The sequence below is a fragment of the Endozoicomonas numazuensis genome (assembly GCF_000722635.1).
GTDB lineage: Bacteria > Pseudomonadota > Gammaproteobacteria > Pseudomonadales > Endozoicomonadaceae > Endozoicomonas_A > Endozoicomonas_A numazuensis.
Window position 1 is genome coordinate 114147 of sequence record NZ_JOKH01000005.1, and the last position, 57671, is coordinate 171817.

53 protein-coding genes and 3 pseudogenes (2 of these 56 cut by a window edge) are annotated in these 57671 nt (G+C 48.0%); 18 read left to right on the forward strand and 38 right to left on the reverse strand.

The genetic code is table 11. The features are described from left to right. The 5 genes from GZ78_RS19475 to GZ78_RS19495 form a co-directional block, all read left to right on the forward strand. Positions 1–380: the 3' portion of a hypothetical protein gene (locus GZ78_RS19475; protein ID WP_152558841.1), read on the forward strand. It extends 211 nt beyond the left edge of the window; only the last 380 of its 591 coding nucleotides appear in the window; the start codon falls outside the window, past its left edge; its stop codon occupies positions 378–380. An 80-nt stretch (positions 381–460) separates the two neighbouring features. Next, positions 461–1489 (forward strand): hypothetical protein, encoded by a 1029-nt coding sequence (locus GZ78_RS19480; protein ID WP_034839889.1) that lies wholly within the window; start codon positions 461–463, stop codon positions 1487–1489. Between the two features lie 4 nt (positions 1490–1493). Beyond that, positions 1494–2552, forward strand: a complete 1059-nt coding sequence (locus tag GZ78_RS19485) for a tetratricopeptide repeat protein (protein ID WP_034839892.1) — start codon at positions 1494–1496, stop codon at positions 2550–2552. Next, on the forward strand, positions 2553–4202 hold the full coding sequence (locus GZ78_RS29580; protein WP_034839894.1) for a hypothetical protein: 1650 nt from the start codon (positions 2553–2555) through the stop codon (positions 4200–4202). It abuts the gene before it with no gap. Beyond that, entirely contained in the window at positions 4171–5610 is a 1440-nt protein-coding gene (locus GZ78_RS19495) for a flagellar assembly protein T N-terminal domain-containing protein (protein WP_161787436.1), read from the forward strand. Before GZ78_RS29580 ends, GZ78_RS19495 begins: the two co-directional genes overlap by 32 nt. Positions 5611–5668: 58 nt before the next feature. Here GZ78_RS19495 and hemB read toward each other — a convergent pair whose 3' ends face one another. Beyond that, the gene (gene hemB, locus GZ78_RS19500) at positions 5669–6718 is read right to left on the reverse strand and encodes a porphobilinogen synthase (RefSeq protein ID WP_236631623.1); all 1050 of its coding nucleotides are present in this window, start codon (positions 6716–6718) and stop codon (positions 5669–5671) included. 235 nt (positions 6719–6953) lie between these two features. On the opposite strand from hemB, the pseudogene GZ78_RS19505 reads away from it, so the two are divergent. The 3 genes and pseudogenes from GZ78_RS19505 to GZ78_RS19515 all read left to right on the forward strand — a co-directional run bounded on the left by GZ78_RS19505 (position 6954) and on the right by GZ78_RS19515 (position 11146). After that, a pseudogene (locus GZ78_RS19505) lies at positions 6954–9122 on the forward strand (FAD-dependent oxidoreductase). 81 nt (positions 9123–9203) lie between these two features. Continuing rightward, positions 9204–10787, forward strand: a complete 1584-nt coding sequence (locus tag GZ78_RS19510) for a hypothetical protein (RefSeq protein ID WP_034839900.1) — start codon at positions 9204–9206, stop codon at positions 10785–10787. An 8-nt stretch (positions 10788–10795) separates the two neighbouring features. Continuing rightward, positions 10796–11146 (forward strand): hypothetical protein, encoded by a 351-nt coding sequence (locus GZ78_RS19515; protein ID WP_034839903.1) that lies wholly within the window; start codon positions 10796–10798, stop codon positions 11144–11146. A 7-nt stretch (positions 11147–11153) separates the two neighbouring features. On the opposite strand, the gene GZ78_RS19520 is transcribed toward GZ78_RS19515, so the two are convergent. After that, positions 11154–11711 (reverse strand): hypothetical protein, encoded by a 558-nt coding sequence (locus GZ78_RS19520; protein ID WP_034839905.1) that lies wholly within the window; start codon positions 11709–11711, stop codon positions 11154–11156. Between the two features lie 214 nt (positions 11712–11925). Next, on the reverse strand, positions 11926–13161 hold the full coding sequence (locus tag GZ78_RS19525) for a sterol desaturase family protein (RefSeq protein WP_034839907.1): 1236 nt from the start codon (positions 13159–13161) through the stop codon (positions 11926–11928). A 287-nt stretch (positions 13162–13448) separates the two neighbouring features. On the opposite strand from GZ78_RS19525, the gene GZ78_RS19530 reads away from it, so the two are divergent. Next, positions 13449–14849, forward strand: coding sequence for an IS1380 family transposase (locus GZ78_RS19530; protein WP_051786143.1), 1401 nt, complete (start codon positions 13449–13451; stop codon positions 14847–14849). 169 nt (positions 14850–15018) lie between these two features. On the opposite strand, the gene GZ78_RS19535 is transcribed toward GZ78_RS19530, so the two are convergent. The 15 genes and pseudogenes from GZ78_RS19535 to dksA all read right to left on the reverse strand — a co-directional run bounded on the left by GZ78_RS19535 (position 15019) and on the right by dksA (position 28819). Continuing rightward, the gene (locus GZ78_RS19535) at positions 15019–16425 is read right to left on the reverse strand and encodes a sigma-54-dependent transcriptional regulator (protein WP_034839910.1); all 1407 of its coding nucleotides are present in this window, start codon (positions 16423–16425) and stop codon (positions 15019–15021) included. After that, positions 16422–19433: an ATP-binding protein gene (locus GZ78_RS19540; protein ID WP_081869948.1), complete on the reverse strand. Its 3012-nt coding sequence runs from the start codon at positions 19431–19433 to the stop codon at positions 16422–16424. Before GZ78_RS19540 ends, GZ78_RS19535 begins: the two co-directional genes overlap by 4 nt. Next, entirely contained in the window at positions 19423–19599 is a 177-nt protein-coding gene (locus GZ78_RS29870; protein WP_034839912.1) for a hypothetical protein, read from the reverse strand. The genes GZ78_RS19540 and GZ78_RS29870 overlap by 11 nt, the downstream gene beginning before the upstream one ends. 85 nt (positions 19600–19684) lie before the next feature. Then, positions 19685–20482 (reverse strand): hypothetical protein, encoded by a 798-nt coding sequence (locus GZ78_RS19550; protein ID WP_034839915.1) that lies wholly within the window; start codon positions 20480–20482, stop codon positions 19685–19687. A gap of 146 nt (positions 20483–20628) precedes the next feature. Further along, positions 20629–20859 carry a hypothetical protein gene (locus tag GZ78_RS19555; protein ID WP_034839918.1) on the reverse strand — a complete coding sequence of 77 codons (231 nt, stop codon included), beginning with the start codon at positions 20857–20859 and terminating at the stop codon, positions 20629–20631. A gap of 339 nt (positions 20860–21198) precedes the next feature. Beyond that, positions 21199–21441 carry a DUF7683 domain-containing protein gene (locus GZ78_RS29070; protein WP_152558842.1) on the reverse strand — a complete coding sequence of 81 codons (243 nt, stop codon included), beginning with the start codon at positions 21439–21441 and terminating at the stop codon, positions 21199–21201. A 6-nt stretch (positions 21442–21447) separates the two neighbouring features. Beyond that, positions 21448–21597: pseudogene (locus tag GZ78_RS31045) on the reverse strand (colicin E3/pyocin S6 family cytotoxin); the annotation flags it as partial. A 12-nt stretch (positions 21598–21609) separates the two neighbouring features. Further along, on the reverse strand, positions 21610–22389 hold the full coding sequence (locus tag GZ78_RS19565; RefSeq protein WP_034839924.1) for a hypothetical protein: 780 nt from the start codon (positions 22387–22389) through the stop codon (positions 21610–21612). A gap of 260 nt (positions 22390–22649) precedes the next feature. Further along, positions 22650–23030 (reverse strand): Imm50 family immunity protein, encoded by a 381-nt coding sequence (locus tag GZ78_RS31050; RefSeq protein WP_034839926.1) that lies wholly within the window; start codon positions 23028–23030, stop codon positions 22650–22652. 6 nt (positions 23031–23036) lie between these two features. Continuing rightward, a complete protein-coding gene (locus tag GZ78_RS31130; protein WP_081869969.1) occupies positions 23037–23276 on the reverse strand; it encodes an HNH/endonuclease VII fold putative polymorphic toxin in 240 nt (79 codons plus the stop codon). Between the two features lie 777 nt (positions 23277–24053). Then, positions 24054–24296, reverse strand: a complete 243-nt coding sequence (locus GZ78_RS29075) for a DUF7683 domain-containing protein (RefSeq protein WP_152558842.1) — start codon at positions 24294–24296, stop codon at positions 24054–24056. 6 nt (positions 24297–24302) lie between these two features. Then, a pseudogene (locus tag GZ78_RS31055) lies at positions 24303–24452 on the reverse strand (colicin E3/pyocin S6 family cytotoxin); the annotation flags it as partial. A gap of 12 nt (positions 24453–24464) precedes the next feature. Continuing rightward, a complete protein-coding gene (locus GZ78_RS30060) occupies positions 24465–26951 on the reverse strand; it encodes a coiled-coil domain-containing protein (RefSeq protein WP_034839931.1) in 2487 nt (828 codons plus the stop codon). A gap of 386 nt (positions 26952–27337) precedes the next feature. After that, the gene (gluQRS, locus tag GZ78_RS19590) at positions 27338–28252 is read right to left on the reverse strand and encodes a tRNA glutamyl-Q(34) synthetase GluQRS (protein ID WP_034839933.1); all 915 of its coding nucleotides are present in this window, start codon (positions 28250–28252) and stop codon (positions 27338–27340) included. Between the two features lie 123 nt (positions 28253–28375). After that, the gene (dksA, locus tag GZ78_RS19595; RefSeq protein WP_034839935.1) at positions 28376–28819 is read right to left on the reverse strand and encodes an RNA polymerase-binding protein DksA; all 444 of its coding nucleotides are present in this window, start codon (positions 28817–28819) and stop codon (positions 28376–28378) included. 345 nt (positions 28820–29164) lie between these two features. Here dksA and sfsA point away from each other — a divergent pair, with 345 nt between their 5' ends. The 6 genes from sfsA to ltrA all read left to right on the forward strand — a co-directional run bounded on the left by sfsA (position 29165) and on the right by ltrA (position 37678). Beyond that, positions 29165–29899 carry a DNA/RNA nuclease SfsA gene (gene sfsA / locus GZ78_RS19600; protein WP_034839938.1) on the forward strand — a complete coding sequence of 245 codons (735 nt, stop codon included), beginning with the start codon at positions 29165–29167 and terminating at the stop codon, positions 29897–29899. Positions 29900–29961: 62 nt separating this feature from the next. Next, positions 29962–32142 (forward strand): hypothetical protein, encoded by a 2181-nt coding sequence (locus GZ78_RS19605; protein ID WP_034839941.1) that lies wholly within the window; start codon positions 29962–29964, stop codon positions 32140–32142. Between the two features lie 140 nt (positions 32143–32282). After that, positions 32283–33221 (forward strand): Gfo/Idh/MocA family protein, encoded by a 939-nt coding sequence (locus GZ78_RS19610; protein ID WP_201772765.1) that lies wholly within the window; start codon positions 32283–32285, stop codon positions 33219–33221. Continuing rightward, complete coding sequence (locus GZ78_RS19615) at positions 33218–34363, forward strand: DegT/DnrJ/EryC1/StrS family aminotransferase (protein WP_236631624.1); 1146 nt, start codon at positions 33218–33220, stop codon at positions 34361–34363. The genes GZ78_RS19610 and GZ78_RS19615 overlap by 4 nt, the downstream gene beginning before the upstream one ends. 227 nt (positions 34364–34590) lie before the next feature. Beyond that, on the forward strand, positions 34591–35802 hold the full coding sequence (locus GZ78_RS19620) for an FAD-dependent oxidoreductase (protein WP_081869949.1): 1212 nt from the start codon (positions 34591–34593) through the stop codon (positions 35800–35802). A 550-nt stretch (positions 35803–36352) separates the two neighbouring features. Next, the gene (gene ltrA, locus GZ78_RS19625; protein WP_201772766.1) at positions 36353–37678 is read left to right on the forward strand and encodes a group II intron reverse transcriptase/maturase; all 1326 of its coding nucleotides are present in this window, start codon (positions 36353–36355) and stop codon (positions 37676–37678) included. Positions 37679–37896: 218 nt separating this feature from the next. Here ltrA and GZ78_RS19630 read toward each other — a convergent pair whose 3' ends face one another. From GZ78_RS19630 to GZ78_RS19650, 5 genes are all read right to left on the reverse strand, one after another. Further along, entirely contained in the window at positions 37897–39090 is a 1194-nt protein-coding gene (locus GZ78_RS19630) for a quaternary amine ABC transporter ATP-binding protein (protein ID WP_034839951.1), read from the reverse strand. Then, positions 39083–39979 (reverse strand): ABC transporter permease, encoded by an 897-nt coding sequence (locus GZ78_RS19635; protein WP_034839952.1) that lies wholly within the window; start codon positions 39977–39979, stop codon positions 39083–39085. Before GZ78_RS19635 ends, GZ78_RS19630 begins: the two co-directional genes overlap by 8 nt. Next, the gene (locus GZ78_RS19640) at positions 39972–41027 is read right to left on the reverse strand and encodes an ABC transporter substrate-binding protein (RefSeq protein ID WP_051786368.1); all 1056 of its coding nucleotides are present in this window, start codon (positions 41025–41027) and stop codon (positions 39972–39974) included. Before GZ78_RS19640 ends, GZ78_RS19635 begins: the two co-directional genes overlap by 8 nt. A 354-nt stretch (positions 41028–41381) precedes the next feature. Continuing rightward, a complete protein-coding gene (locus GZ78_RS19645) occupies positions 41382–42389 on the reverse strand; it encodes an ABC transporter substrate-binding protein (protein WP_034839955.1) in 1008 nt (335 codons plus the stop codon). Between the two features lie 250 nt (positions 42390–42639). Then, positions 42640–43119 carry a MarR family winged helix-turn-helix transcriptional regulator gene (locus GZ78_RS19650; protein WP_034839957.1) on the reverse strand — a complete coding sequence of 160 codons (480 nt, stop codon included), beginning with the start codon at positions 43117–43119 and terminating at the stop codon, positions 42640–42642. Positions 43120–43313: 194 nt separating this feature from the next. Between GZ78_RS19650 and GZ78_RS19655 the strand changes: the two genes are divergently transcribed. After that, positions 43314–45275, forward strand: coding sequence for a BCCT family transporter (locus tag GZ78_RS19655; protein WP_034839959.1), 1962 nt, complete (start codon positions 43314–43316; stop codon positions 45273–45275). Between the two features lie 70 nt (positions 45276–45345). Here the strand turns inward: GZ78_RS19655 and GZ78_RS19660 are convergent, their stop codons facing one another. The 7 genes from GZ78_RS19660 to GZ78_RS19685 all read right to left on the reverse strand — a co-directional run bounded on the left by GZ78_RS19660 (position 45346) and on the right by GZ78_RS19685 (position 48165). After that, entirely contained in the window at positions 45346–45720 is a 375-nt protein-coding gene (locus GZ78_RS19660) for a type II toxin-antitoxin system VapC family toxin (RefSeq protein WP_034839961.1), read from the reverse strand. Beyond that, positions 45707–45973: a hypothetical protein gene (locus tag GZ78_RS19665; RefSeq protein WP_034839963.1), complete on the reverse strand. Its 267-nt coding sequence runs from the start codon at positions 45971–45973 to the stop codon at positions 45707–45709. The genes GZ78_RS19660 and GZ78_RS19665 overlap by 14 nt, the downstream gene beginning before the upstream one ends. 438 nt (positions 45974–46411) lie before the next feature. Further along, complete coding sequence (locus tag GZ78_RS19670) at positions 46412–46687, reverse strand: 3'-5' exonuclease (RefSeq protein WP_034839965.1); 276 nt, start codon at positions 46685–46687, stop codon at positions 46412–46414. Positions 46688–46887: 200 nt separating this feature from the next. After that, on the reverse strand, positions 46888–47178 hold the full coding sequence (locus GZ78_RS19675) for a hypothetical protein (protein WP_034839967.1): 291 nt from the start codon (positions 47176–47178) through the stop codon (positions 46888–46890). A gap of 114 nt (positions 47179–47292) precedes the next feature. Then, complete coding sequence (locus tag GZ78_RS29585) at positions 47293–47436, reverse strand: hypothetical protein (protein WP_161787437.1); 144 nt, start codon at positions 47434–47436, stop codon at positions 47293–47295. Further along, the gene (locus GZ78_RS19680; RefSeq protein ID WP_034839969.1) at positions 47430–47873 is read right to left on the reverse strand and encodes an N-acetylmuramoyl-L-alanine amidase; all 444 of its coding nucleotides are present in this window, start codon (positions 47871–47873) and stop codon (positions 47430–47432) included. The genes GZ78_RS29585 and GZ78_RS19680 overlap by 7 nt, the downstream gene beginning before the upstream one ends. 16 nt (positions 47874–47889) lie before the next feature. Further along, positions 47890–48165: a flagellin gene (locus tag GZ78_RS19685; protein WP_034839971.1), complete on the reverse strand. Its 276-nt coding sequence runs from the start codon at positions 48163–48165 to the stop codon at positions 47890–47892. A 430-nt stretch (positions 48166–48595) separates the two neighbouring features. On the opposite strand from GZ78_RS19685, the gene GZ78_RS19690 reads away from it, so the two are divergent. Further along, complete coding sequence (locus GZ78_RS19690) at positions 48596–48967, forward strand: VRR-NUC domain-containing protein (RefSeq protein WP_152558843.1); 372 nt, start codon at positions 48596–48598, stop codon at positions 48965–48967. A 20-nt stretch (positions 48968–48987) separates the two neighbouring features. Further along, positions 48988–49920 (forward strand): type VI immunity family protein, encoded by a 933-nt coding sequence (locus tag GZ78_RS19695; RefSeq protein WP_034839974.1) that lies wholly within the window; start codon positions 48988–48990, stop codon positions 49918–49920. 789 nt (positions 49921–50709) lie between these two features. Here GZ78_RS19695 and GZ78_RS19700 read toward each other — a convergent pair. From GZ78_RS19700 to GZ78_RS19735, 8 genes are all read right to left on the reverse strand, one after another. Further along, complete coding sequence (locus GZ78_RS19700; RefSeq protein ID WP_034839977.1) at positions 50710–51483, reverse strand: heme ABC transporter ATP-binding protein; 774 nt, start codon at positions 51481–51483, stop codon at positions 50710–50712. Continuing rightward, complete coding sequence (locus GZ78_RS19705) at positions 51483–52532, reverse strand: FecCD family ABC transporter permease (RefSeq protein WP_034839979.1); 1050 nt, start codon at positions 52530–52532, stop codon at positions 51483–51485. The genes GZ78_RS19700 and GZ78_RS19705 overlap by 1 nt, the downstream gene beginning before the upstream one ends. A gap of 35 nt (positions 52533–52567) precedes the next feature. Next, positions 52568–53455 carry a heme/hemin ABC transporter substrate-binding protein gene (locus tag GZ78_RS19710; RefSeq protein ID WP_034839981.1) on the reverse strand — a complete coding sequence of 296 codons (888 nt, stop codon included), beginning with the start codon at positions 53453–53455 and terminating at the stop codon, positions 52568–52570. Next, positions 53452–53880 carry an ExbD/TolR family protein gene (locus GZ78_RS19715; protein ID WP_034839983.1) on the reverse strand — a complete coding sequence of 143 codons (429 nt, stop codon included), beginning with the start codon at positions 53878–53880 and terminating at the stop codon, positions 53452–53454. Before GZ78_RS19715 ends, GZ78_RS19710 begins: the two co-directional genes overlap by 4 nt. Further along, positions 53877–54563 (reverse strand): MotA/TolQ/ExbB proton channel family protein, encoded by a 687-nt coding sequence (locus GZ78_RS19720; RefSeq protein ID WP_034839984.1) that lies wholly within the window; start codon positions 54561–54563, stop codon positions 53877–53879. The genes GZ78_RS19715 and GZ78_RS19720 overlap by 4 nt, the downstream gene beginning before the upstream one ends. A gap of 68 nt (positions 54564–54631) precedes the next feature. Then, positions 54632–55408 carry an energy transducer TonB gene (locus GZ78_RS19725; RefSeq protein WP_051786371.1) on the reverse strand — a complete coding sequence of 259 codons (777 nt, stop codon included), beginning with the start codon at positions 55406–55408 and terminating at the stop codon, positions 54632–54634. Between the two features lie 417 nt (positions 55409–55825). Continuing rightward, positions 55826–57235, reverse strand: a complete 1410-nt coding sequence (locus GZ78_RS19730; protein WP_081869950.1) for a sodium:solute symporter family protein — start codon at positions 57233–57235, stop codon at positions 55826–55828. A 174-nt stretch (positions 57236–57409) separates the two neighbouring features. Next, positions 57410–57671: the 3' end of a TonB-dependent hemoglobin/transferrin/lactoferrin family receptor gene (locus GZ78_RS19735; RefSeq protein WP_051786372.1), read on the reverse strand. 1754 nt of this gene lie beyond the right edge of the window; only the last 262 of its 2016 coding nucleotides appear in the window; its start codon lies beyond the right edge, outside the window; its stop codon occupies positions 57410–57412.

Here is a 57671-nt window from a genome sequence, read left to right on the forward strand (position 1 = left end):
ATGCTTATATTGAGAAGGTTGAAGCATCCACAGACTATGCTGCACTGGCAACGTTGCGTGAAGAACAGGGTGATGCTGCTTATGATGCTGCTATTGAAGAACTCAGTGCGAAAGAAAAAAAGGAATACAACGAGTACCTGGAAAGCAGTAATGTGATTCTTGCCAAGTCTGTTGGCCTGCTGGGTGAGGCTGCAAAGCTGAATGCTGGCCTGAAAGACCTGGACCCTAAAGAACTTGCTGCAAACCCTTTTAAAATTTCTGCGGCTGTTCAGGGTGTTGCAACGGCTGCTGATCAGATTACTTTCACTGTAGATGCGTTACAAGTGCTCAAAAAGTATAACGACATTTACAGCAGTGCCCTGAGCTACGCTGGCCGCTGATCGAGACCGGGACAGACTGTCCAGTCTGTCCCGGTCTCTGCCCTCAATACTTCGATAATAACCCTGACACACCACTGACCATGAAAAGCAATATTATTGGATATGCCAAGCCCTTATGCATAGCGGCTGCTATGGCACTGACTGGCTGTGCCACTATGGAAGGGCAGATTCAGGTTAAACCTGACCTGTATACTGAGAGCAAAGACGCCTACCTGCTCGATAACAGCAAGCCCATTGAACTGCCTCAGAATTATTCCACACGTAATTATAAGCGCCTGGTTGTGGCAACCAGTTTCTTTGGCAATGAAGACGCCGGAAACTATGAAGACCTGCCACTAGAAACGGTTTCCACCATAATGGAAACGGAAATCAGCAAGCTGAAACGTTTTACCATTGTCTCCCGCAACCTTGGCCAGAAAGGCAAGGCGGCTGAAAAGCGTTTTCAGGATATTGGCACCACTGAATCCCGAAATAAAATGCGTTTCGGCAAAGGGCTTAATGCCGACTATGGCCTGGTTGCCGGTATCTCTGCGGTTAAGGAAGAGTATGACCGGGTTGATCACAATGAGCTGCTCTATGTGATTCGTGTCGATTATCAGCTGATTGATTTTGAAACCGATGAAATCATTGAGTCTGATTCCGCAGAAGGTAGAACGGTACGACAAATATTCCGCCTGCCCAGCGGTAAGATTATAGGTGGATTTGATCAGTCCCAGGAAAATGAAGCTATTAACCAGGCTGCTATCAATGCCTTAAAAGTGGTTTCCAACAAAATAGGCAACAAGCTGCCAGTGGGTGGTCAGGTTACAGGTTTCAGAGGCAACCGATTCCAGATCGACAGAGGCTATGAAAATGGCTTTATGGGCAAGCAAGTAGTCACCCTATATATGTCCGATATGGGGATAGATCTGCCATTAGCTGTTGGAGAAGTGACTCCGGGTGCTCAACAATCTCCAGGCAAAATTATTCGCTGGTCTAACGATCCGGATGTTCAGGATTTGGTTGCCGATATAAAGGCTGATCCTATGTTCTTCCGCAAAAATGACATTTTTGCCGTATCCAATGCGATGCCTCTGCCTCCAGAGTGGGACAACAATTATAAGGACTAAAGGTATGTGTCGTTTTAAAGGCATGATCTTTGGCTGCATTCTGTCAGGCGTTCTTATCCCTGTAACTGCGCTGCAAAGCGTAGCTCTTGAGCAGGCGCATACTCTCTATTTTGATCAATACAAAAACAGTAAGCCGGGTTTAATAAAAGACGGTGGGCTCGTTTTTGTTATTGTGTCAGAGCCAGTCAGGCAGTCATCATCCCGACGTTCTTTAGAGCTGAAAGCGAGAATGAAAGTGAGACAGATTCTGGCCAGTGAATTCTCTGGCAGAGAAAAACTGTCAGGGAGTGGCAGTTCAACCCTGGATCAGCTGCTTTTTCAGGAACAGACATTGGCCATGAATAATCTGGGTTCCAGAGTATTGGAGAACCGGCCTGATGGTGACAACTATCGTTACGTTGTCGTTCTGGAAGAAGCAGAGATTGCCAGGTCGGCTCGTGAGCAGTCAACGAGTAGAGCTTTTTCGCCTAAAGAGATCGCAGAACAGCTGAGCATATTGGAACGTGGAAAGGCTTACGAATTGCTCTCCAGTATTTTTATGGAGCTCAACCTGCCGGAAATCGCCATGCAATGGCAGAGGAGGGACTTTTCCGAGAAAGGGGCAGGTTATATTTCCCGGTTGCTGAGTGCAGAGACGGGCCGGATAAACCCTCTGAGTGCCGTAAAGGCTTTTCCCGGACAGATCCGTTTCGACTCTTCTTATGATAATCAGCCAGGTGTCGCATACCAGCAAGCAGTTTCCTATTTTGAGCAGGGGATTAAGCTGGAAGAGATCGTACAACTGCTGGAACAGAGCCTGAATCAAGCTCCTGGGCATGTCGCGAGCTGGCAATATCTGGGAGCAGCCCTTCAGGCAAGAGAAGACTGGAACTATGCCTCTGTTGCTTATCTGCAATGGCTTAGTATGGAGCCAAGCAGTGTGGAAGCTGCAGCCAAATTAGCTGAGTCACTCTTTAAAGGGGGCTTTCAAAATGAAGCAAGGCGCTTTGCACCCTATCTGAAACTTTTCTCTGAAACGAATCCATTCGCCAGAAAATTTATAGAATTAACAAGGGATCTTTAAATGCGTACACCCTTATTTGGTGCCACCATACTGGCTCTGGCTATCACTTCCGCCCAGGCTGTCGAATTTAAACCAACTCCTGAAGCTGGAGACTCTGAAGCACAGCAACAGGTTCAAGATATAGCCACCGACAAAAGCCCATCTATCGACGCCAGTAACCAGTTGCAATCTCTACCTGCAAAGTCTCAGCAGACAAAAGATGCTGTGGATCTGGCTTATGATTTTCTGGACAAAGGCAAGGTGACCGAGGGTTGGAACCACGACAAACAACTGTTTGTAGCTGTGTCTGAAGCTGCTTTCGACTCTGAAGATCCATCCTATGACGACAGTTTTATTATCAAGCGTACTTTGAAGTCTATGGAAGCTTCTCTGGAAGCCAAGAGGCGGATCATTGAGTACATCTACACAGATATGTCTGTTCTGGATCGTGCCTCTACACCTGGGACAGACTTGAATGCCCAGTTCCGGGAGAAGCTGGATAATCTGGAAAGAAAAGCTGACGCCCAGAGACAACGTGTTGCCAGAATGCTGGCAGACATGGATGTTAAAGAAGCTGAAATGCTGGCAGGTGTTACTTTTGGCGATCGTGCAAATGCGCTGATGGATGCAGCGATCAAGAAACTGGATAAACAGTTTGATAGTAAACAGATAGGCCAGGATCAGCTGGCCAGTTATGAGAAAGCCAAAAGCCGCTACACGGAAGCACTGGTAGATTATGAACTGACTGTCAGTGAAATGGAGAAGCAGGCAGGCTCCATCACAGAGGAGCTGAGCAGCACAGTTGCCACGGTATCGAAAATGGCTCTGTATGGCGCTATGAATATGGCTCAGTTTGAGTCCTGGGATGAAAGTCGTGAGCAATATAAGGTCGTCACGATCACCACCTGGTCGCCAAAACAGGAAGAGATGGTTCGGGCACTGATTGCCGGAGCACCCTATACGGCAGGGGAAGGAAGACAAAGCCTGTCGGACTACATTAATGGTCAGGACTGGTCTACGGCAACGGGCGGACGCAAGTTCCGTGATAACGAAGGCAATTTTTATATTCTGGGTATAGCCGCCAGTCCCGTAGGCTCAAGTTCATCCTCAGAGCGAAGGGCTCGGGGTGTATCAGATGCTATGGCCCGAAAGGAAGTGGTAACGGCTCTCTATGCCGATGTCGAGGCGCAAATCAAGGCTGAACAGGCTATGCAGACCTTGAACGGAGACAGTAGCAAGGATGAAAGCATAGCGGCTGAAAGCTTTTCCAGTGAACTGCAGCAGAGTATTGAGAATCGTGTTGTCCAAGGCCTGTCCAGACGCCTGGGCCAACGCATGACGCACCCTCTTTCCGGCCAGGATATTTATGTCAGCATCTACTCCATTGATTCAACGAGCATAGCGAATGCCAAAGTGATGATGGATAGCCAGAACCAAACCAGACTGCAAGATATTGAATCCCAGAAGAAGCTGGAAGGAATTCGGGATGGTTATGAACAGTCTGTGGAGCGTGCTGAACAAAATCAGAAGGCATACCAGCAAAGCCGTGCCCAAAGTGAGCTCGTTGAGAGTGAACGTGAGACACCAGAAAAAACGTCTGAACATTCAGGCACATCGGGAGCTTATTCAGGTGGTGGCAATGCCGATGCTGAAGATGCGTTCGGGTGGTAAGGAATCAATGATCAACCGTTTCTTGTCACTGTTAGTCGGTGTGCTGATGCTGCCGGTCATCGCTCAGGCTTCTCTTGATAGCCGGGTGGAAGAGATGCTGGAGAGTGACCAGTTGTTGTCTATGTATGAGGACAACACTTTGGGACGAACTGTGATTGCTATCGGTTTAGGTATGAATCGCTCTGCCAGTGTCGCTCAAGAGATGTCACGCCAGGACGCCCTGAAAACTTTGACTACCTTTCTCAAAGGTGAGCGATTGACAGCTGTGGACAGGGCAGAGCAGGGTTGGAAAGGTAACCAGGTATTAGAGGCATATTATTCTTCTATCACCACGGAAGTAGAAGGCAGTTTGAAGTCAGTATGGACGTTTCGCATCGGTGAGCTCGACGGGATGACCTATACAGTTTTGGTGATTTCTGAAAACAGTCGGAACTATACAGAAGAGATGGACGACCAAAACAACACGGTTAAAGCACAAGGTGTCGCATCGCTTTCTTCGGGCGTTGACGTCGCACGAACAACAGCACTGAATAATGCTTTGCGTAACGCTGTTGAGCAGTATGGCGGTGTTCAGTTGGCAGCGAAGACAACCATAGAGAATGCTGAAAAATATCAGGGCAAACTGTCTACAGTTTCTTCAGGTCATGTCAGCCGCTACAAAATAGAGGTCGAAACTCAAGATAGTGATAATTATTACGTTACCATCGTCGCGGAAATCAGTGACTCTGTTCCTAAGGGAGAGGAAAACTTTTCTGTGGTAAAAGAAGGGCTGGGTCGTCCCACCTTTGCCATAGAGTCTGGACACATTGAAGTGGCCCGCTCAATACGTGAACTGTTCAGTGAACAGGGTCTGGATGTTGTATCGGATTCCGAGACAGCCCGCTACCGAGTCAAGGCAGATGTACAGACCCACGAGTACGATGCTATGGCTGGAATGAAAGGAATGAGAACCACTATCCGGGTTCGTATCCATGATCGTTTCAGCAATGAAGACCTACTCTATATCATTTCAGACCCTGACAAGAGTGTGGAAATATCAGATTCTGCGGTCTTACGTCAAAGAAACTCACTTAACTATGCAATAGACGATATAGAAGGAGAGCTGACAGGGTCGATTCGAAAGGCATTTGTGGATCAGTTTAATAATGGTTCCAAAGTGACTGTAACACTGAAGAATTTTGACCGAATGAGAGATGTTGATGAACTTCTGGCCTGTATTGAAAGTTTGCCTTTGACACGAAGTGTGACCGTAAGCCCGATACAGAAACGTGATGTAACTTATGACGTGATTTATCTGGGTGATCCTTCTGGTTTGCAGTTGGACATTTTGAAACAGGCTCAGTCCTATAGGCTTCAAGGACTAAAAGTGAAAAGCACAAAAGACGGAACGATTCAGATGACGTTCTGACCGGGTCACTAAGCTTTTTTGTTTAGATGTGCAGGGGGGGATGCCCCTGCGAATTTAATCAATTCTTCTGACTGACCAACTGGGCCGCTTCCTTGGCATAGTAAGTCAGAATGGCGTCAGCTCCTGCGCGTTTGAAGCAGAGCAGAGACTCCATCATGATGGCATTGCGATCCAACCAGCCATTGGCAATGGCCGCCTGATGCATGGCGTATTCCCCGCTGACCTGATAGACAAATGTGGGTGCTTTGAATTCATCCTTCGCCCTTCTGACAACATCCAGATAAGGCATGCCAGGTTTGACCATGATCATGTCGGCGCCCTCATTCAGGTCGGCAGCGATCTCATGCAGAGCCTCATCAATATTAGCGACATCCATCTGGAAATTATGTTTGTTGCTCTTGCCAAGATTGCCAGCAGATCCCACCGCATCACGGAACGGGCCATAGTAGCTGGAAGCGTATTTGGCAGAGTAAGCGAGAATACGGGTGTTTAAATGACCTGTCTCTTCCAGCCGGCTACGAATGGCGGAAATTCTGCCATCCATCATGTCGGATGGGGCAACAATATCGGCACCCGCTTCAGCATGAGACAAGGCTTGCTTAACCAGTACCTCAACGGTTGGATCGTTTATAACATAACCTGATTCATTGGTCAGACCATCCAGACCATGGCTGGTGAACGGATCCAGGGCTACATCGGTAATAATGCCCAACTCAGGCAGCTTTTGTTTCAGCTCCCGAACCGCGCGCTGAACCAGCCCTTGCGGATTCCAGGCTTCGGCAGCATCATCAGACTTTTTCTCGGCAGGAGTGACTGGAAACAATGCAATGGCCGGAATACCCAGTTCAAGAAGTTCTTCACCTTCTCGAATCAATTCATCCACCGTCATGCGCTCTATACCTGGCATGGAGGGGATAGCCTCACGGTGATTCTGGCCTTCCAGAATGAATACAGGGTAGATCAGGTCATCCGGGCTGAGGCGGTTTTCCCGCATCAGGCGACGGGAAAAATCATCAAAACGCATCCGTCTTGGACGGCTGGCTGGGAAAGGTCGCTGGATCATATTCGCACTCTGAAGATGACTGTTAAAAGTATTTCTTTCGTCCATCAATGCCCCATGTGATCTGGCCTGTCGATAGGAATAAACTGGTTGAAAAGAATGTCCCGCTCACGACGTTTGAAACCAAATGGGTGTGGCTAACGTAAAGTCTGACAGGCATTATACGAAAAAGACTCGATTTAATAAGCAGTCAAGGAGCTTGACCGTGCACAGGCAGGCTTCTGAACCCTCCCGACAGAATGTTGTAAAGCAGTTCTGGAGGCTCCAAGCGAAGGGCAACTCTATGAATAAAAGTAAAATCATCCTGCTGGTTGTAATAGTGGCAGCTATTGCGGCATTTTTCTCACTGGATGCACAACAGTACCTGACTCGTGATTATTTCCAGTCGCTTTACAGTGATAATCCTGCACTCACTATTGCCGTGTTTTTTGCGATCTATATAGCCGTCACAGGGCTTTCCCTCCCAGGTGCAGCCTTACTGACTCTGGTGGGTGGCGCTATCTTCGGACTGACAACCGGACTGGTTGTGATTTCTTTTGCCAGTACGATAGGTGCAACCCTCGCTTTCCTCATTTCCAGAACGCTGTTGAAAGATTGGGTTCAGAATAAGTTTGGAAATTATCTGAAAACCATCAATAAGGGCATCGAGAAAGATGGCCTTTTTTATCTTCTGACCTTGCGATTGATTCCAGCGGTTCCTTTCTTCGTGATTAATCTGGTCATGGGGCTGACACCCATGAAAGCTCGTACTTTTTACTGGGTCAGTCAGCTTGGCATGTTGCCGGGTACAGCCGTTTATGTGAATGCAGGTGCTCAGCTGGGGCAAGTTCAGGAATTATCTGTCAGTGGTATTTTGACGCCAGGGCTTATCGGTTCCTTTGTGTTGTTGGGGATCTTCCCCTGGCTCGCCCGTAAAGGTATTGCACTGGTCAAAAGGCCAACAGCTAGTAAAGACAATAAGGGGGAGTGAGTCATGTTCGGTCGTTCAAGCGTTTACAAGGGCTTCAAAAAGCCCCGAAAGTTCGATAATAACCTGACGGTGATTGGCGCGGGTTCAGCTGGACTGGTGAGCAGTTACATTGCTGCTGCCGTAAAGGCAAAGGTCACTCTGATTGAAAAGCATAGAATGGGGGGCGACTGTCTCAATACTGGCTGTGTCCCCAGTAAGGCATTGATTCGTTCTGCCAAGATTGCGCATTACATGAAGCGGGCTGATGAGTTTGGTCTGGAAAATGTTCAGGCAGATGTGAACTTCAATGCGGTCATGGAGAGAATTCAGTCCGTCATCAAACAAGTTGAGCCCCATGATTCTGTTGAGCGTTATACCGATCTGGGCGTGAACTGTGTAACCGGTGCAGCTAAGCTGATAAGCCCTTGGGAAATCGAGGTGGATGGCAAGCTGATTTCCAGTCGCAACATCATCATTGCCAGTGGAGGCAGACCCTTTGTGCCGCCTTTGCCGGGTGTTGACCAGATTACCCATTACACCTCAGACACTATCTGGGACATTCGGGAGAAGCCTGAAAAACTGTTGGTTATTGGTGGCGGACCTATTGGTTGTGAGCTGACCCAGGCGTTTTCTCGACTGGGAGTCAACGTGATCCAGCTGGATCATGGTTCCCGATTGCTGCATCGTGAAGATCCTGACGTTTCAGTTGAAGTGATGTCCCAGTTTCGCAAAGACGGGGTGGATTTGAGATTAGGGCATGAAACCCGATCCTTTCACCGGGAAGGAAATCGACAGTGGCTGGTGGCAGAGCATGAGGGTCAAAGCATTGAAATAGATTTTGATGCTGTTCTGTTTGCGACAGGTCGCAAAGCCAATACAGGCAGCCTCGGTTTGGAAGCCCTTGAGATAGAAACCACAGAACGTGGAACCATTGCTGTAAACGAATATTTGCAAACACGATTCCCGAATATCTATGCCTGTGGTGATGTGGCTGGACCTTATCAATTCACTCATGCAGCGGCTCACCAAGCCTGGTATGCCTCCGTTAATGCTCTGTTCGGGCGTTTCAAAAAGTTCAAGGTCGATTATTCGGTCATGCCCTGGTGCACATTTACCGACCCTGAAGTAGCCAGAGTGGGGCTTAACGAAACAGAAGCGAAGGAGCAGGGTATTCCCTATGAAGTCACTCGCTACGGCATTGATGATCTGGACAGAGCGATTGCAGATGAAGAGGCCAGAGGCTTTATTAAAGTCCTGACCAAGCCGGGCAGCGATAAGATTCTGGGATGCACCATTGTTGGGTATCATGCCGGTGAACTCATCACTGAGTATATTACTGCCATGAAACATGGCCTGGGCATGAACAAGATTCTCGGCACCATTCACATTTATCCGACTCTTAGTGAATCAAACAAATATGCTGCCGGCGAATGGAAAAGGGCTCACGCCCCGGAAGGTCTTCTGAATTGGGTTAAAAAGTATCACGACTGGATGAGACGCTAACCGAATCAGCTCCTGACTGTACTAGATTAACAGTAAAGGCCCCCTTCTCAGGGGCCAGGTTACAGGGAAGTCAGGAGCCAGATGCCCCAACCCAGTATTTCACAGGCAGGGATATACCCAACCCTCCCCAAAACATCAGGAACTGATTCAGCGCCTGTTACCCCGCAAAAGGCTGAAAATCCCGGCCGTCTAAATCGTGACTCTCTAACGACTGTTGACCCAAAAGTCAGCCTCAATAATGGCAGCCTGGAGCCTTCCAGACTGTCTGGCAGCAGCTTTTCTGATCATGATATTCAGGTGGTTTCTCCCGAGGATGTTGAGAACAAGCTGCCTTCTGAGCCCTCCCGTGAAGAGCAGCTTTTTGCTAAAGCCAGTGATGTCAGGGAAAGAATTTCTTTAGAAGGTTCCCAGTCAAAACCCAGAGTCGATCGAAGCAGTAAAGAGTCTCTGGCAACGGCTTTGAAGGAGGCTAACTCATCTTTAAAAGAAGCTAAAAAGCTCCAGTCGGAGGCGCACAGTCTGGCTAAAGAGGGTGTATTAGAAGAAAACCTTCTGGATGCAGGGTTGGGTGGTAAGCAGATGACAACGGCAGAAAGACACGCCAGCTGGGCAGCCAGAGAGTCAGATCAGCTAGTGAGTAGTCGTAAACAGGACGTTAAGGCGTTGGAGCTGGCTCAGAAAGAGCTAAAGACGGAGAAAAAGAAAGCGGAAAAGGCGGATAAGAAAGCGCATCAGGCTTTGGAGCGTTTGCAAAAAGATGCGTCGTCTTTGGGTCGGTCGGTATCTAAAATCCGCAGTAAGGTTGTGGCGGCAAAAGATCAGTCCAGCAAAAGGTTAGGAGCAGAACTCAAGTCTCTGGAAAGAGCATTGAAGAAAGCGGATGCTCTGGCCACTCATGGTCAAAAATTGCTGGCCACGGCAGATGCAAAACAGATGAAACATGGGGTTTCTGTAGAATCTGTAAGATCTGTGGTTCAGCATCATGTCGCAGATGCCAAAGCTGAATCGACTCGACTGGAAGGTGAAATCGCTTCGTTGAAGAAAAAAGTGAAGTCTGCAAAGCGGGCTGAAAATGAAGGGAAAAAAGCGCAGAAAGGGATCGATAGACAGCTGAAACAGCAGAAAAGAATGGAACAGGAGGCTGCTAAAAGAAAACCTGAGCCTGCAAGAAATGCATCCAGTAAAGAAGCATCGCAGAAAAAAGAAGAGACTCCGTCTGTAAACAGTCAGAGAACCGTTGCGGTGGCAGAGGAAGATAAGAGCAAAACGGCCGAACTCAAGAGCAGAAAATCTCGACTCAGGAAGCTGCAGCCCGGCAAAACCCAGATGAGGGCTTTTCTCAGGGGCATAACGCCACATAAAGGAAAGAGTACTCAGGCATTGGAAAAAGCTATGGGTGATTTGCGTAAACCAAATGATTACCGTCAGGTGCTGGCCGATATAGGTGCTTCAGGCCTGGATGTGGATGAAAAAGTCAGGCTGAGGTCCAATCTCAGTGCCCGTATGCTCGGAGCTATGAAAGATCCAGGGCAATTCAAATACTTTGATCCGGAATTTATTGAACATATTATGTTTGGTAATAGTATGGTAGAAGTTCAGCAGCAATATCCCGTGTCGGTGAAGAAAGATCTGGAAAGAATTGAGAAAGAAGCAGCGAGGAAATAACAGCATTCATGGAATCTGATAATCTGGAGAAACTCCAGCATCGGGTCACTGAGGCAGAAGCCTTTGAAGCTTCCATTCTAAGAAATCTGGAAGAAACCCAGCATCGGGTTGGAGAATGTTCGGAGCGACTGACCCGTCTAAATAGTCAGATGGCCCTGTTGGAGTCCAGTCATGAAGCGGATGAAGAGCTGGCCAAGAAAATGGATGCGCTAAAAACTGAGCTGGATGACGCTGAAGCTGTTTATCGAGAACAGACTGCCCAGGAATCCAGGCTACAGAAAATGGAGCTCGACGCTATCAATCATCTCAAGGTCGCCAGAAATGAATTGAAGATTGCTCAACTCAAATCTGGCTCCTGAAAGACAGTTACAGCTCTTCAGGGGGGGTAGGAGGGATAGAAGGGGTCAGAAGCAGCTCATTTGTAATGTTAATAGCAGTATCACTGCAGTCCCAAGTCCATGATTCGTGGGCACTGAGTTGAATGTCCGCTTCCATATTCGCTCCTTTGGTAAACCTGAATTCCCTGATAATCCAGCCCGGGTTGCCACCTGACTCATCTCCCGGAGTGATTCTTAGATTTTCAGAGCGAACTACATAGGTAGGACTGGTTTTATCATCAAAGGTCATTCTAATAATGTGAGAATTATTCAAGCTGGTGGCTACATCCTTGATATGGCCTTGCTGCTGGGTTGAAAGCGTTTTGGCAGGGATTTTGTTTTCATTGGTGGTGTCAAGTCGCATCATACATTTGCCAAGATCAACGGTACCATACAAACCAATACCTTGATTAAAAACAGCTTCTACAGACGTCGTTGCACTGTCTGCAAAATCGGCATGACTGAGCGGACAAAGACTAATAAACAGGCTTGATACTGCAACAAGAGAAGACCTACGACATAAGCCATTTGTTTGTAACGGATTCATGATGACGTTCTCAATGAGGGTTTCGACAGGTTGCGACGGCAACAAGAAAACTATAGGCGGTGTTCGGATTTCTTCCCATTGAATTGATAGCTCGATCCGTTATGGACAAAGCTTTATTTGGATATAAGAAAAACTAATTTTTGTTTTACCGGGCAAGTAATGGTTGGAAGGCGTGCAATCCCTATGAATCAGGATTGCACAATCATGAGTATGATCAGGATTCAATAGCCGCAGTGGGCTCTGTTGCGCTTGAGTACCTTCGCAGATAAGCGAGGGATAAAACAGCAAGACTTCCCAGCCCCAGCCAGAAAATTGAAGCGACAGGCATCAGTGTTGCGGTCACTGCCAAAGCTGATGCGGTGATACTGAAACGAAGGCATTCCAGCTTTATGGCTTGTTCTGGTTTTTCCAGGATTGAGCCATTCATTACAAGGTTTGCACCCAGAACAATAATCCATAACGCATCAAACCAGGTGGGCGTAGTATGATATACAGCCATGAGGGCGGTCGTTCCTAGTAATAGGATGAAGAACTGCACACCGGCATAAAGCTGCTGGGAGGTTGAGAGAGCAGGGTCGTAATTCTGATAGCCATGGATGTCCGGCATTTTCATAGGCGCTGCAACATCGGCAGGCCGATAACCTGTCTTTCTAAACCAGAGGGTGAGTTTTTCTTTCCAGCTTTTAGTGGCTTTGGCATCCTTCCACATATCGCTGTACAGATGCAGGTTAGCCCAGACAGGATTCCAGCTTCTAAGAGGCTTCAGAGTTCCATAGCGAATGGATTCATATTGTTCGTCTTCTTCTTGAAACGTTCCGAACATCCTGTCCCAGATAATGAAGACGCCACCATAGTTCTTGTCCAGATACTTGCGGTTCTTGGCGTGGTGCACCCGGTGATTGGACGGGGTCACAAAGTAGTGTTCATACCATCCCAACTTGGGAATATGGCGGGTATGAACCCAGAACTGGTAGAGCAGATTGATTAATCCGACGGTGAAGAAAACCAGGGGCGGAATACCGATGATGGCCATAGGGATATAAAACAGCCAGCCCAGAATAAAGCGCGAACTGGTTTGTCTCAGAGCCGTAGTCAGGTTGTACTCTTCACTCTGGTGGTGCACAGCATGTGCGGCCCAGAGTATGTTCACCTCATGACCCATACGGTGCGTCCAGTAGTAGAAAAAGTCATAGATGACAAAAGCAAACAGCCAGACCCAGAGCTCAGAGCTGTCAAATTCCATCAGGGCGACGGCGGAGAATATTCCGGTGTAGATTGTGACTTCAACAATCTTGAGGATAATGCCGCTGGTGATACTCATCATACCGGCACTGAGGCTGTTGATGGCGTCGTTGAGACGGTAGTAGTCTTTTTTCCTGATAATAGTTGTCACTATTTCTATGACAATCATCACCATAAAGACCGGGATAGCGTAAACGATTGTGTCCACAGGTGTAGTCCATTGACAGCTAAATGCTGCTTATTGTTGTTATTATCTTATTTTCTGGAGAGTTTTCTCCGGAAATAATGTCAGTACACCTGCTGTTTTATCACAATGCCTGAAAGATTGCCTAATCAGGCGGCTTAATGTGCTGATGGTTTCAGATCAAGCCGTGGTTTTTTTTCTGGGAATGCCTAGCCCGGATAATTCATAAAATAAGCAAAATTTGCCCTCAGCCCTTGATATAAATGACATTGCCACCAGAGTATTCCGGACACACCAGTTCGGAACTTGTGATGGATCAACCTGCTCAAGAAATACTCAAATTTCATCCGGTCAACGGCAAAACACTGAGAGCTGATTTTCAGGGTGGCGAGTTATCATCTGATTTTGGGACCATTTTACTGCGCGAAACCATGCTGCATAGCGGTCTCATTTCCAAGCTGTCCAACGCGATTGATGATAAACGCCACCAATCCTACATCGACCATCCCTTGCAAGACCTCCTGACCCAGAGAGTTTTGCAGATGGCCTGTGGTTATGAGGACGCCAACGACAGCAACTATTTGCGCAAAGATCCTATGTTCAAGCTTGCCGTTGGACGAAACCCGCTGAGCGAAGAGGGTCATTTAGCGTCAGCTCCGACGTACACCAGGCTTGGGCAGTCAATGACCAAAAAGGACATCTACAAGATGGCCAAGGCTCTTGCTGAGCATTTCATCAGCAGTTACGAGCTACCACCGATGGCAGCCATAATTGATCTGGATCACACGCCGACCATTACCCATGGTGGTCAACAAATGAACCTGTTCAATGCTAAATATAATGACTACTGTTACCTGCCATTACTGATATTTGAAGGACTCAGCGGCAAGTTGATTACTGCTGTCTTGCGTCCGGGTAAAACACCTACAGGCAAAGAGAACGCCGCCATTCTTAAGCGCGTCATTCAGCTGATCCGACGGAGGTGGCCGAAAACGTATTTGCTGGTTCGGGGTGATAGCCATTTTGCCCAGCCTGAGCTAATGCGGGTTGTTCAGGATGATCCGCATTCCGACTATGTGCTGGGCAAAGGGGCAGGCCATAAAACAGCTCTACGACCCAAAGCCAAAGAGTTACTGGATGAGGCTCGACAAGCACTCAAGGTCAAGACCGGCCTGGCCAGATTAAACAATATGCCAATACCCGAGCGGCTCAGGCTTTACGGAGAAGCAGAGTATCAGGCCAAAAGCTGGAAAGGCCTGGATACACGAATCATCTACAAGGCAGAGGTCAACCAGAAAGGCGACAATCCTCGTTTTATTGTGACATCGATAAAAGAGGCTTCTCCTGAGGTCATTTATGAAGAGCTTTACTGCCCAAGAGGCCAGGATGAGAACTTCATCAAGCATCTGAAAAGCGACCTGTCTGGTGACAGGCTATCAGACCAGGGCTTTCTGGCTAACCATCTGAGGATGTTTTACGCCTGTGCTGCTTACGTTATCCACCATGAGTTAAGAACCAAGGCCCTGAAAGGCACAGAACTGGAAAAAGCTCAGCCCTCAACAGTGATTGCGAAGCTCTGCAAAATTGCAGTGAAAGTGGTCGAATACAAAGATCGGATCAAGTTACATCTGCCTCGTAGCTGTCCATTCAGGGGGCTTTTGCGGCATGTGACAGAAGTGTTTTATTCGATGCCGCCACCCCGACCGGGATAAATGACTCTGCAGGCACTCAATTGAGTCAAAAAGCGACCAGATGAAAGAGCTCTGGGGGGGGGCGTTTATTTGGAATTGGAGGTTTAGCGATAAATCTATCAGCCAAGCGTGCGTCTTGCTTGAAAAGTTGGTGCAGGAGGTCAATTGAAAAGTAGTCCGGCCAAAAAACTCAGATCCAAGCCCCTTGGCAAAGGCTCGAACCTTGTTTATGAAATATCCGGGCTAGTCTTTGTCGTCTTTCCCACAGTGTTTTACGACTGATACCCAGCTTCTGAGCCAGTTCGGTCTCAGTCATTTGGTCCTGATGCTCAAGGACGAAGCGCTGAAAATAATCTTCCAGTGACAGGCCATCCTGAGTTTCAGCTACGTTATCACTCCCTCCATTGCCGGTATCCGCTCTGAACAGTGTGGATTTTACATGCACATCCAGATCCAGAGTTTCAGGGGTAATAATGTCATCGTCGCAGAGAATGACAGCTCGTTCGATGGCATGTTCCAGTTCTCGAACATTCCCCGGCCATTGGTGCTGACATATGGCTGCCATGGCTTCCGGAGAGTAGGAATAGACTTCCAGTTCCATCTTGTTGCAGACTTTTTCCAGCAGCTTTTCAGCGAGCATCAGAACATCGTTGCCACGTTCTCGCAGGGCTGGAATTCTCAGCTCTACCACTTTTAATCGATAGTAAAGGTCTTCTCGGAACTCACCACTGCCAGATAACTTACGCAAGTTTCTGTGGGTAGCTGCGATAAGTCGTACATCGACTTTCTGAGAGTGCACGGAACCCACTCTCCTGATCTCACCTTCCTGCAGTACTCTCAGTAGTCGTGCCTGAGCTTCCAGAGGAAGTTCACCAATTTCATCAAGGAACAGGGTGCCACCATTAGCGGCTTCAATCAGACCCGTTCGAGCAGCCGTTGCACCTGTAAAAGAACCTTTCTCGTGACCAAAAAGTTCAGACTCTATCAGTGTTTCCGGAATGGCTGCGCAATTCACTGAAATCATGGGGCCGTTGGATCGGCGGCTGTTCTCATGGAGGGCTCTGGCTACCAGCTCTTTACCGGTACCGGATTCACCCTGAATCAGAACGGTGGCATCGGTTGGAGCCACTTTTCGGATACGTTTGAATAGCAGCTTCATGGCATCACATTGACCGAGGATACCACTGTACCCTGAGCCGGCATCGCAAATAACTTCTTCCGTCGATTTATCCGGTGAGGCGGGTTTGCGTGCCATGATGGCAGCCACACGTTCCAGCATCTCAGAGTGATCAAAGGGTTTGGCAATATAATCAACAGCGCCCATTTTCATGGTGCTGACAGCGGAGTTCAGGCTGGCATAACTGGTCATGATCAGAACAGGTATGCCTTCGGCCAGATTGATCATCTCCGTTCCTGGCGAGCCAGGCAAACGCAAGTCACTGATGATCAGGTCAAACTCTTTCAATGTGTATGACAGCTCGGCTTCATGGACAGAACCTGCTTCGCTGACGCTGTAATGATTTCGTTCTAGCAGTCTCTTCAGGGAAGCACGAATAATCTCTTCGTCTTCAACAATGAGAATATTACCCTGGTTCATACTGTTTCCCCCTCCTGCTCCCATGAGTCATGGGGCTGATAAGTCATATAACCATGCTGCTGCCTGATGCTCTGAGGCTCATGACGCGGCAGGGAAATTTCAAAGCGTGTACCTTTTTCCAGATTTTTATCGGTTGGGCTGATGACCTTGATGGTACCAAAGTGTTCTTCAATGATATTCCAGGTCAGTGCCAGACCGAGACCGGTACCTTTGCCAGCCTCTTTGGTGGTAAAGAAGGGTTCAAACAGACGTTCCTGAATAGAGACAGGAATCCCGTGACCCTGATCTTCGACTTCGATCTTGACGGTATGGACTGAGGCTGATGTTCTGATAGTGATTGTGCTTTTCTCGTCAGAAGCATCCACGGCATTATTCAGCAGATTGATAAAGACTTGTTGCAACTTCTGCTGATCCCCAGTTACTTTGTGCTCTGGATCACACAAGTTAAGAAAGCTGATATTGCTGCTCTTTCGTCCAAGTTGCAACAGGCTGATGGACTCTTGTACGCCAGTAAAGAGATCAACGGGGGCATGGCTGCTCATTTCAGAGCGATTCTTGCCATTATGAGAGTAACTCATCAGCATTTGTACAATTTTGGAAACCCGTTTGGTTTGCTCCAGCACCTGACCGGCCACTTCCCGGGTGTCATTTTCTTCGGAAAGAGCTTTCAATTCCTGAGCCAGACAGTCAATGGCGGTAACCGGGTTACCTATCTCATGGGCGACGCCTGCCGCCAGCTGGCCTATGGATGCCAACCGCTCACTGTGGAACAGCTGATCTTCCAGCATCTGGTTTTCTGTATGGTCCTCCAGCAACATAACTTTGTTACCGCTGGTACCGGAAACAGGCGCTTCAATACTGGCTTTGTGAAGATTGAAATAACGCAGTTGCCCATTAACTTCTATACCGTGTTTGGGCAAATGTTCACTGTCTATCTGAGTAAAGTTACTGAGTATGTCATTCCAGGGCGCTGCAATCTGATTAAGCGGGCTACCTAAAACATCGGTGGCCGGAATGTCAGTCATCTGGCTCATGGCCTGATTCCAGAGCATAATTTCTCCTGCCACATCGACTGAACAGAGAGCCATTGGCAGGTTATTCAGGGTATCCCGATGATATCGCCTCAGGTCATCCAGCTCACCAGCCAGACCACTTAAACGGCTGTGGTAGGCTTCCAGCCTGGATTCCATGAAGTGAATATCCTGGGCAACATAACCTTTGTTTTCATCCCAGGGTAAAAAAGTATCAACGATATCGTGGGATACAGTAGGGCCCATCAGACCTGAAAGGTTTTTCTCAATTCGCTCCCTTAGACGACGAAGGGCATGGGGACGCTTCTCGTCTTCTCTCATATTGAGGTCGCTGAGGGCTCTTGCCACTTCTTTATGAGCCACCAGTGCGCCTAAAGGTTTGCTCAACATTTCATGAAAGTCATGGGCAGACTTGGCTTCAGGCACTTTTTGTTCATTGTGATTACTACTTTCTACCTGACAGGCACTGGCAGCTGAACGTTCTTCAGAAGACATGCTGGTTAGGCTAGAAACCAGATAAATGAGCACGGCATTGACGGTCAATGATGTCATACCAAGCAAATGCCATTGCTGATAAAGATAGTTTGAAACTTCATCCAAGGTTGCACTGTAAAGACTGAAGTCCACCATCTGAGGAAGCATCATTGTGAAGAACCAGATGGTTGTTCCGGCAATCAGTCCGGAAATAAAGCCTTTATGGTTAGCTTTGGGCCAATACAGTACACAGAGTGCGCCTGGCAGTAATTGCAGAGCACCCACATAGGCTATAACACCCAGGTTGTAGAGAGCGTGCTGGGCTTCAAGCATACGGTAAAAGCCGTAGGAGCCCAGAATCAGTGCCAATATGATGGATCGCTTGAACCAGGTCAGCCAGCGATAAATGTTCACCTCTACCTGTATGTGAGGCGGATAATAGGGGAGCACTATATGGTTCATGATCATTGAAGACAGAGCCAGTGTGGTGACAATGGTTAAACCACTGGCGGCAGCCAGACCACCAATATAGGCAACAATGGTCAGCCACGGCATACCCAGTGCCTGCCCTATAAAGAGTGGGAAATAATCGGCTGCCACAGGGCTGTCTAACTTGATGCCCGCCCAGAGAATTAACAAAGTGGGCAAGCTGAGAACCAGAAGAAACAGAGGGAGTGCCCAACTGGCAATATGCAGAGAGCGCCTGCTGCGATTCTCGGCAAAAGTCATATGAAACATATGTGGCATAACGATGGCTGAAGCAAAAAACATCAACAGCATGCTTCGCCAGGGGCCATCTTCAAGCGGAGTCTGCATTTTAGACAGGGTGTCCTGATTCACCGCAAGCCAGGCTTCGACACCATCCAGACCGTTGAATACTTCAAAGAGAATGACCAGTCCCAAGGTCATCATGACCAACAGTTTGACCAGAGACTCCACTGCAATGGCCATGACCAGCCCCTGGTGTCGATCCCGGGTTGAGAGATGGCGGGTTCCGAACAGGGCGGCAAACAGGGCTACCATAATGCAGAAGACAATCGCCAGCTTCTCCGGAGAGTACTCTTTGCTGATCAGGTGAATACTGTCGGATACAGCCTGAATCTGCAAAGACAACAGAGGCATGGTAGCCGTCAGCATCAGAACAGTAGCAAAGGTGCCTGCTACCGGGCTGCGAAACCGGAAGGCAAATAGGTCTGCAAGAGAACTGAGTTGGTAGGTTCGGGTAATTCTCAGAATCGGGTGGAGTAGAACCGGAGCCAACAGGAAAGCACCGCTCACCCCAAAATAGAAAGCAAGAAAGACATAGCCGTGCTCACTGGCAATGCCCAGACTTCCGAAATAGGCCCAGCTTGAGGCATAGACCCCCAGAGACAGAACATAGACTGCCGGGTGCTGAGTGATTCGTTTGGGAATCAGACCTTTTTCCGTGGCCCAGGCACAAAGAAACAGGGCCAGTAAATAAGCGACACTGACCAGAAGGAGTTCTTCGAGTTCAAAACTCATCCGACTTCCCCCTGGGTTGGAGCAGGAAACCAGCCAGAATTACGATAAACCAGAGAATCCAAGGTTGGTACCAGCTGTCACCGGTCGCAATCCACCACCCCATGATGGCCGGAGAGAAGAGGTAAATGCTGATAACCAGAAGTAGAACCAGACGATAAATGTACATGAAACTTCAGTACGAGTTTGATATCGGACTGTCCATGTTAACCAGTGTTGCGATAAACCGCAAAGAGACCGAGTATTACTATCTGTCAAACACTCGGTGGATTGTAGGTAACCCAGTAAACCATATTACCCGGGCAGTCTTGGCCCAGTACGTCATTCATCAATTCATTGGCCTTAAGGTCACCCATTTTTTTGAGCCAGGCGGTGTCATCCAGCTTCTCTTCCAAAAACCAGCTGGGTAAGGCATTGATGCGCTTATCGTAATAAGCGAGAGGAAATTTCAGATCTCTTGGTAACCGGGTGCGTTTGATACTCAATGCTGCATCGCAGCGAACCACCAGACTTTCGGCCACCTGTCTTCTTTTGCGGACATAGTTGCCTGCTTCCCGGCGATACTTGTCTTCGTAGGGGCCCATCAGTTCTTCGTAACGGTTTTCAGTGCAGTGATCGAAGGCCCGGCTGACTTCATCATTCTGATAACCCATGATTTTGCAGGCTTCTTTTACCCGCTCACGAAATTCCCGACTGATTTGCAGATACCAGGGCGCATGGGGACCAAGAATGTCCTGGGCTTCCTGATTGGCAACGAAAAAAAGGTTTTCGTCAGGGGTAAAGCAGAGGGCGGCATCTTGAGAATTTACCGCATCAATCTTGGTCAGATCAGGCTCTTTACCCACTGCAGTTTCACGCTCAAAGCGAGCCTTTTGGCAGAATTCAGAGTCAGTAATATCGACCGCAGCTCCCGGCATGGGAGTGATCTCCTGAGGCGAAACAGCCAGAGTATAAGGAATAAATGCCCATAGCGAAAGAAATGCCCATAGCGAAAGAAAAGCCAATGCAGGGGCAGGCAGTAACTGACGTATAATCTTGTTGATAACGGACATATCCACTCCCTGGAGACATCTTTCTCGACAAAAGTAGAGGTAACTTTATCCTCCGGTTGCTTAATGTATATCACTCTCAAAGAACGATTGGAAATTTCAAAACAGACTTTTTTTGTTGAGTTGTCGATATGGCTTAAGAATAGTCCCTAAATAACTTTCCGGTTATCCTGTTTCGGTTCGTCATCCCAGTCTTTCTCAAAATCAAAGTCGTCAAGGTGAGTTGATGGTGTCAGAGGGGCTGTTTTTGCAGGAGCATGGGTGGCCGATTGTGACATCGGGGGCTTTTGTTTGTTTTCTTCACGTTGTCGTGTTTCTGCTGCGTCTCGTTCCGCTATTTGCTGTTCCAGCTGTTCAACGCGAGCTGTCGCAGCGGCCAATTTCTGCTTTGCCTGTTCGATCTCTGCCAGTGCTGCCCGGGATTCCCGAATCTTTCCTGCACGCCAGTCTGCTCGATAGATACTGGCGACATCGCTATTGAGCAGCTCAATAAACCCCGTTAACTAGACCTCGGTGTTGCCGGTCAGTTGTTCTTAGGTGTGTGTCCTTTATATGTTATTGGCTCACATCCAAAGAAATTTAGTAATTCAATTTCGTCAGGCACTTTTAACATATTGCTTCCATTTACCGCATTGGTATGGTTGTCACAAACCTTGGAGGAGTTGCAAGGCCTGATCCATCTGGCCAGTAAACGGAAAAAGGATTTTTCATTCAAACTATTATTCTGGATCTGCAAAGTTCGAAAGATAATAATTGAATTCGGAAAAATTGAACTCAATACCAAAAAAGCGATTAAAGAATGCAGCCTTTTCCTCATCTTTGATTGGGTAACTATCGCACATCGGATGAAAGGCAGGCTCACCAAATAGTGCTTGAAGTTTGGATAACGGTACTCCTCTTAGATATGTTTCATCAACCAATCTTCTTGTTTTTTTGCTGAAGCACTCCACTCTAAATCCCATAACTATTCAAGGCTCCACGAATCTAGTATTGTCTGCTGGTTTGAGCGGACGACCTGTTTCCGGGTCAAACTCACCGAGAAGTCTCCCGCGCTTGTTATATTTCTCTACTGTTCCATGACGACTGTCCCACTCATAGATATTCCCTTTGTTATCCTCCCAACGAGTTCTTTATGCACCTCCGCCTTGAGCTGCTGTTTTCTTCTCTACGCGAAAGGTATCCGGAAAGGCTTTCAATGACTCTGGAGGACGAATATAACCACTGATACCCTGATATTCATGATCCTCACGTCCACCATAATGTTCCTTCCACTCCTTATGCCGAGCCTCCACACTATCCGGATGCCAACCATCTTTCTTCAGGGCAGGTGACGGCGCTCTAGTCAGCTCAGCCAAAGCCTTAACCCTGGCAACCGGCACCAGCACCGACAGCACCTTCCCAGCTCTCAGTATACGAGCCTGAGTTGTTTCATCCAGTTGTTGCCAGCTAGCACTGACCCGGTTTGCGGTGCTGTCGTCGATAAACTCTACGACGGCATCAATACCACTGTTGATATGGTTTAGTGCATTGAGAACCTGTTCCGTGCCTTCTGGAAAGTGCTGGTAGGAAATTCTGACCAGATTGTTTGTGGTTTGTTCAATGCCCTGGGTTAGTGGGTCTTCGCCCCGGCCCAGAGTTTCCAGGGCAGTGAAGAGAAGGTGGGCGTCAGGTTCTGGTTTATTTGCTGCGAGTGAGGGCACCTCCCAGTCCTCTTCATCCCAGTCATCGTCAATATCAAACTCGTCAAGGTTAGCTGATGGTGTCAGAGGGGCTGTTTTTGCAGGAGCATGGGTGGCCGATTGTGACATCGGGGGCTTTTGTTTGTTTTCTTCACGTTGTCGTGTTTCTGCTGCGTCTCGTTCCGCTATTTGCTGTTCCAGCTGTTCAACGCGAGCTGTCGCAGCGGCCAATTTCTGCTTTGCCTGTTCGATCTCTGCCAGTGCTGCCCGGGATTCCCGAATCTTTCCTGCTCTCCAGTCTGCTCGATAGATACTGGCGACATCGCTATTAAGCAGCTCAATAAACCCCGTTAACCAGACCTCGGTGTTGCCGGTCAGTTGTTCTCAGGTGTGGGTGCCCCTTTATGTTTTTTTGTATTTAGAATAGGGCGCCATAACAACCTCTCTCAACCATCTCTCTACTACAGAGAGTTGCGAATCAAAAGAGCCAATTAGTTTAAATAAGGGGATATATGGTCAAGTCTCAAAAAACTACATATGCAACTCACGTTGCAACTATCCCCTGTAGCGGAAAACTCTATGCGGCCATTGTTTTTTTTCTGAAAGTGGAGGGCTAGTATGTTATCCCTTCTCCATTCTTTCAAAGAAAGGTTTGAAATTTCAATAAGAGTAAGAGTTAATTGGATTTTGTTATATTCTTGCCTCCACTTTTTTGGTGGGCTTGATGGAAGAGTATCGAGGTCAAATCTGATTTTCAGAACTGGGCCATCTTGAGAAAGCTCAATAGAATGAACTCTGACTTTATTGAGCTTAGGTGTGATGTCGTAAATGCTATCTATAAACTCGGGGTTAAGAAGTAGCTGATTCCACATATCCTCTCACTCCTTGTATGGATAATGACTTTTTGTTCCGGGGACTTGACCTGTCCGTGTATTCTCAACAGGTCGCACGTTAAAGTGTGCCCCTTGATCTCCGATACCACCCTGATTAAATACGTGTCCCGCTGAGTGGTCTTGGATAACAACTGTTTTACCATTTGTATTTTTAAAATAATACTCCAGAGTCATAATGATTTTGCCTCCAGCATCTTTAACAACATGACCATTCATATCAGTCATTTCAACCTTTCTTGTTGAAAACGGCCTTTGAGAAACGGGTATTTCTGCATCTCTCTTTGCTTGTCGGAAAGCACCGTTCCTTCCAAAATGCTGGCAGGCTGTAAGCTCTTTAAGCCCCTTAACCCTGGCAACCGGCACCAATACCGACAGCACCTTCCCAGCTCCCAGTATACGAGCCTGAGTTGTTTCGTCCAGTTGTTGCCAGCTAGCACTGACCCGGTTTTCGGTGCTGTCGTCGATAAACTCTACGACGGCATCAATACCACTGTTGATATGGTTTAGTGCATTGAGAACCTGTTCCGTGCCTTCTGGAAAGTGCTGGTAGGAAATTCTGACCAGATTNTTTTGTTTGTTTTCTTCACGTTGTCGTGTTTCTGCTGCGTCTCGTTCCGCTATTTGCTGTTCCAGCTGTTCAACGCGAGCTGTCGCAGCGGCCAATTTCTGCTTTGCCTGTTCGATCTCTGCCAGTGCTGCCCGGGATTCCCGAATCTTTCCTGCACGCCAGTCTGCTCGATAGATACTGGCGACATCGCTATTGAGCAGCTCAATAAACCCCGTTAACTAGACCTCGGTGTTGCCGGTCAGTTGTTCTTAGGTGTGTGTCCTTTATATGTTATTGGCTCACATCCAAAGAAATTTAGTAATTCAATTTCGTCAGGCACTTTTAACATATTGCTTCCATTTACCGCATTGGTATGGTTGTCACAAACCTTGGAGGAGTTGCAAGGCCTGATCCATCTGGCCAGTAAACGGAAAAAGGATTTTTCATTCAAACTATTATTCTGGATCTGCAAAGTTCGAAAGATAATAATTGAATTCGGAAAAATTGAACTCAATACCAAAAAAGCGATTAAAGAATGCAGCCTTTTCCTCATCTTTGATTGGGTAACTATCGCACATCGGATGAAAGGCAGGCTCACCAAATAGTGCTTGAAGTTTGGATAACGGTACTCCTCTTAGATATGTTTCATCAACCAATCTTCTTGTTTTTTTGCTGAAGCACTCCACTCTAAATCCCATAACTATTCAAGGCTCCACGAATCTAGTATTGTCTGCTGGTTTGAGCGGACGACCTGTTTCCGGGTCAAACTCACCGAGAAGTCTCCCGCGCTTGTTATATTTCTCTACTGTTCCATGACGACTGTCCCACTCATAGATATTCCCTTTGTTATCCTCCCAACGAGTTCTTTATGCACCTCCGCCTTGAGCTGCTGTTTTCTTCTCTACGCGAAAGGTATCCGGAAAGGCTTTCAATGACTCTGGAGGACGAATATAACCACTGATACCCTGATATTCATGATCCTCACGTCCACCATAATGTTCCTTCCACTCCTTATGCCGAGCCTCCACACTATCCGGATGCCAACCATCTTTCTTCAGGGCAGGTGACGGCGCTCTAGTCAGCTCAGCCAAAGCCTTAACCCTGGCAACCGGCACCAGCACCGACAGCACCTTCCCAGCTCTCAGTATACGAGCCTGAGTTGTTTCATCCAGTTGTTGCCAGCTAGCACTGACCCGGTTTGCGGTGCTGTCGTCGATAAACTCTACGACGGCATCAATACCACTGTTGATATGGTTTAGTGCATTGAGAACCTGTTCCGTGCCTTCTGGAAAGTGCTGGTAGGAAATTCTGACCAGATTGTCCGTGGTTTGTTCAATGCCCTGGGTCAGTGGGTCTTCGCCCCGGCCCAGAGTTTCCAGGGCAGTGAAGAGAAGGTGAGCGTCAGGTTCAGGCTTATTTGCTGCGAGTGGGTGCACCTCCCAGCCCTCGTCATCCCAGTCATCGTCAATATCAAACTCGTCAAGGTTAGCTGATGGTGTCAGAGGGACTGTTTTTGCAGGAGCATGGATGGACGATTGTGACATCGGGGGCTTTTGTTTGTTTTCTTCTCGTTGTCGTGTTTCTGCTGCGTCTTGTTCCGCTATTTGCTGTTCCAGGTCTTCAAGGTGGGCGTTTGCAGCGGCTACTTTCTGTTTTTGTTCTTCAATTTCTGCCAATACTGACCGGGATTCCCGAATCTTTTCTGCTCTCCAGTCTGCTCGATAGATACTGGCGACATCGCTATTGAGCAGATCAATAAACCCCGTAAACCAGGCCTCTGTGTTGCCGGTCAGTTGTTCTTGTTGATTCAGTTCGTCCAGTCTCTTTTTATAGTGCCCTTCCTTGTCGCGCCTTTCCTGCTTTGCTTGTTTCTCTGCTCTGAGTTCATTTAATTCTGAAAGAAAATAGTTTCTCTGGGCTGTTCGGCTTTCTGCCGCCAGGGACTCTCCGGCCTCGCTGTTAACCAGGGTAAGCAGGTCTTCAAGGGCCGTTATGGGGTTGTCATGAAAACGGCGGAGAATGGCTTCTTTCTGCTGGGTATAGGTTTTGTACAGCCTGTCTAACCGGTTATTGTGTTGTGCCTTCTCGAGCCAATGAACTACTGTGACTCTCAGGTTCAGTCTGCTCTGTTCGGTGAGGCCGGTGCGGGCATCCTGACCGTCAATCAACGACAGATATTGAGAGATCAAAACTTCATCATTGGGGGCTTGTTCAATCCGGGCAGTGAATGTTTGCTGTTGTGTCTTGAAGCGTTCGAAGGCTTGTTGTGACTGATTGTTTTGTGTTTTGACGGTCTGTATCTGGTTGAGTCTCTGAGCAGAATGCTGGACGGCATTCTGGACGGTTTGCTCGCTGGCAAAGTCGGTCAGGTGGCTCTGGAATAGGTTCAGCTTGTTTGATTCCCGAACTTCAGGGTCCGTTATGCTTTCTACCTGGTTCAATTGGTCTAAGAAATCCTGTTGCAGGGAGCCTACCACTTGTTCTTTAAAGCCCGCTACTTCATTAAATTCAGCCGTCAGCAGCTGGTATTCGTCACTGCCTGCATTCCACTCCCACATGTCTCGCCAGGGCGCGCGACGCTTGGCATTTTCGCCCACATAGAGCAGGTCGTACAGGATGACTATATTCTGTCGGGCGGCCTCAAAAGGGACCAGGCAGAGGCGAAACCGGAACATTTGGGGGTTACTGCGAGCTTTGTAAAAACAATTAATGGTGACTGCCAGCGCTTGCCAGGTAGAGCTGATGGTGCTGGCCGCTTTGCCCTGGAAGCGTTGGTAAGCCCAGTTTTGCCTGTCTATTATGTCTTGCGTGGTCATGTCGGCGCTGGCGCCGGGCAGTAGCCAGCTACCAGACGGCAGTGATTCGGGCAGTTCTTGATCATACCGTTCAAAGAGTATTTTTCTATAAACCGTGAGCAGGTCAGCCAGAAAAACCTGTTCATCGTCTTCTAAAGTCTGAAGGCTCTCAGTAGGCTGAAGACTCTCAGTAGGCTGAAGGCTCTCAGTAGGCTGAAGGCTCTCAGTAGGCTGAAGGCTCTGTTTTTCTCGCAGCAGATAATGGTCAGCGGTAGCCAGACCACCTTCTGGCATGTGGAAATAAAGCAACGATGCGATCCAGTGTTTCAGGACGACTGGGATATCCCCAATAGAGGCCAGTAGCTGTTCATACTGTTGTTGAACACCGCTTACGGTTTGTCCAACGGTTCTATCAGATCCTTTAAGCAGATGCCCGGCATGAAACGTCAGTAACTGATCCAGCCAATACAGGGTTTGATAGACATGACCGGTTTCGGCTGTATCGCTCAGGCTGAGGAAAAAACCGGCTCGTTGTTCAAAGGCCTCATGCTTTTCCATTAATCGCCAGTACAGTGGTACTAGTTTGTTAAGCGATGCAACGTCAGTGGATTGGCTGGCAATGAGTTGTTCATAACTCTGGATGGCCAGTTCTATGGCATCATTTTGTTCAAGAACAATAATACGGCTGAGTTCGTTTGCCTAATCAACGTTTTCCTGTTCTGCCAGCCTCAGCATGGATTCCCGGCTGTCGGCTACTGTCAGAGACAGCCAGGGGATTGGGGCAGCGGATAAGACCGGGGCCACGATCCAAAGCAAGAAAAACAGCACACATCGAACTCTGGGCAACATCATCCACTTACAGCTTGGTCAGGAAATGAGTTTTTAAAAGTAGGAGGGGAAACTGAACCTGGCAAGGAGGTTAACCCGCAAAGATTAACAGCAGACTATTTTCTTAGGGAGAGTAATGACACAGAAGGCTGATTTGCGACATTGTCTATTTGCCAGTGCTCAGTCCCCCATTCCAGAATTTCAGCAACACTGCTGCCTTCCAGAGCGGTATCCGGCTTTTGTCCTAAAGCCTGCAAGGCCTTGATTAACTGTTGTTCAGGCTGATCAAGAGGAATTTCGGCAGCATGATTCTGTTTGCTCAGTTTATCGCCATTTTCAAGCGTAATGACGGGAAAATGTGCATAAACAGGTATGGCTGTATCGAGCAATGACAAAAGATAAATCTGCCAGGGCGTTGCATTCAAAAGGTCATAGCCCCTGACGATATGGGTGATGCCCTGGTCAGCATCGTCTGCGCAAACAGCGAGCTGGTAGGCAAACAGACCGTCCTTGCGCTGAATGATAAAGTCACCAAGGTCTGGCAGAGCATAGTGTATAGCGCCCTGGATTAAATCCTGGAATTCGATGATGTCTTGCGAACATTTCACTCTCAAAGAGTGAGGAGTTGTGGTGTTATCAGATTTATTCCGACAGATTCCCGGATACAGGCCCCCGTATCCCTGCAGTTCTCTTCGGGTACAGGTGCATGGATAGACGTAGCCCCGGGTTTGCAAGTCATTGATGATGTGTCGATAAGCGTCGGTACGCTGGCTTTGATAAAGCACCTGACCATCCCAGTGCAAACCATACGCTTCCAGCGACTTCAGAATTTGATCCGCCGCTCCAGGTTGCTCTCTGGGGGGATCAATGTCTTCCATGCGAACCAGCCAGGTTCCATTTTGGGAGCGGGCGTCAAGATAGCTGGCTAAAGCCGCCACTAATGAGCCAAAGTGCAGAAGGCCGGAAGGGGAGGGCGCAAAGCGTCCAGTGTATGCCGGCTTTTCTTTTGCGGTGGGAGTTTCTATGGTCATAAAGCCATAAACAGATGAAAAGGTTATCGTCGATTGTCCGGCGATAACTTTTCATTTATATAAAAACAGCAGAGCCGCGAATAATAATGCGTGGCTCTGGTAAGAAGGCAGCGATGCATGGGATTACTGACCCAGCTGCTTCTCCTTGATTTCAGCCAGAGTTTTGCAATCGATGCAAAGTGTAGCTGTTGGGCGTGCTTCCAGACGACGGACGCCAATTTCAACTCCACAGGAATCGCAGAATCCGTAATCTTCTTCTTCGATACGAGTCAGCGTTTTATCGATCTTTCTGATCAACTTGCGCTCACGGTCTCGGGTGCGCAGTTCCAGACTGAACTCTTCTTCCTGACTGGCACGATCTGCCGGGTCGGGGAAGTTAGCTGCTTCATCCTGCATATGGTTTACGGTACGATCCACTTCTTCCATCAGCTCCTGCTTCCACTGCTTGAGGATGTTGATGAAATGTTCGACCTGCTTTTCATTCATGTACTCTTCGCCTTCTTTCTCCACATACGGAGTGAAAGAACGAAGTAAGTTACCTTGATCGGCTTTTTTCTGTGCTGACATGATTACAGCCTCATCACCTTCTCATTAAATAGCCCGACATACTGCTTACCAGGCTTTCCATCCGAATGCCGGAAATATCCGGCTTCCCTGAAAGCTGAGGTCAACACTACGGGTTGCCAGTATCATCACGTAATCTGGCCCCTATGCCTCTTGCCTTCCTCACAGAAGCGGTGAAACTACCAAAAGCTATGGCAATGCGCCATAAAAAATTGCTTCTGTCGCTGTCGACAAGTGATCACCCACTCCTCACATAGTAATCACAAAATACTGTTCGAGGAAACCGTCAAGTGGCTATCATAGAATGCAATTTTAGAATATCAACGTTTGATTTAATGAAATATTAGTATGAATTTTGAAAAAGATCTTCAGCCAGCCCGCCTGATACGGCGCTATAAAAGGTTTTTGGCTGATGTAGAGCTGGAGGATGGCAGCACCATCACGTTGCACTGCCCCAATACGGGTTCAATGAAAAATTGTCTCTATCCTGGCAAAAAAGTCTGGTTTCTTGATTCTGAAAATCCCAAACGCAAGTATCCCTGCACCTGGGAGTTGGCCGAAATTCCTGTCACCTTTGGGTCAGAGGAAAAAAATACTCTGGCTGGATTGAATACGGGCAGAGCAAACAAGCTGGTAGAAGAAGCATTGGTTCTGAAAAAAATTTCTGAGCTGGCTGAATACGATGAGGTTCGAAGAGAGGTTCCGTACGGCGAAGAAAAAAGCCGAATCGACTTTTTGTTGCAGCAACAAGGTTTACCAGATTGTTATGTTGAAGTGAAAAGTGTCACACTGGCTATAGGTGATGGGTTGGGACTATTCCCGGATTCTGTGACCACAAGAGGGACCAAACACCTCAGGGAGCTCATCGCTATGGTTGAATCAGGGCACAGAGCCGTATTACTTTTTTGTGTTCAACACACAGGTATTGAGCGTGTAGCTCCGGCTCATGAGATTGATCCAAAATACGGTCAGGCGATAAAAGAAGCTGCCATGGCAGGGGTTGAAATACTGGCGTTGGGCGCTGAAATCTCGACAGATGAAATAACATTGACCCGGACGTTGCCCGTTCTTGATATCGATTGACTCAGCGGATGAGTCAGTCATCAATCATAAAAAAACAGTGGAGATAGCGCTCAGGACAACCCATGAAACCTGATGAACTGCTGGGTAAGGATACCTGGTCAGCGTTGCAGACAGGAGCTGAGCTGTCTGGAGTGTCTGATAGACAATTCAAAACACGCAAATCCGGCTGGTTGATCTGGCTGCTGAGAATTGTCAGTCCGGTAAACTGGTTTGGTTCAGGTGTTGGCCGAAAAAATGTGGTCAAACTGATTCATCTTCGGGTGGTTGAACAGTGTAAGGATGAACGTCTGGCCTCCCTGAGAATGGCAGCTGCTGGCATGGTGCGTATCAAATCTGTTGCTTTGGGGGGAGAACTGGTCACTGCACCCTTCAGGACACTGGACCAAAAGTGTGTCTCTCGATTTTTTGATTTGAATAATACTCCCGCTGCATTGATCCAGAAAATTCCTGACCGAACTACTCGTAATCGGCTTAGAGGACTCTATTTTTCTGAGCTTCTGGCCAGTGATATGGAAAAGCTGAGTCAGATTACAAAAGTAGCAAGCTCTGATCCGGAAACAAAAATTCGAAAGCCGCTGAGAAAGCTTTTTGGAGACTCACTCTACCGGGCTATAGAGAACCTTGCAGTGGAGCCTCAATTGAGTCAGTGCGAGGCCAGAATCAGAAGCTCGCGAGCTTTTCCCATTAATGCCCACCAAGCGGTTCAGCAAAGTCTGGATCAGTTATTGATTCGATCGCATCTGGCCAGGCATGGAAAAGTGTCTGTCGAAGAACTGAACTTTTCTTTCCAGCATTTTCTCGAAACACTCAAACGTTTTCCTTCTGTTCGCACGGGTCTTGCCCGTGAATTTTTGGAAAAAACAAATAATGGCATCGCATTTATGGCATTGGTGACAGCCTTCAGAGCGTCGGGTGTTCAGCCCAGGCTCCCGGAGCTTCCACAAACTGCAAGAATGCGGCAATTATCCAAAGACAGTTACCGGGCGGAACTGGAAGCCCCGGAACAATCGCCGGGCTTACAGAATCTGGGGAACAAGTGTTACTACAACTCTATGATTAAACTGCTTTCTCATCAGTTTTCCATGGCCGACCTGGAAGTAATGGATAGCAGAGTCCGCCCTGTTGCAATAGAAGAAAAGGGCGACAGTGCCGGTGTGTTGAGGCAGAGACAGGAGCTTTATACTTCCCTGATCACGCTGCTGCGATCGATCAAATTATGTCGAGCGGGTTTTGTTCCGGATCATGAAGTGAATGAGATCAATCGGTTATTTATCCAGCAGCTGAGCCGGTGTCAGCAGGATCGACTGATCAGCCCCCTGTTCTCCGGGGCTACCCAGGAAGATGCCCACGAGTTTACTCAGGTTGTTAATAAGATTCTCAACCCTATGACCAACCCCAGGCTGTCCTATAGCAGCCAGGTCCGAAAAGTGCTGACACTGAATGATAAACGCTATGAAGGGGTGGTTGGCAAAAATCGGGACAATGTCATCTTTGCTGAAGTGCAGGAGGGGGGGAATACTCATTTCAGGGATTGCTTGAAGCTGCAGCCAGAAGAACGCAATTATTTCTGGGAGCCCGGTGATGAAAAAGATGTCGGACTGAAAAAAGAAAATATTCTGGCTTACCAGAAGCAGCATGCTCGGACGATGATAGAAAAGCTGGAGACTTTCAAAGTTGAAGTGAACAGAGGGTACGACCCAGACTTTGCAGCAGAGGTTCAGGCAATGGTGTTCAATGCTGAGACCGGTTATTTTGAGCGCAGTCAGAAACTGGACGAGAACGGTCTCCCCAAAAAAGTGATTCTTCCTCCCTGGGTTAAAACAACCTTTGAACCCGTGTATGAGGCATCCGGACGATCTCTGGAAACCGTGATGATGATGCCCAAGATTTTCAAACATGGTGCCGGAGGCAGCAGAAAGCTGGCTGATGAAGGAAAAGCCTTTTTCGAGAGTTGTCTGGAAGGAGTGGACGTTCCTTTTTCTACTAAAAAAAATCGCACCCAGACCATGAATATGGATGTGGTGGGTATCAGTTGTCATCAGGGAGGCTGGTACGGCGGTCATTATGTTTACATTGAGAAGACGTCCCGGGGGTGGCTGCTGCACAATGATTCTCAAGTCCGGACAATAGGCAATGACGAGGCATTGAAACACTTTCTGGGTAACCGTTTTACGCCTTATGTTTATCACCTCAAAAGAAAAGCGCGAACAACTCCTACGCAATTAAACTCGCTGAGACGCTAAAACGCCCCATTGTTTTTTCTTTCTGCATGACGGTTCGGATAGTGTTTGAAATAAGGTCTATCTTATAAGCCGGAACGAATTCGAATTGCTGAGCGTCAGCATTCAGATAAGGCGCGTATTAAAACCTTATGGAACCTTCAATGCTCAGAACCGCAGTAGTCGGAACGGGATATCTGGGGAAATTTCACGCCCATAAATACGCCATGCTACCGGAGTGCCAACTGGTAGGGGTATCTGATATTAATGAAGACAGCGGTCGTGTTGTTGCCCGTGAGTGTGACACACAATTTTTTGCTGACTATCAACAGCTTGTCGGTAAGGTTGATGCAGTGAGTATTGCCGTTCCTACGATTCTTCATCATCAGGTGTCCAGAGATTTTCTTAAAGCGGGTGTGCATGTGCTGGTTGAAAAGCCTATGACATCCAATCTGGATGAAGCCCATGAACTGGTCCAGATAGCCAGAGCCCGGGAGCTGGTTCTGCAAGTAGGGTGCCTTGAGCGTTTTAACGAAGCCCTTACCGGTGTGGGCCCGTTGTTGAATGAACCTCGCTTTATAGAGTCTCACCGTTTGGCAGGGTTCAAGCCACGCTCTATGGATATCAATGTGGTTATGGACCTTATGATTCATGACCTGGACATCATTCTGAGTCTGGTGAACAAACCACTGGTGGATGTGGTGGCCAACGGGACAGCCGTACTTTCTGATTCAGTGGATATTGCTCAGGCCAGACTGACGTTTAGCGGAGGCTGTGTGGCGAACATTACCGCTAGCCGAATCAGCCAGAAATCCAAGCGCAAGATGCATATCTTTCAGGAGAAATCATGCATCTGTATCGACTTTCAGTCTCTGAATATGTCGCACTTTTACAAGGGCGCAGGAGAGATGTTCCCGGGCATTCCCAATATTGAATGTGATGAGCTGAGCTATAAAGACAGTGATTCACTGCGCAGGGAAATAGAAGATTTTCTTCATTGTGTTCGTCATTCAAGAGTGCCCAGAGTCAGCGGCGAGGACGGGCACCGTGCGCTGGAGTTAGCCACCCGGATTTCCAGCATCATTGAAGGAGAGGTTCAGTGAGTTCGGAGCCAATGATCCCAATGGTAGATACTCTGGCCTGGCACGGGCTTATTCAGAAAGAACTCAAACAGGCTGCTACTCGTGTCTTGGATTCCGGGCGCTATTTGATGGGAGAGGAAGTCGCTGCTTTTGAGCGGGAAGTTGGTGAATTCCTTCAGGCAAGCAAAGCCGTCAGTTGTGCTAATGGTACTGATGCCCTGATCCTTGCCTTGTCAGCGGCTGGACTGGGTCCGGGCGATGAAGTGATTACAACACCTTTCACCTTTTTTGCCACGGCAGAAGCCATTGTCCGGGTAGGCGCTACCCCTGTATTTGTGGATATAGAGCCGGAGACGTTTAATGTCAATCCGGTGCTGATTCAGGAAGCTATTAGTGAAAGAACTCGAGCGGTTCTGGTCGTTCATCTGTTTGGTTTACCCGCTCGTATTCAGGAAATACAGCTGCTCTGCGAAGAACGTTCTTTATTGTTGATAGAAGATTGTGCTCAGTCTTTTGGTGCATCTGTGAACGATAAAATGACAGGAACAGTAGGAGATTTAGGTTGTTTCAGTTTTTTTCCCAGTAAAAATCTGGGGGGATTTGGTGACGGAGGTTTGGTCACAGCAAAAACAGAGTCTATGGCTGAGCAGCTGAGGGTGCTGAGAAATCACGGCAGTAGAATTCAATATCAGCATGAATGTGTCGGGTATAACAGCCGGTTGGATGAAATGCAGGCAGCGTTGCTGAGGGTTAAGCTAAAACACATTTCACGCTATAACGAAGAACGTAAAAAGGTAGCGGAATATTATCGATCCTGTTTGCAGGGTATGGATATTTTGTTGCCCGCAGGGCAGGAGCATGTCTATCACCAGTTTACTTTGTTGACCGATCAAAGGGATCAACTCAAAGAATGTCTGAGCCGTGAGGGTATTTCTTCAGCGATTTATTACCCTATGCCATTGCATTTACAGCCGGTATTTAAAGGTCTGCCAATGAGACAAGACCTTTTTGTGGCTGAGCAGGTGGCTCAGCACTGTCTGTCCTTGCCTATTTTTCCGGGCATGCAATCATCCCAGGTGAGTCGTGTGGCAGAGACGGTGTCTGGTTTCTTTTCCCAGGAGAAAGAAGATTCTACTTATTGGTTAGCCGGTGCCATATCCTGAGCACCAGGCGCCAACACACAATAGCCTGGCTATTACTCGTCATTCCGTCTTGGTCTCATGTCCAGCTTGCCATGCTCATTACGGTAGTTAGAAAATGCGATGGGTATTATTTGCACCTCCCTGTAAAGTAGTCGATCAGTATCAGCCTACAACACAGGCGACCTGCTGAATTGACGGGCTGATCATGAGGTCTATGCTCATTGCTCTTCCAACCGAGAGGCCACTTCATGAAGCACTGGCACTGTATGGTATTGGCAATGACCCTTTTTTCTTCTCAGGCGAGTCATTCAGCCTCGTTTTACGAGCAGCTACAGGCTGTTGAGCTGGGTGATACTCATTTTGATGCTCAAGGACATGTCACAACGACAGGTGATATTGATCGTAAGGTCGCCTGTCTGCGTCCTATGAGGAAAGGTTTGCCTAACATCAGTGCTGAGAGTGTGGGTGAGCAGGTAAGAGTCCATCTTTATGGGCATGGAGGCAGTGGCTGGACACTGCTTTGGGGCAGTGTAAACAAGGCCGTTGCATTGTTTGAGGAAAAAGCCAAAGAGCATAAATTCAATGAGCTTGTGCCCATTACTATTATTGGCGCCGGCTGTATGGGGAAGGCGGTGGCCTTATCGCTCTATCATACAGGCTTTCAGAACATTCGCATTATTGCCGAGCAAGACGACAGCATTGCCTCTTTGAATTCGACAGGCTATCTGGCCATGGTGTCATTGGCCACAGAAAATGAGTCGGAGAAAAAGCAGGCCGAGAAACTGGCCATCGATACATTGAAGGGGTATCAGATGGTTGAAAAAGGGACTCACCCCATTATTAATGAAGGTGTTCATCTTATTGATGTATACAGTGGCCTGGGTAAAGAAGGGGAAGAGGGCCCGCTGGAAACCTATACCGGTATTGAACCCTATGCTGAGGCGGGTCTATTGCCCAAGCCTGAGAACGGGGTGGTAAAGTTTTCGACTGGTGTGAGTTACCCGATGCGAAAATATCAGACTTATTTTATGGATACCAAGGTTTTGATGAAGGCTTTTGATCGAGAGCTCAAAGCCAGGAATATACCGGTTATCCATGAAACAGTCGGGAGTCTGGAGGACATTAAAACCTATGTCGTTTTTAACTGCTCAGGACTTGGAGCAGCGAAGCTGAATCATGACGAAAAGGTCTACCCGAACCTGGGCTTGTTGCTGGAGCTCGCTCATCAACCTCTGAAAAAGCTCGACTACATTATTTATACCCGCTACCAACCGCCGGGTGCTCCCAAGCGAGTCAGTCCTGTGGATAAAGCCGACATCTATTTTATGCCCAGAAGTGGTGGATTACTGGGAGCCACTTTTGTCGATCATAACGATGGGACGGATAACGCGTTGAATGAAGCGTTATTCACAAGAATTCTTAGAGAAAATAAGCAATTCTTTGGTTACCCGCTGAACTGACTTTCGGTAGTGAATCAGAAGTGTGCATTAAGTCTCTCCCGATTTTGTAAGGAAAGAAGAAAAGATGGCAGGTACCTTGAGTGTACCTGCCTATATACGTGTGCCGAGCATGTCACACAGCTTGGGGGTGAAAGTCCCCTGTCCAGCCAGATGAGGGCGAAGGACTAGCGAAGCACAAGGTTTGTATCGTGAGGTGCAGGCTGAAGGCAGTGTGGAGCAAAACCGCGAGCCGACGAACAGAAATCAGATATGAGGCTGTCTGCGTGAGGACGAGTCAGCGTATGATGACGAAGTCCATACTCATCCGGACACTCAGGCAGTAGATCTGGCGGTTGTGCGGCGAAGGCGGTGTGACTTACCTCGGGAGGTCTGTGTGGTGTCTGATATTTCGGACTGAAGCTATCGTAAGGTGGCCTGATCGCCATACAGAAGTCAGCAGACGGCATAGTAGCTGGCGAATGTCAGTGAAGGCCTGAACAGTACAGAGTGGTGAATAGTTTCTGTTATTCGATACACCGGACGCAGACAAATCCAGCAAACACTGGAACTCATGCCAAGTGGTCACGGCGGAACCGGAGGCTGCGACGTTATGAGGGCTGAGGTTGTGTCGGCATCACAGGATTACGAAAGCCCGGCAAGCGATACAGGCTTGATGGCACGTATCGCCCACCCCAATAATCTGAAGAAAGCCTTTCAGCGAGTAAAACGCAACAAAGGAGCAGCAGGCATTGACCGCATGACAGTGGAAGACCTGTTCACGTATTTACAAGGGCATGGTCGTCAACTGAGGCAGTGTTTGAGCAGAGGGTTGTGGAAACCCACTCCAGTAAGAAGAGTTCTGATTCCCAAGCCGGACGGAGGAGAGCGAAAGTTGGGTATACCAACAGCTCTTGATCGAATGGTGCAGCAGGCAATACAACAAGTATTGCAGGCAGAGTGGGAGCCAAGGTTCTCGGCTTACAGCTACGGATTTAGGCCCTATAGGTCTGCACATCAGGCTATCAGTCAGGCTCAGTTGTATATGAAGGATGGTTACAACTGGGTGGTGGATATTGATTTGTCGAAGTTTTTCGACCGGGTCAACCATGATCGACTGATGGCAAAGTTGGCAGAGCATATAGAGGACAAGGATGTATTGCGTTTGATTCGTCGATTCCTGAAGTCCGGAGTGATGGAAAACGGGCTGGTAAAACCGCAAGCGGAGGGTGTGCCACAGGGAGGTCCCCTGTCTCCTGTACTTTCAAACATAGTATTGGACGAACTTGACAGAACGCTCGAAAATCGAGGTCTGCGATTTGTTCGGTACGCTGACGACTGTCGTGTTTTTGTTAAAAGTAAGAAGGCAGGGGAAAGGGTGATGGCCAGTCTGGTCAAGCTGATCGAGGGTAAAATGAAACTGAAGGTCAATCATACAAAGAGTGCGGTTGATCGTGCATGGAAGCGCCCCTTTCTGGGGTACACTTTTACCCGAGACGGCAGGAAAACCCTTGCGACAAAGAGTGGCAAGCGCTTCAAGGATAAAATCAGACAGCTAACCCGAAAGGGAGGTCGATCCCTTGAGCAGAGATTGGAAGGACTCAACAGGTACTTGCAGGGATGGAAGAACTACTTCCGAGAAGTAGAAACCCGCACAGAGTTTGAACACTTTGACTGTTGGATAAGAAGGCGGTTGCGAAGTCTGCTCTGGTATCAATGGAAAAGAAGCCCAAAGCGGTACAAGGAGCTGCGAAAGCAGGGAATCAGTGACAAACTGACAAGGCAAACGGTAGCTTCAGGAAAAGGACATTGGCGAGTGAGCCGGAGTCCTGCGTTACACATGGCGCTACCCAATAGTTGGTTTGATAAGTTAGGTTTAATCAGATTGTTGGCCGCTTAACTGGCCGAAACGCCCAGTACGGACCCGTATGCTGGGTGTTGTGGGAGGAGCGTAGCCGTGAGGCTACGCCCTATCCCGATCCATCGCCTTTCAATATGCTACGTTGTTGCCAGCGTTCGCTCACCCTGATCACCTACTACTTGTAGGCTCACAGGGCTTCGTTCACTTGTCGCCTAGTAGCATCTTGAAATCCAATGGGTATAGATGTTTTATGCGACTTATGCCGCCTGTCTTGATGTTTCTCCCAGCACTTCTATCAGATTGGAACGTGACAGTTCTCCCTGAAGTTCACCCTCAGCATCAACAACTGGAAGTGGGTAATCTGTTTCCAGTGTATCGGGAATAACACTTTCCAGAATGGCATCGGGAGAAACGGCGTCCAGCTCTTCCATCATGTCTTCCCCAAGTGTATCGCTGGCGTTGGTCTGAGCAGCTTCTTCCAGGGTGTCCTGAAGAACAACACCCTGATAGCCTTCATCGGTGACGTAATAACCGTATCTTTCCGGCAGCTTTTTCATCTGTTCCAGTGCGCCGCCAATGGTGCTGGCACTGATCCGGCAGACGGGTGGCTGCATAACGGTTTCCACTGTCAGCGCCCTTGCCCGGTTTACATCTTTAACGAAGGCTTCGACATATTCTGTCGCGGGGTTGAGCAGAATTTCTTCTGGCTTACCCAACTGGACCAGTTCTCCGTCTTTAAGAATGGCAATGCGATCGCCAAGGCGGAGCGCCTCATCGAGGTCGTGGGTGATAAAGACAATGGTTTTCTTGAGCTTTTCCTGCAGTTCAATGAGTTGGTCCTGCATTTCGCTGCGGATCAGTGGGTCCAATGCAGAAAAAGCTTCATCCATGAGCAGGATTTCGGCATCTGTACACAAGGCTCTGGCTAAGCCTACTCGTTGTTGTTGCCCGCCGGACAGTTGTGAAGGAAACTGTTGTTCGTAACCTTTCAGGCCCACTGTTTCCAACCACTGTCTGGCTTTTTGAAGACGCTCGTCTTTTTTAATGCCCTGTACTTTCAGGCCGTAGCTGACATTGTCGAGTACGGTGCGATGCGGAAGTAGGCCAAAACGCTGGAACACCATAGACATCTTGTGACGTCTGAATTGTTCAAGCTCTTTTTTACTCAGCTTCATCACATCCACACCGTCGACAATAATTTCACCTTCAGTAGGGTCAATCAGTCGGTTGAAGTGTCGAATCAGGGTGGATTTTCCCGAGCCTGACAAACCCATAATGACGAAGATCTCTCCCCGGTCAATGGTCAGGTTAATGTCTTTCAAACCCAGGCTATGGTTAGCCTGGTTCATCAGCTCGTCTTTGCTCTGTCCTGCCTTGACCAGCTCTACGGCTTTTTCGGGCGACTTGCCAAAGATTTTATAGAGATTGCGTACCGAGATTAGCTCAGACATGGGAACCCTCACGATATTGTTGGCTTCGTTTTGCCCAGGCTTGGGACACTCGGTCAAACATGATGGCAAGGGCGACAATGGCCAGACCATTCAAGAGGCCAAGAGTAAAGTATTGGTTCGTTATGGATTTGAGAACAGGTTGCCCCAGTCCTTTAACACCGATCATGGATGCGATGACAACCATGGCCAGAGCCATCATGATGGTCTGGTTAATGCCTGCCATGATATTGGGCATGGCCAGTGGCAGCTGAACACCTACCAGGCGTTGCATAGGGCTGGCACCGAAAGCCGTGGAAGCTTCCAGTACTTCCTTATCCACCAGTCGTATACCCAGGTTGGTAAGGCGAATCACTGGGGGAATAGCATAGATAATGACGGCGATGAGGCCTGGAATCTTGCCAATACCCAGCAACATGACCACGGGGATCAGATAGACAAAGGCTGGCATGGTTTGCATGACATCAAGTATGGGTGTGAAAACTTTCTGAACCTTGTCAGAACGAGCCATTAATATACCGATGGGAATGCCAAGCATAATGGCAAGAACGGTACAAACAGTAATCATGCTGAGTGTTCGCATGGTGTCTTCCCACATGCCAAAATAACCAATGGCAAGCAGTGAGAGGGCTATGGCGCCAGAGAGTTTCCAGGAACGACTGGCAGCATAAGCCAGACCTGTAATCGAAATAAGTACCAGCCACCAGGGCGAATTCAGCAGTAACTGCTCAAACCCGGAAAGGAAACTCAACAGAGGATCAAAAAAAGCCTCTATTGAGTCGCCATAAGCGCGTGAAAATTCCCGGTAGGCACTGTCCAGTGTTTTTCTGATCGAAATAAGGTCGCTGCGATCCATTTCTGGAAACTCAGTCAACCAGGATTTTTCAGCCATAGTTTTTTTTCCTTAGAGGCGTGATAAAGAGGCGTGATAAAGAGAGGCGTGACAAAGCTTTTTTAATTTTTGTAGCGGCGGCTTCTGAAACCCAGGTCTGCCAGATCTGTGGATAGTTCTTCAGGAAGTGTTCCATCGCCATCTCTCCGTCTGCCTGGTTGTCTTCCATCCAGGCCAGCAGTTTGTTCATATCTGCATTGGAGAGTGATCTTTGTTGTATGTATTGATATGCCTCAGGGGCTTTACTGGCAAAAGACTCGGTAGTCACAGAATGTACTGGCAGGGGTGGGTACATAGTGACTTTGGGGTTTTCACAGTCAACCTGAGTCGTACAGTTTTTGTATTCGTTGTTATCAACGCCACTGCCGAAGTCGACCTTCACCATGTCATACTTTCCAAGAGCCGGTGTTGGCGACCAGTAGTAACCAAACCAGGGCTCTTTGCGATCATAAGCTCTGGCCAGTGAAGCAGAAAGTGCAGCACCGGAGCCTGGGTCAATCATTTCAAACCCTTTCTCTTCCAGCTTCATTGCCCGGAACAGGTTGCTTACCGTGATCTCGCAGGTCCAGCCTGCAGGGCAGCCATAAAAGCCTGCGACATCGGGCTCTTCTGGGTGCTTGAACAAAGAGGCATTTTTGATGATTCCCTGAATGGTCGCGAGAGAAGGATCTTTGTCGACCATATATTGAGGAACCCAGAAACCTTCTTCGCCACCGTCCGACAGAGAGGTGCCGGCAATTCGCAGACGTTTTTCTTCTACACCTTTATCCAGTGCGTCTCTGATGAAGATAGTCCAGAGTTCTGGCGCAATATCCGGCTCACCTTTCTCGATCATAGAGGTGCTGGTGGGCATGGAGTCTCCAGGGACGAGTTCTGCATCACAGCCATAGCCCTGGTTAAGGATGAACTGATCAACATGAGCCAACAGAGTGGCTGAGTCCCAGTTCATATCGGCAATGGAAAGTTTGCCGCAGGTGTTGGCAAGAACAGCAGTACTCGAAACTGAAAGAAGAAGAGTGGCCCCCAGAGTCCGGATGGCTTTATGCATTATGGTGATACCTGGATGAATAGAAATATGAAATCGTAATCTTTGCTGATGGAGACGATGAGGTGCTTTTTCGGGGTCAAATAGGTGCATCTTGAGCACTTGCCTACAGCTTATAACATCGTTCGGCGCAAATAGGTTACAGACCTGATTCCAATAGTTCAAACCAGTCGGTTTCCAGGCAGGGAATTGGTTTCCCATGGTTGTTACGCAGGGTGTGCTGGTAACAACCATGGGCAACCTTAACGGTACCAACAAGTGTTATACCTCATACCGTTCGCACTGAGCCTGTCGAAGTGCATCATCAGTATCCTTCGATAAGCTCAGGATGAACGGAGGCAGTAACGCTGTCCCTCATTAGAGGCGAGTCAGGGCTTTTTTAACTTTCTGGGCAACAGGCTCTGAAACCCAGGACTGCCAGATTTGTGGGTAATTTTTCAGAAAGTGTTCCATTGCGATTTCGCCATCGGCCTGATTGTCTTCCATCCAGGCCAGCAACTTATTCATGTCGGCATTTGTGAAGGCACGCTGGCCAATATATTGGAACGCTTCAGGAGATTGATTGGCAAAAGACTCAGTCGTGACAGATTGAACTGCTGAGGGTGGGTACATGGTGACTTTCGGCGATTCGCATTCACTCTGGCTGGTGCAGCTCATATACTCATTTTTATCAACACCGCTGCCAAAGTCGACTTTGACCATTTCGTATTTGCCAAGAATAGCGGTGGGAGCCCAGTAATATCCAAACCATGCTTCCTTTCGTTCGTAAGCTTTGGCCAATGAACCTGACAAACCAGCACCTGAACCGGGATCGATTAGCTCAAAGCCTTTTTCTTCGAGGTTGAGTGCGCGGAACAGATTGCTGGCAGTAATCTGGCAGTTCCAGCCCGCCGGGCAACCATAAAAGGCACTCAAATCAGAGTTTTCCGGATGTTTGAATAATGTTGATTTTTTGATGATGCCATCAATGGTCGACAGGGAAGGGTCTTTGTCCACAAGGTATTTGGGTACCCAAAAGCCTTCCTCTCCGCCGTCAGACAAAGAGACGCCGGCCAGACGCAGTCGTTTTTCTGATACCCCCTTTTCCAGAACTTCCTTGACACCATTACTCCATAACTCAGGAGCAATATCAGGTTCACCTTTTTCAACCATGGAAGTGCTGGTGGGCATAGTGTCGCCCGGTACCAGCTCAGCATCACAGCCAAAACCATGGGTGAGAATGAACTGGTCAACGTGAGCCATCAGAGAAGCCGAGCTCCAGTTCATGTCGGCGATGGAAACGTCTCCACAGGAAGAGGCAGAGACTGTTGTACTGGATAACGAAAGAAGGAGGGCTGCACCCAGAGATTTGACGGCTTTTTGCATAAATTGCACCTGTAATTCTTATTTTTAGAGCTTTCATCACGAGGTGTGATGAAGCATCTTTATGTGCATAGGGCTATTTTGAGGAATAGATCTATGCGTTCAAGGCTGTGCAAGTTGTTCTGCCGTAGTTAACCCCACTTTCTGGTCACTCGATTGAAAACGACACATTTCGCCTATAACAAAATTTTCATTATAAAAATTAGGCATATAGATTACAGCTCTAATGATAAGAGTTCAAACTAACTGGCTTTCAAGAAGACAGTGTCCCTACATCCAGAACAGGGGCTGCATCAATACGTTCGGCATCCATCATAGTGGCTACCCGTTGCAGGGCGGAGAGTAGCTGTGTCTTTTCCCAGTCTTCCAATGACTCAAAGCGCTCAATGAATTTCTCATGGAGCAGGGGGGGCGTTGTTTTCAGAACGCTGCGTCCTTCTGTGGTCAATCGGGCGTTAACAATGCGTTTATCTATAGTGCTTCTGACTCTTTCAATGTATTGGCGATCTTCCAGGCGGTTAAGAATGGTTGTAACGGTAGCCTGACTCAAAGATACATCCTGTGAAATTCTTTTAACGGTCACATCGCCCAGGGTTTCTATAGCTCTCAGCACTATAACCTGTGGGATGGTCAGCCCACAGACTTTGATCATCCGTTTTGAATGAAGGTCTGTAGCTCGGATGATTTGTCGTAGAGAAACAAGAACATCGTTCCAGTAACAGGATTCGGACATATCGCTCCCTTGGGGTAGTCAGATGTTTGATGCGTTTATTTGCCATAAATGAATGAGAAAAACAAACATGGTTTGACCACTAAACATTAGACATATAATATTTTTTGTTCAAACCGTCTGAAAGTGTCTATTTTTGATATAGCCATCTCCTTCTGTCCAATGTTGTATCCTGACCTCGGGAGCCTCCCATCTTTATGTCTGATCCCTCAGAATCCAGTCACAGTCTTAATTTACCTGTCTTTATAGGCTCGGCCAGTATCATTTTGCTGGTGGTGGCCTGTACTGCCCTTTTTCCTGAACAGGCAGAGCGTTATTCTGTAGCCTTACAAAGCGGCATAATGACCAATGCCAGTTGGTTTTATGTGGCTTCTGTCGGCGTTATTCTTATTGGTGTTGTGGTCGTCGGCTTATCTCGTTATGGCGATATCAAGCTGGGCCCTGACCATTCCGAGCCGGACTTCAGTTTTGGTTCCTGGTTTGCCATGTTGTTTTCCGCAGGCATGGGCATAGGTCTTATGTTCTTTGGTGTGGCGGAACCGGTTATGCATTTTCTCTCACCGCCCGTGGGAGAGCCTGCATCCATTGAGTCAGCTCGTGAAGCCATGAGAATCACCTTCTTTCACTGGGGTTTCCATGCTTGGGCTATTTACGCCATTGTCGCTCTGATTCTGGCCTTCTTCGGCTATCGCCATAACCTGCCCCTCACCTTGAGGTCTGCACTTTATCCGGTGGTCGGTGATCGTATCCACGGCGTGATTGGCCATGTTATTGATATCTTTGCCATTCTGGGAACAACATTTGGTGTGGCAACAGCGCTGGGTTACGGTGTACTTCAGGTCAACTCGGGCTTAAATTATCTGTTTGATATTGATGTAAGCACCCATGTTCAGGTTGTCCTGATAGTGGTGATAACCGCTCTGGCCACATTGTCAGTCGCTTCAGGGCTTGATAAAGGTATTCGTCGTTTATCGGAGATCAATCTGCTGTTGGCGTTGTTGCTGATGGCCATGGTGATTATTCTTGGGCCAACCATTTTACTGCTTCAGTTACTGGTGCAGAATATTGGTGGCTATCTTTCTGATATAGTCGACAAAACGTTCAACCTATACGCCTATGAACCCACCGACTGGTTAGGCGGCTGGACGCTATTCTACTGGGCCTGGTGGCTGTCCTGGTCTCCTTTTGTGGGCATGTTTATTGCCCGTATTTCAAGGGGCAGAACCATTCGTGAGTTTATCTGTGGAGTACTGTTTGTGCCTGCAGGTCTGACCTTTATCTGGATGACGGTATTTGGCAACACGTCTATCGACCTGATTATGAATCATGGGGCGACTGATCTGGCTGATATTGTTCAGGAAGATGTCTCACTGGCGCTCTTCAAATTTCTGGAATATTTCCCGGCGACCAACTTCTTGTCCGGAATAGCCATTATCATGGTGGTCGTGTTTTTCGTGACGTCTTCTGATTCCAGCGCCATGGTGATCGATATGCTGGCGTCCAGAGGGGAGGGAAAAACACCCGTCTGGCAGCGAATATTCTGGTCTGTCCTGATTGGTTTGGTAGCTCTGGTACTGATGCTTGCCGGAGGGCTGAAAGCACTACAAACCGCAACGATTGCTACGGCTTTGCCTTTTGCTATTGTGTTGTTGATATCTGGCTATGGACTGTTAAAAGCGCTGGCTATAGATGCAGCGAAAAGAGAAAGTCTTTCTCAGACAACGCTGGCACCCAGTGGAGGGCATGCCTCAATTCCCTGGCAGGATCGGCTGCAGAATATTACTCACTTTCCAGAACGCAAAAGTGTTCGGGTGTTCATGAGGGGGGTTGTGTTACCGGCACTGAAATCCTTGTCTCGAGAGTTGGAAGAACAAGGTGTGGATACTGAAGTAGCCTTTGACAAGACCAGGTTTGTTGCTTCCCTGAAGGCTTTTCATGGTGAAGAACAGGATTTTGTCTATAAAGTCATTCCACGATCCTACTCTCAACCCAGTTTTGTCATTGATGACGAAGAAGACAGTAAGTACTACCGGGCTGAAGTCTTTTTAAGAGAAGGTGGTCAGGATTACGACATCATGGGCTGGTCTAAAGATCAGGTGATCGGAGATATCATTGATCAGTATGAGAAACATATGCACTTCCTGCATATGGTTCGTTGATTAAAAACGGCGCCCTGATGGACTTTAAATGGGGGCGCACTTTCCTACAGTACACATTCGCTTGGTTACCTCAGCGGCAGGCCTGGGGTAAATTATCCAAAATTTTCTGATCATGGGTGATCAGTGGAATATTCTGCACCTGGGCATCAGCGCAAATTAGCCTATCAAAAGGATCTCGAGTCCAGGGCAGAAGAATACCCTCGTCCACAAGTCTCGACATGGGTGTTTTCGACACCGTCAGTCCAATTTCTGTGTAAAGAAATTGGATGATATTGGCTGGAGTTTCAGCAATTCGGCCAATTTCATTCAGGTATTGAAGTTCAAACCTGGCCATTTCGGGCAGCACGATATCATTATTGTCCAGCATGACCTTGACTTCGGAAGAGAGCTTCCGGATTTGTCTGCCATGTAAGAAGACTGCAATGTGAGTATCAATTAAAACCATTGTCGGGCTCCCAGTTAAACACTGATTCACTCTCCAGTCCCTCTTCATTGCCAATGATGATGGATTGCTCACCCATACTTTTCAGCCTGTCTAGCTTAGAGCCTTTGTTCGATAGGCTTATCGTCAAGTTGACCCCTCCGCGATCAACTACCACCGCTTGTCCTGTTTTGATGATTTCGTCAAAGATGGCATAGATATTTTTCCTGAGATTGGTCAGGTTAATGGGCTCTTGTCCATTCTGCTGATTTGCCATGCTGCACCTATTTTTTATGTGTGTACGCTTTATTTTAGTTACGTACGCTGAAAAGTAAATATCTCCAACTTTATACCTTGTTTTCAACTTGCTTATGAGGGCTTTGGATGACTTGTCAGAAGCGGACTTCCGGTGGTATATGGATAAGGTAGTCCGATACACAATTCTCTCCACGCTGCAGAGAAAATCTCATCCATTGCAATGATTTCTGCAAGTTTTATGCAATGGCAAAGTTGCTGCGTGCATGCCTTTGTCATTAGTTGGTATTGATCTATATCTGGCCCAGGAGGCTGACCGAGAATAGCGTCCGAGCATAAAATTCAGTAGAACGAGTCAGCTTTTTCACTGAATTTGTGCGAATAGTTGACCTATTTAAGCAAATTCAGTGGAAAAGATGGCCGTTCTTTCTGGATTTTAGGCCGGGCTGTCTATTCTCGGTCAGCCTCCTAGTAGATAATCCCGTGCGCGGGTGCAGGCTACATAGAGTAAGTGCCTTTCGGTGTTGTATACCTCTTCCAGATCAGCTTCATCTTCGACACTTTCTATCCGTTCCTGCAATGGCATGATTTCATCATCACAGGCCATAATGATAACTGCTCTGAACTCTAGTCCTTTGGCAAGGTGCATAGTGCATATAGAAGCTTTTCCAGTAACGGTGCTGACTTTGGTGTCCAAAACCTTGAAAGGGATGTTTGCCTTATCGAGAGCCAGCAATTCCCGCTCAGTTTAATTTCATGTTTTTCAAGTTAATTAAAGAGGGTTCTACAGCCCAAGAAAACCAGGCATTATCGAGGTCTGTTTAAATTACGTACAATTTAAAAGTAAAAAAATCTGCGATTTGGGATTCCTAAAATCCTCTGTAGTCCTTTAAAATCAAGGAGCTTCTGTTTGAGCGGGAATTGCTGACGATCCACTTACTGAAGTATCCTTTCTTTCCACAAGGCATAACGCTCTTTTGCGCGCTCAGCCACTACGACAGGCTCTTTCACCCATTCAGGCTTACCATAACGACTAAGAGGGGTAATACAGCACCTATCTCCCTTGGAGCTAGTACAATAATGACTCATCACCTGGCGACGCCAGAGCTCTCCATCGTAGTGATAAGCGCTTCCGTTTTTAGAAACTTCAATCAAGTCAATCGTTATGGAGCCTGAGGCATCTGAACAGATATAGGCTAGAAGTGTACGATCTTTAGGTCCAGGCATGCCTCTACCTCTCCGAATGGGTTTAGTTTCCTTACTTTACTCAGCCTCTCAAAGCAGGAGGGTTCAATGACAAGACACAGCCTACATACAGAAAGCCTACAAATAACTGTCATTCTATGAAAGCTGTTGCATCAACAGATTACAAACAGTTATCTGAAGGGTCAATTCAGCCTTGGCTTCTTTGGTTTTGTTCACATCGGGAAAGATCTTGTCGATCACCTTCCCGATCACCGGAATGGCAGCCACCAGACTCACCATTTGCCTCCCAGCAGTCCTTCCTGTCTCAGCCAATGATGTACATCAAAGTTGGGACAGGTCTTCACCTTGCTGAAGTGGTGATGGCTATGCATGACAGCGTTTGGATAAAGCGTCTGGTGACCTGCTACCAGAAACTTAAGTATCCGCTTCTGATCTGGAGTAAAGTTATCTTCCGGCTGGTTGTTCTTATCCAGCCCACCCACCAGACAGATACCCACGCTCTCGTGGTTGTGGCTTTTGGCATGAGCACCCCAGTCATCCATGGGTCGTCCCTGTTTCACAGAGCCATCCCGTTCAATCACCCAGTGGTAACCAATATCCAGAAAGGCCCGTTCCATGGTGTGCCAGCGTTTGATGTCGTTAAAGGTCACATGTTGATTAGCTCGGGTATCCGAGCAATGCACGACGATGTAATTAGTTTCCTTTCGCTTGCCCATGACTCATCCCCTGAGTTTACGTTTTAAGAAAATAAGACAGAAGCCCAATAGCAGCGGTCAGCACGATCCAGCCGAACCGCTCGATATAGCCCAGTATCACGCCCCGGCGACTGGCCTGGAACTCCAGCTTCCGGATGCGTTTCTCCTGCTCATCCAGACGTTCATCCTGCCGGGAAAGGTTGCTGGTCTGATGAGTAATCCGCTCCTCAATCATGGCCAGGCGAGACACCGAGTCGCTCAGTTTGTCGAGTTTGGAATCAATCTGATCCAGTCGCCTTGAGAGATCCTCCATATCATAGTGCCCTGGTTTACTAAACAGACCGTGAGTTAGCGAATCTGATCAAATGACTCTTTTAGCAACGATTATAAAAAGCTATATTTCCCTCACTCATCGTCATTGTGGGATCAGGCTCGTTTCCAAAAACAAGAACAAGCCAATAAGTGAAAGCAGGGAGGCCAGAAAGTTACCTTCTACTCATCCTTCATCCGTTGAGAAAATCATTCCCCCAGGCACTGATAACACTGTTCCCACAGACCCGGAAGAGAAAAAACGCGCACTGGATCGAAGTGTCATGTGTACCATCATGTGCTGCTGTAACGATCATCCAGCCAAGGGCCAAAGTGATCAGGACTTGAAGCAGAGCTGCGCTCATTAGGTCTTGCAGGCAGCGGACAAAGCCCTGGAATGGAAAAGCCGTTATAAGTCAGAAGTCTCCTGGAACATGAACCTCCAGACCGGCGAACCACCGCAACCCATGATGCACCGAGATGCCTGGGGCAATGACACGACCGAGCCATCCCATTACTGGCAGGGCCGAATTGCTGAAGTAGATGGTTACCGGCCAGGACGTGGTGATATCCGGCGACCGGATCTGGTGATCGTCTCTGACTCCAGCAAGCCTCCTTCCCAGGATAATATTGATCAGGTGGTAGAGTTTAAGTTTGGTCAAGACAGGCGGGATAATGATCAAGATGAAGCTTACAAGGGTATTGCCGGCAGTCGGAAAAAATACTCAATATACAGGGTAGGCGGCCCTCGAAAAGATGTAGAGCAAGGCTGTAATTGTCAGAATCCTATTCAATCTGCCGTTTGAGAAGAATAACAGGAATACCTATGACCCAGTTAGACCTTAACACCCTTAGTAATCAGCCTGTCGCCTATTTTCCAACAGGTAATCCAGCTGCCTACGCTGGCCTGACCATGAGCTTTTATTTTGGCGCACCTGGTGAATCTGAAAAGCGACAGTCTTTGGTTAATTGTATTCAATACTATCTTCAACAGGCAAAAGGACAGCTCCAGCTCTATGCAGTTGCCGGAGATAAACGCCATCGCACTTTAAGTCCCGGAGAAAACCCAAACCCGGAATTACTGGCAAAAATGCTGGATACTGACATTACCCTGGATTTTGAGGCGGGAGGGGCTCATGAAGGCATTGCCCATCCATGGTCAATTAGCTCTTTAGCCAGGGGGGTCACCTACCCCAACTACCTAGGTTTTCTACTTTTATCATATCCGGCTTCGATGCTTGAGCACATAGGCGTGCAGGGCTTTGCTCAACAGTTTGTTACAATGTGCAACCAATTGCAGGTCGAACATGCCTACGCTGGATTAGGCCTTATCTTTCCTTTTGACGTAGGGGGGCGTAACGCAGCTCAGAATATCATAGGGGATAACCTAATGCGTTACCCTGGACTAGATGCCCATGACTTGTCAGGAGTCATGATCCATTGTCGAAACGGTATAAAATCCATTAACTTTCTAACAGCTGTATCCCACCGTTTACTGGCCAGAGCAGGAGGTTCTGACACAGTACTAGCTAATGCGGGTTCCCGTGTTCTGTCCTGCCCCTACAGCAGCGGTACCGTTTTTCAGGCCGGGCATGAGCCTCAAATTGGAGCTCCCAATCAGCCACCTGAAGATTACGTTGCTCTTGGAAGGGCTCTGAAAGCAGCAAGAGCACCTTTTGAAGACTCCATGTTTGATGACCCGGCAGGACAAGACGACGAAGCCTTTACACAACGCTGGCTGGCACGATTTGATGGTTAGTGAAAAATTGCTGTCCTGTTGAGTAACCCACTTCTCCCTCAGCTTGTAGTGCCTGGAGTCAATCTGATCCAGTCATCTTGAAAGGCCGTCCATCACGATCTTCCTTGACCTGGGCAAAGGTCAGATTATTGTAAGCGGTCGGGCAACTCCATCTACCCCTATTCCCACCAATTCGTTATTTTTGGCCCTTTCTCAGCTCATTGATGATTGAGTGCAGATCATACTCCTGACCGTTCGTAGAGATTCCTGAATTATCCAGGTTGAGAGATGATTGCTGCTTGGGTGACTTCCGTTTCTTGGGTTTGGGAATAGGAGTAATAAACTCGGCTTTGCGGCGATGTTCGATAATTCGCTGGGTCGGCTGGCCACTGTCATCCAGCTCCCAGTGCCGGGCTGGGTACTTTAGGGTGAGTTCAGAATCGGCTTTTTAAAGAAAATGTCAGTCATAGGCATCAGTACTATCCATAGTCTGCATTATCAGTAGGAAGCCTCGAAACTTGTATTGCCTTCCGTTTAATCAATGATAAGCAGTGGGTTTGCTCAAAGGGCTCTTGCTCAAAGGGCTATAGTCGTTTAAATGAAGAGAAGATTAGAGTTTAGCTTGCTTGAAAATTCAGCGTCTATCTAAACATAAATGGACTTTATATGTCGGTAGTAATGCTTGCAAATAATGGGGGCGATCACCTGTCTTCCAAAAAGAGATATGACAATTGATCACTTTTATTCAAATACAATGTCTCATCCCATCATTCGACAGGATGAGACATTGTGAAATGATCTCAATAGAGATTAATTATTGATCACCAGAGGGCAGTGATGAGCAGGATGTTCTGAGATAGTGACATCTACGTTGAACACTGCTTTTACCGTTTCTACCGTGAGTACCTCATGAGGTGTACCCTGAGCGGCGATCCCTCCTTCTTTGAGAATCACCAGGCGGTCAGAATAACGGGCAGCCAGATTCAGGTCGTGCAGAATCACCAGAACACCGACGCCTTTCTCTGCTTGTTTTCGAGCCATTTTCAGGGTCAGTTGCTGGTGGGCAGGGTCAAGAGCCGAGGTAGGTTCGTCCAGTAATAAATAGCGTTTACCAAAGTCCAGCTCATTCCAGATTTGTGCCAGTACCCGGGCCATATGAACTCTCTGTCGTTCACCACCTGACAGGGTGGTGTACTGACGATCTTTCAGATGCAGACCATCCACTTCATTCAGAGCGGCTTCCACAATCGCCAGATTTTCAGTTCGATCGGTGGCACAGGGAATACGTCCCAGAATAACGACTTCTTCAACAGTAAATGGAAAACTCAGAGAGGAAGACTGAGGTAATACCCCAAGCATTAAAGCCTGCTGTTCCAGTCTCCAGTCTTCTCTGTCATTCAATATAACGCTGCCTGAAGAAGGCTTTCGCTCGCCGCTGATAACTTTCATCAGTGTACTTTTGCCCGCTCCATTGGGGCCGAGTACGGTTACAACCTCGCCTGGAGTGACGGTAATGCTGACATCATCGAGGAGTGTTTTTTCACCGATCTGCACTGTGGCATTCTGAACCTTGAGACTACTCATCAAGCAATCCTCTTGCGTTGCTGCCACAGCAGGGACATAAAGAACGGAGCTCCCATCAGGGCGGTAACAATACCAATGGGCAGTTCAGCCGGTGCCACGGCAACTCTGGCGATCATATCCGCTGCCAACAGCAGGATTCCCCCCAGCATGGCTGAGGCGGGTAACAGTGTTCTGTGATCAGGGCCTACCATCAAGCGAATCAGATGAGGAACAACCAGACCAACAAAACCAATAATCCCGGCGACCGATACGGAAACACCCACAGCCATGGCTGTGACCAGAATCAATTTCAGTTTTGTTTTTTGGACATCTATTCCCAGGTGTCTGGCTTCAGATTCTCCGAGTAGCATGGCGTTCAAAACCTGTCCGTAACGACAGAGCATGAATATGACTGGCCCCAGCAGAGTGAAGCAGAGCAGAACAGAGTTCCAGTTGGCACCACCAATGCTGCCCATCTGCCAGAAAGTCAGGCTTCTGAGTGTGGCATCGTCGGCAATGTAATTCAGAATCCCCATACCCGCACCCGCCAGAGCAGAAATAGCTACGCCAGCTAACAACATGGTAGCTACGGAGGTGCCATTATTGGTGGTACCCATTTTATAAACGATCCAGGTCGTAAGAACGCCGCCAGCAAAGGCCAGTAGCGAGACGCTGTAATCCATGAGTAATGAGCTGGAGAACCCTGCAAAAAGAGCGCCTCCCAGAACAATACCAATACCCGCTCCCAGTGCTGCGCCACTGGATACACCAATGATACTGGGGTCTGCCAGCGGGTTGCGAAACAAGCCCTGCATGGCGGCACCGGCAATGGCCAGAGAGCTGCCAATCATGGCACCCATCAGGGTTCTTGGCATGCGGATGGATTCTACGATCAATCGGGTTTGGTCAGATACCTGGCTGTCGGTTATGCCCAGTCGATCAAAAAGGATATAGAGAATATCCAGAGGTGCGATGGAGACCGGACCAGTGCCCACGGACAGCACAATGACTGCTGGCAGGGCGACTGCCAGCACTATCAGTAACAGTGCCGATTTACGACTACGGTTCATTCTTGTTCTCGGTGAGTGGTTTTCTGTGGCGGTGATCAGGATTCCGGATAAAAGGCCTTAGCCAGACTCAATGCGATTTCACCGGTTCTCGGACCCAGCCCGCCCAGTAATAATCGACCGTCTACGGGAATGATCCGGGCATTTTTACCCGCAGGAGTCTGTTTCAAAATAGGTTGGCTGTCCAGTAACTGTTCCATAGTAAGGCCACGGCCACGATCAGAATAGATAATGACATCAGGAGCCAGGGTCAACAGGGACTCGTTGGAAAGAGGCTTGTAGCTGTTGAATTGTGCTTCAGCAGGATTAAAGCCGCCGGCCAGCTTGATCAGGGAGTTAGCTTCGGTACCTGAGCCTGAAACAGAAGGGGTTCTGCCTTCCATTGCCAGCAGAAACAGAACGTTGGGTTTGTCTTTTCCCTCAGCCAGCTTTTCGGCAGCTTTAAGATCGCTGTCAATGGACTGCCAGAGAGCCTCACCCTCTTTCTCTTTGTTCAGCAGCATGGCTAATGAGCGGATGCGGTTATGAATATTGTCAGCCGAGTTATCGGTGGCGAAAGACTCTACGTTCAAACCGGCCATTTCCAGCTGAGTGATCGTTGTGTCTGGACCCATGTCGTCTGTACCGATCAACATGTCAGGTTTGAGTGCCAGAATACCCTCGGCAGAGAGCTGTTTGTGATAACCGAGTTTGGGCAGCTTGTTAACCTGAGGAGGGTAGTTGCTGGTCAGATCAACAGCAACCAGCTGGTTACCGGCACCCAGAGCATAAATAATCTCGGTGATGCCGCTGCCAGCAGAAACAATGCGCTTCTCTTCAGTGGCACTGGTTTCCTGAGGTATGTTGATCACCGTAGCCATTGCTGAGAAGGAGAGAGTGAGGGGGAGCAGGGCTGCTGCCAGTTTTTTGCCAATAGCTTTGTTCATGAGTCTTTCTCCTCCATAAGGACTTGTGCAGCAGTGATTTCGTGTTCACTTAAAAACATCATCAGCTCAACCAGGTTACCCAGTGGTGCTTCCCGATCACCAGCAACCAGTACTGTAGTGTCTGGTGCTTCTTTTACGCGGGAAAGAAGGCTCTGACTAAATGATTCGAAGTTGTCGTATTTTGTTTCTTCCACAGCCCAGGGCTGGCCTTTGGCAAGAATGCTGACGGTCAGGGTTTTAGGCTCCTGGGTCAGTGTAGCTTCCTCACGACTGGCTTCGGGCAGGTTGACCGGCAGACTTAAGGTTTGCACATTGGCTGTGAACAACAGGAAAACCATGACGATGAAAACGACGTCCAGAAGCGGTGTCAGGTCCGCTGCAGTAAAGGAAGCACTGGTTTCTTCGTTGTTGGAAATTCGAATCATGCTGCTACGGCCTCGGGGCAGATGCCGGTTTCCTGATTGATAGCGATGCCATCGTCGTTCATTTTCAGGCCTTCCAGCAGCAAGTTGGCATGATTCAGGGCGAACTCCAGTTTGGAAACATAGTGGTTAGCCCAGATGCCAAAACTGTGAGCGGCTGCCAGAGAAGGAATAGCGACCATAAGACCAAACGCTGTGGTGAACATGGCTTCCCAAAGACCACCGGCCAGAACGTCAGGTGTAACAGGTCCCTGAATCTCGGAAATGCCCTGGAACATACCGATCAGACCAAGCACTGTACCGAGCAGGCCCAGCATAGGGGCCAGAATTCCGATCAGCATCAGTGGTTTCAGCCACGCGTGCAAAGCATTCTTTTGCTTGAGCAACCAGAGACCCGCTACTTCTTCACGCATTTCTTTATGGCAGTCATTATGGCTTAGCAGAATGGCGATGCCTTTGCGGACCCCTTTGCCTGCAACAAGATTCTTACAAAGTTTATTCTGACTGTTATTGCAGTTAGAGCAGCCACGAACTTCATTCAGCAGGGTTTGCATGCTTTTATTGTCGAGACTGGGCAGCATTACAAAGGTAATCAGTCTTTCCAGAATCAGGGCCACACTGATGCAGGAAATAATGGCCAGAGGCCAACCCATGAATCCTAAAGAAGCTATCTGTTCCAGTAACATCAATTAATACCTGCTAATAATCTTGAAAATCTTCTACTGCTTGTGACGATTTAGTTCACTTGGAGCAGTTAATTCAGTTGGAATGCCACGGGAATATGAACCCGGGATGCCACCAGTTGGTTGTTTCGTTTCTGAGGTTCGAACTCCCAGTCCTCGACGGCAGCAATGGCAGACTTGTCCAAAATGGCAAAGCCGGATGACTCCAGTATTTTTATCTTCATGGCATGACCATCGGTGTCTACCAAGACTTCCAGCATGACAATGCCTTGCTGGTTTCTTCGTTGAGCAATACGGGGGTAACTGGGCGGGGCAGACTTGCGAATAGCCGGCTGAGAGACAAAGACTGGCTGGTTGCTCAGGCCTTCTACTTCTGTTTCTTCAGTGGCTGTTTTAACGACCTGGGTCTCGGCAGGGGTTTCTTCCTGAGGCTTTGTTTCTTTTTTAGGAGGCTCAGGTTTTTTCTTGACCACCGGTTTTGGCTCAGACGTTTTATCCGCTGAAGGCTCTTTCTTAATTTCGGGCTTTTCAGGCTGGGGTTCTGGCTCAGCTATTTTGACGACATTTTTCTTCGGCTCAGGCTTTTTTATGGGCTCAGGCTTTTTTATGGGCTCAGGCTTTTCAATGGGCTCAGGCTTCTTTTCGACAGGCTTGGGCTTTTCTCTGACAGGTTCTGGCTCTACTTGAGGGGCGGCTTGTTGTACAGAAGAGAAGGTCATGCTGATGGGCGCTTTGATACTGCCCTGGGCTAGTTTCGGCTGCTGGTCTTCTTGTTGTCCATTGTATATCGCCACTGCGACATGAGCGGCAATGGAAATAATCAATGTGAGTAGCAGCGTTCGAGACATATTGGATTTACTTGTTCATTAGCGGGTGAAGAGTACTGTAACTTCAAAGTGTATTCAATAAACTAAATGATAATAATTCGCATTTATTTTATACGTGGCAATAAATGCCAACTGCCTGAAAAGATTGATATTTCAATCATCTGAGTTGGAAAAAGAGATGTTTATGTCTTGTTTTGGTGACCTTTCATCAGGCTTGTGACTGAGCCACCCAGGTTACTTTCACTCTTATAGAGAGCACTATTATTCATCATAGGGTGGTGGCCGGGGTATCAGGACATCATCACCAGGCATAGACAAAACCCGAAGCTTTTCTGGCGGCAATCAAGCCCAGCTTCCACAGTACTGTGACATTTAACCAGATAGACTGGCGTTTACCCCGTTGAATGAAAGCAGGTTCTGGGGTGAGCTATGGCTTAATTAACGGATATGAATGGCTTTTTGCGTCGTATCTTTCTGGTTGGTTACGACCAATAAAAGACTGAACAGGGCTGAAATCACTACCAGTGGAACTACTGGGGCAATGCCTGTATCGAGAATAGAGTAACTCGAAAAGCCCACAGCCAGAGCATGCATGAAGAAACCGAGCCACAGAATAACGATGACAGCCAGGCTGATGTTGAACAGGACTTTGTTCACAGAATTTTGACGAACGCAAACCATCAGTAAGGGCGTCAGTGCTGCAAAACCGGCGAGCGACCAGACCCCCAGTTGGAAAATGTTGCCTGTTGTGCAGATGGCCAGTGCATAACAGAGAAGAATCATGATAGCTAAAGGCATTTTTTCTATGCTCTTTTGGCTTTTCTGGAAGATCAAGCTGGCTCCCAATAGCTGAGAATCCAGTGACGACATGATGGCAGCCAGTACACTCACAGCAATAATACCAGCCACAAACTCATTATTCAGGTCGCCAATCAGGGCGATGATGACAGGTTCATCTGGCTTTTGGGCAAATTCCAGGTTGGACAGCATGCCGATAAAGGAACTGCTTAACCATAAGATAAGGATGCAGGCCGGGTATAAACGAATACTTTGCTTAAAGTGGTCAGGACTTTTTGCCGTGCACCAATGACTGAAAATGTGGGGGAAAGCACCAACAGAAATAGCCAGAAACGCCAGTGATACTGTATTTCCGGGATTAGGTAAATAGTCTGATGGATTGAAAAAGCCCGATTTCTGAGTTTGCAGCAAGTGCAGGCTTTCAGAAAAACCGCCCCATTTTGAAAACAAATAGGTCGCAATATAAAAGGCCCCGACCAGAAAAATAATAGCCTGTACTGTATTGATGCGTGAAGTGGTCGTCATCCCGCCCAAAAAAACATAGCCAAAGACCAGAAGGGCAATAACCCCTGTACTCAGATATTCTGGAATAGTCAGCTGGTATGAAGAAAACACCAGAGACAGAACTTCTCCACCTCCCTTCAGACCAATGACGATGTAGGGGATAAGGAACAGAATGGAGATGGATGAAATCATTGCACCGCTGGATTTGGAGCCGGTTTTCAGATGAACCAGGTCTCCCTGAGTCAGAAAACCATATCGTCTGGACTGTTCACATACTTTTCGACCCATGGTGTGAAACAAAAATGGGACGATCAGGGCTGTAGACACTCCCATGGAAATAAACACCATAAACCCGGAGTCAAAGGCCTGATCTGGCACACCAATGAGACTGATCGATGTCATGTTGGTAGCGAACAGGGTCAGTAAAAGCACCCAGGAACCGGTTTTTCTTCCTCCGGTGTAAAACTCTTCTCTGGGTGCACTTTTCATGGAGCCATAAGCAACCATCGACAGCATGGCCAGATAGAGAGTTAGAATAATTAGCATGGTAAACGACTTTGTACTTCTTAATCGGTGGGGCGGATTATCAGTCAAATAGTATCGAATAAGAAAGGGTGAATTTGAGATATCTGACGATTTGTTTTATTGAAGGATATGCGGAATAAAAAATGCCGGACAAGTGTCCGGCATTGGAAGGCTGCTTTATGGGTTCATGGCTGCTTAGAACATATAGCGTACGTTCAGCTTGACGTTGCGACCTGACTCATAAAGTTTTTCCCAGGCGGTGATGTAGTATTCATCCGTCAGGTTATTAACAGTCAGGTCGGTCTTGATACCTTTGAGAGCACCGCTGGTTGGCTCATAGCTGACGTACAGGTCAACCAGGTCGTAGCTGTCATAGGAGTCAATGTCGTCGAAGTCATAGTCGGCACGGATATTTTCCTGTGCTCTGACATGGGTGTATCGAGAACCGATTTTCAGG

Bases quoted from the DNA above. Each gene is read 5' to 3' on its own strand.
- GZ78_RS19630 (WP_034839951.1), bottom strand. From the start codon at position 39,090: ATGTCTGAGCTAATCTCGGTACGCAATCTCTATAAAATCTTTGGCAAG.
- GZ78_RS19640 (WP_051786368.1), bottom strand. From the start codon at position 41,027: ATGCATAAAGCCATCCGGACTCTGGGGGCCACTCTTCTTCTTTCAGTT.
- GZ78_RS19550 (WP_034839915.1), bottom strand. From the start codon at position 20,482: ATGTCCGTTATCAACAAGATTATACGTCAGTTACTGCCTGCCCCTGCA.
- GZ78_RS19535 (WP_034839910.1), bottom strand. From the start codon at position 16,425: ATGAACCAGGGTAATATTCTCATTGTTGAAGACGAAGAGATTATTCGT.
- GZ78_RS29070 (WP_152558842.1), bottom strand. From the start codon at position 21,441: ATGGGATTTAGAGTGGAGTGCTTCAGCAAAAAAACAAGAAGATTGGTT.
- gluQRS (WP_034839933.1), bottom strand. From the start codon at position 28,252: ATGACCATAGAAACTCCCACCGCAAAAGAAAAGCCGGCATACACTGGA.
- GZ78_RS19510 (WP_034839900.1), top strand. From the start codon at position 9,204: ATGCCCCAACCCAGTATTTCACAGGCAGGGATATACCCAACCCTCCCC.
- GZ78_RS19660 (WP_034839961.1), bottom strand. From the start codon at position 45,720: ATGGTTTTAATTGATACTCACATTGCAGTCTTCTTACATGGCAGACAA.
- GZ78_RS19720 (WP_034839984.1), bottom strand. From the start codon at position 54,563: ATGTTACTGGAACAGATAGCTTCTTTAGGATTCATGGGTTGGCCTCTG.
- GZ78_RS29580 (WP_034839894.1), top strand. From the start codon at position 2,553: ATGCGTACACCCTTATTTGGTGCCACCATACTGGCTCTGGCTATCACT.
- GZ78_RS19705 (WP_034839979.1), bottom strand. From the start codon at position 52,532: ATGAACCGTAGTCGTAAATCGGCACTGTTACTGATAGTGCTGGCAGTC.
- GZ78_RS31050 (WP_034839926.1), bottom strand. From the start codon at position 23,030: ATGTGGAATCAGCTACTTCTTAACCCCGAGTTTATAGATAGCATTTAC.
- GZ78_RS19725 (WP_051786371.1), bottom strand. From the start codon at position 55,408: ATGTCTCGAACGCTGCTACTCACATTGATTATTTCCATTGCCGCTCAT.
- GZ78_RS19650 (WP_034839957.1), bottom strand. From the start codon at position 43,119: ATGTCCGAATCCTGTTACTGGAACGATGTTCTTGTTTCTCTACGACAA.
- GZ78_RS29075 (WP_152558842.1), bottom strand. From the start codon at position 24,296: ATGGGATTTAGAGTGGAGTGCTTCAGCAAAAAAACAAGAAGATTGGTT.
- GZ78_RS19675 (WP_034839967.1), bottom strand. From the start codon at position 47,178: ATGCCTGGACCTAAAGATCGTACACTTCTAGCCTATATCTGTTCAGAT.
- hemB (WP_236631623.1), bottom strand. From the start codon at position 6,718: ATGGACGAAAGAAATACTTTTAACAGTCATCTTCAGAGTGCGAATATG.
- GZ78_RS29870 (WP_034839912.1), bottom strand. From the start codon at position 19,599: ATGTACATTTATCGTCTGGTTCTACTTCTGGTTATCAGCATTTACCTC.
- GZ78_RS19480 (WP_034839889.1), top strand. From the start codon at position 461: ATGAAAAGCAATATTATTGGATATGCCAAGCCCTTATGCATAGCGGCT.
- GZ78_RS30060 (WP_034839931.1), bottom strand. From the start codon at position 26,951: ATGGAAAAGCATGAGGCCTTTGAACAACGAGCCGGTTTTTTCCTCAGC.
- GZ78_RS19530 (WP_051786143.1), top strand. From the start codon at position 13,449: ATGGATCAACCTGCTCAAGAAATACTCAAATTTCATCCGGTCAACGGC.
- GZ78_RS19715 (WP_034839983.1), bottom strand. From the start codon at position 53,880: ATGATTCGAATTTCCAACAACGAAGAAACCAGTGCTTCCTTTACTGCA.
- ltrA (WP_201772766.1), top strand. From the start codon at position 36,353: ATGCCAAGTGGTCACGGCGGAACCGGAGGCTGCGACGTTATGAGGGCT.
- GZ78_RS29585 (WP_161787437.1), bottom strand. From the start codon at position 47,436: ATGGTGAGTCTGGTGGCTGCCATTCCGGTGATCGGGAAGGTGATCGAC.
- sfsA (WP_034839938.1), top strand. From the start codon at position 29,165: ATGAATTTTGAAAAAGATCTTCAGCCAGCCCGCCTGATACGGCGCTAT.
- GZ78_RS19665 (WP_034839963.1), bottom strand. From the start codon at position 45,973: ATGGCAAATCAGCAGAATGGACAAGAGCCCATTAACCTGACCAATCTC.
- GZ78_RS19540 (WP_081869948.1), bottom strand. From the start codon at position 19,433: ATGAGTTTTGAACTCGAAGAACTCCTTCTGGTCAGTGTCGCTTATTTA.
- GZ78_RS19685 (WP_034839971.1), bottom strand. From the start codon at position 48,165: ATGGAGGATCTCTCAAGGCGACTGGATCAGATTGATTCCAAACTCGAC.
- GZ78_RS19700 (WP_034839977.1), bottom strand. From the start codon at position 51,483: ATGAGTAGTCTCAAGGTTCAGAATGCCACAGTGCAGATCGGTGAAAAA.
- GZ78_RS19645 (WP_034839955.1), bottom strand. From the start codon at position 42,389: ATGCAAAAAGCCGTCAAATCTCTGGGTGCAGCCCTCCTTCTTTCGTTA.
- GZ78_RS19610 (WP_201772765.1), top strand. From the start codon at position 32,283: ATGCTCAGAACCGCAGTAGTCGGAACGGGATATCTGGGGAAATTTCAC.
- GZ78_RS19730 (WP_081869950.1), bottom strand. From the start codon at position 57,235: ATGCTAATTATTCTAACTCTCTATCTGGCCATGCTGTCGATGGTTGCT.
- GZ78_RS19680 (WP_034839969.1), bottom strand. From the start codon at position 47,873: ATGGGCAAGCGAAAGGAAACTAATTACATCGTCGTGCATTGCTCGGAT.
- dksA (WP_034839935.1), bottom strand. From the start codon at position 28,819: ATGTCAGCACAGAAAAAAGCCGATCAAGGTAACTTACTTCGTTCTTTC.
- GZ78_RS19495 (WP_161787436.1), top strand. From the start codon at position 4,171: ATGCCGATGCTGAAGATGCGTTCGGGTGGTAAGGAATCAATGATCAAC.
- GZ78_RS19690 (WP_152558843.1), top strand. From the start codon at position 48,596: ATGAACCTCCAGACCGGCGAACCACCGCAACCCATGATGCACCGAGAT.
- GZ78_RS19710 (WP_034839981.1), bottom strand. From the start codon at position 53,455: ATGAACAAAGCTATTGGCAAAAAACTGGCAGCAGCCCTGCTCCCCCTC.
- GZ78_RS19520 (WP_034839905.1), bottom strand. From the start codon at position 11,711: ATGAATCCGTTACAAACAAATGGCTTATGTCGTAGGTCTTCTCTTGTT.
- GZ78_RS19635 (WP_034839952.1), bottom strand. From the start codon at position 39,979: ATGGCTGAAAAATCCTGGTTGACTGAGTTTCCAGAAATGGATCGCAGC.
- GZ78_RS19695 (WP_034839974.1), top strand. From the start codon at position 48,988: ATGACCCAGTTAGACCTTAACACCCTTAGTAATCAGCCTGTCGCCTAT.
- GZ78_RS19655 (WP_034839959.1), top strand. From the start codon at position 43,314: ATGTCTGATCCCTCAGAATCCAGTCACAGTCTTAATTTACCTGTCTTT.
- GZ78_RS19620 (WP_081869949.1), top strand. From the start codon at position 34,591: ATGAAGCACTGGCACTGTATGGTATTGGCAATGACCCTTTTTTCTTCT.
- GZ78_RS19515 (WP_034839903.1), top strand. From the start codon at position 10,796: ATGGAATCTGATAATCTGGAGAAACTCCAGCATCGGGTCACTGAGGCA.
- GZ78_RS31130 (WP_081869969.1), bottom strand. From the start codon at position 23,276: ATGACTGATATGAATGGTCATGTTGTTAAAGATGCTGGAGGCAAAATC.
- GZ78_RS19605 (WP_034839941.1), top strand. From the start codon at position 29,962: ATGAAACCTGATGAACTGCTGGGTAAGGATACCTGGTCAGCGTTGCAG.
- GZ78_RS19485 (WP_034839892.1), top strand. From the start codon at position 1,494: ATGTGTCGTTTTAAAGGCATGATCTTTGGCTGCATTCTGTCAGGCGTT.